This is a genomic window from Dorea ammoniilytica, assembly GCF_025567415.1.
Taxonomy (GTDB): Bacteria; Bacillota; Clostridia; order Lachnospirales; family Lachnospiraceae; genus Claveliimonas; species Claveliimonas ammoniilytica.
Genome location: NZ_JAOQJV010000011.1, coordinates 1 through 57,671, shown reverse-complemented (window position 1 = coordinate 57,671; position 57,671 = coordinate 1). Strand labels below are relative to the sequence as shown.

Here is a 57,671-nt window from a genome sequence, read left to right as displayed (position 1 = left end):
CTTCAGGTATCCGAAGTGCTCTTTCAGTGTCAGCATTGTTGCTAACGGCTGTGTCGGGTGCCACTGATCTGTCAGTCCGTTCCAGACAGGTACACCACTGTGTTTAGCCAGTTCTTCTACATAAGAATGGTCAAAGCCACGGTATTCGATACCATCAAACATTCTTCCCAGTACACGGGCTGTATCTTCGATACTCTCTTTCTCACCAAGCTGCAGTTCGCTTCCTGCAAGGTAAGTTGCCAGAGCGCCCTCTTCCTGTGCTCCGATAGTGAATGAACATCTGGTTCTGGTAGACGGCTTTTCGAAAATAAGTGCGATGTTCTTATCCTTCAAGCTGTTGCCTCTGATGCCTTTCTTTCTCTTCTCTTTCAGCTCCTGCGCCAGATCTACGAGATAAATAATCTCCTCCGGTGTAAAATCAAGTAATTTCAAAAAACTGCGTCCCTTTAAATCCATGTCTTTTTCCTCTTTTCTTTATGTTTTATTCTTCTGTCGTATCTTTTCCGATCTCAGTCACAGATTTCACCAGTCCGGCGATCCCCTGAATTTCAGATGGAATAATGATCTTAGTAGCCTTACCATCTGCTGCCTTGGCAAATGCTTCCAGGCTCTTCATTGTAAGCACTGCCTCATCTGCTCCTGCTTCTTTCAGAAAACGGATACCGTCTGCATTGGCCTGCTGTACTTTCAAAATAGCCTCTGCCTGACCTTCTGCTTCTTTGATCATCTTTTCCTTCTCCGCTTCCGCGCGCAGAATTGCTGCCTGCTTCTCAGCCTCTGCATCGAGGATTGCAGATTCCTTATGTCCTTCTGCCACCAGGATCGTAGACTTCTTCTCGCCTTCTGCACGAAGGATTGCCTCACGTCTCTCACGCTCAGCTTTCATCTGTTTCTCCATCGCATCCTGGATCGCTGCCGGCGGAATAATATTCTTAAGCTCTACCCGGTTCACCTTAATGCCCCACGGATCTGTTGCCACATCCAAAGAAGCACGCATCTTGGTATTGATCGTCTCTCTTGAAGTCAGTGTCTGGTCAAGTTCCAGATCTCCGATAATATTACGAAGTGTTGTAGCTGTCAGATTCTCAATCGCCATGATCGGATTCGCCACACCGTAGCAGAACATCTTCGGATCAGTGATCTGATAAAACACAACCGTATCAATACGCATTGTTACATTATCCTTGGTAATTACCGGCTGTGGTGCAAAGTCTACTACCTGCTCCTTCAGATCCACACGTCTTGCCACACGGTCAACGATCGGCAGCTTCACATGAAGTCCTGTTCCCCAGGTTGCCTGATAAGCACCGAGTCTCTCTATTACTAATGCCTGTGCCTGCCGTACAATACGCACACAGGATACTACAACTCCAATCACAATCAAAAGAACCAAAATTCCTAACATACTGAAAATACCTGCCACCATAACTAATCCTCCTTTGCCTTTACAATCAACTTAACTCCCTGGATTCCCCGGATCATCACAACCGTATCTTTTGCAATGAAACCAGACGTCTCTTCTGTCTTCGCCGACCAGATCTGCCCGTTTACTTTTACCTGTCCTGCTGCATGCAGCGTATCCACATCTTCCAGCACCAATGCCTGCTGCCCGATCAGGCTTTCCACATTCGTTTTCTGTCTGTTCTGGTTAAAATACTTCACCGCAATCGGTCTCGTCAGTACCAACAGCAGAACCGATACGATGATAAATACTACAACCTGTACCGGCATCCCAAAGCCTAACACTGACATCAGAAGCGCCGCCAGCGCACCTCCGGCAAACCAGATCGTTGTAAGTCCCATGGTCAGAAGTTCGATCACAATGAGTACAATAAATATAATCAACCATCCCATTGTCTCCATAAGAATCCCTCCTTCGATTATGGTTCCATAACGGTTGGTATCATTATAATTATTCCAACTTCAAAAGTCAATGCCGACGTTGGCGCCCCGCTTCAAACATCACTACCGTAGCTGCGATCGCCGCATTCAGAGATTCCACCTGACCTGCCATTGGAATCTTAATGTATATATCCGCAAGTTCAGCCACCTGATCTCTGAGACCGTTGCCCTCATTTCCCACAAAAAATGCTGACGGTGTGCGATAATCCGGCTCATCGTAGGCAAGCTCTCCTGCCAGGTGTGTTGCATAAGTACGGATACCATGCTCTTTCATCTGCCGAATCACATCCGTTACGTTCTCTACATACACAAACGGCACGCGAAATATAGATCCCATCGTTGAACGAATAACCTTCGGATTATACACATCCACACAGTCGGAGCTCATGATAATCCCTGTTACTGCTGCCGCTTCCGCAGTCCGCAGGATCGTCCCCATATTCCCCGGATCCTGAAGATTATCTAACAGCATGATAAGTGGTACCTGTTCCGGTGCTTTAAGTTCCTTTTCAAGCCACGCTTCTCCCTGATTCTCCTGTGTCACCACACATAACACTCCCTGAGGCGTCTTGGTATCCGACACAAAATTCATCACGGTATCCGTCAGCACCTCCATCTGGCATCCGCTCTTCTTATGCTTTGCATCCACCAGTGCTTTTTCCTTTTTATAGAAATGTTCGGTCACATAGATTTCCAGAAGTCTGTCCTCCGGCACTTCCTCGAACATCCGAAGTCCTTCTGTAAGAAATACCTTTTCTGTATCTCTGGCTTTCCTTTTCTTTCTCAAATTCACAAGTCTTTTTACCTTTGCATTGGATGTACTGGTAATCATAGTATTCTCCTAAATCTTCAAATAAATAAGCGGATTCCTGTTGGAACCCGCCCGAATAACTGTTATCAGAACTATTGCTACATCTTGAATCTGTATCCTACACCCCAGATTGTCTCAATATACTGAGGGTTGGATGTATCCATCTCGATCTTCTCACGGATTTTCTTGATATGAACCGTCACCGTCGCTATATCTCCGATGGATTCCATATCCCAGATCTCGCTGAACAGTTCATCCTTAGTATACACATGATTTGGATGACTTGCAAGAAATGTAAGCAGATCAAATTCTTTTGTGGTAAATGCTTTCTCCTGGCCGTTAACCCACACTCTTCTAGCCGTTGTATCGATCTTCAGACCGCGGATCTCAATGACCTTATTCACCTCCGCTGCGCTTCCGATCAGTCTCTCATATCGTGACAGATGTGCCTTAACTCTTGCCACCAGTTCACTGGGACTGAACGGTTTGGTCATATAATCATCAGCTCCCAGGCCAAGACCCCGGATCTTATCAATATCATCTTTCTTCGCAGATACCATGATGATCGGTGTATTCTTCTCTTCCCGAAGCTTGCGGCAGATTTCAAATCCATCCATTCCCGGAAGCATCAGATCCAGAATTACCAGATTATAGTCCTCTTCCATCGCTTTCTGGTAACCGACCAGTCCGTCATTCGCCACTTCTACATCAAACCCGGACAGTTCCAGATAATCCTTTTCCAAATCTGCAATTGCCACTTCATCCTCTACTATTAATATCTTACTCATGAATCGGTACCTCCTGATATTTTCTTAATACAAAGTACATGGTCGTACCAGTGCCTTCCCGGCTGGTCGCCCAGATCTTGCCACCATGCTCCTCAACAATTTTCTTTACAATAGACAAGCCAATGCCGCTTCCTCCCTTCGAGGAATTACGAGATGCATCTGTCCGATAGAATCGTTCGAATATCTTCGTCAGGTCCTTCGCTGCGATACCTTTACCATTATCTTCCAGTTCTACCTGTACAAAATCTCCTACATCCTTCACACGCAGATTGATCATGCCTTTCGCTTTGTCCATATATTTGAGTGAATTATTAATAATATTGTGGATCACTCTCTTAATCTGCTCTGCATCTGCAATGATCTTCACATCGCCTTCTACGTAATTAAAATATCCAAATTCCACATTCTTAGACTCAAGTTCCATAGAAAGTTCTTCTGCGCAATCGTCAAAATATGCATTGACCGGGATGGTATTAAAATTATACGGAATACGGTTCGTATCGATCTTAGAATATAACGTTAGCTCATTGATCAGCGTGTTCATCTCATTCGCCTTGTTGTAGATCGTCCGTACATACTTGTCAATCTTTTCCGGTGTATCTGCCACGCCATCCATAATACCTTCTGCATAGCCCTTAATCGTGGTCACAGGTGTCTTCAGATCGTGAGAGATATTGCTGATCAGTTCCTTATTCTCTTTATCAAACTGGATCTTCTCTTCCGCGCTCTCTTTCAGACGTATTCGCATATCTTCAAAGTTCTGATATACCTGACCAAATTCATCATTATCAGCTTTTGGCATCTCAAAATCCAGATTGCCATTCTTAATATTCTCCGCAGCCTTCTGGATCTTTGCCACCGGTCCCATGACTGCTCTGTATATCCACACGATCAGTGCTGCGATTGTAAAAAGCAGGATCAATACCACAATGATTACAATTTCTCTCGCCATCGCACGTACTTCCGGCATCACAGTTCCCACATCCGTAACAAGAAATGCACTGCCCTCTTCACCATCTTCATACTGAAAATCAATCTGCTTTACAAGTGCCTGTGCTTCACCGCCAAGATAAATACTATTCTCCGATGGAGTTCTGTTCTCATCATATTTCGGCAACTGGCTGATCACTGCTTCTGCTTCATCATAATCTGTACCCACATATGCCATCATGTCATTCCTGCGCACCAACAGATAAGACTTCTTCTCTTCCAGTTCCTGATTAATCTTCTCCAGAAATGCCGCATCTTCCATCTTCTGTGGTGTCCGGTCGATCTCATCACACAGTTCTCTGTACGGCTTCGTCGTCAACTGTCCAAGTGTCTTGATTGAGTTAGACAGGCTCTCTACCGAAGTCTCACTGATACCATATGTCTTTTCTATACAATTCATCTGGTACTTTCCCACCGCAAATATAACACTTCCCGATAGAATAACCGGCAAGATCACGACTGTAAGAAATGCTACCACCAGTCTCGTCTTCAGCTTCATAATCAATAACCTCTTTATCTAAAAGTTATTCTTATCATAGCACAAAAATGGGTGCTTCTCACCAAAGCACCCATAAACATTTCTAAACTTTTTATAAAACAACAAGATGCTCTTACAGATATGCTTTCAGTGCATCCACCTTGTCTGTCTTCTCCCACGGAAGATCGATATCTGTACGTCCAAAATGTCCGTAAGCCGCTGTCTGTTTGTAGATCGGGCGTCGCAGATCCAGCATCTTGATCATGCCTGCCGGACGGAAGTCAAAGTTCTCTCTCAGGATCTCAACCAGCTTCTCATCCGATACTTTTCCTGTGCCGAACGTATCTACTCTGATGGAAGTCGGGCAAGCCACACCGATCGCGTAAGAAAGCTGAATCTCACACTTCTTGGCAAGTCCTGCTGCCACAACATTCTTAGCTGCATAGCGTGCTGCATAAGCTGCTGTACGGTCTACCTTTGTGCAGTCCTTTCCTGAAAATGCGCCGCCACCATGACGAGCCATTCCGCCATAAGTGTCTACGATGATCTTACGGCCTGTCAGTCCGCTGTCTCCGTGAGGTCCGCCGATTACAAAACGTCCGGTTGGATTCACAAAGAACTTAGTATCAGCATCTACCATATTAGCCGGGATCGTCTCATCAAATACGTATTTCTTAATATCCTCATGGATCTGCTCCTGAGTCACCTCCGGATCATGCTGTGTAGAAAGTACAACAGCATCCAGACGAACCGGTCTGTCCTGCTCATCATATTCTACAGTAACCTGAGTCTTTCCATCCGGTCTCAGATATGGCAGAGTTCCATTCTTTCTTACCTCAGTAAGCTTCATAGCCATCTTCTGTGCCAGCGCGATCGGATATGGCATCAATGCTTCTGTCTCATCAGAAGCATAACCGAACATCATACCCTGATCTCCTGCTCCGATAGCGTCGATTTCTTCGTCAGACATGGTATGTTCTTTTGCTTCCAGCGCCTTATCAACACCCATAGCAATATCTGTAGACTGCTCATCCAGTGCTACTACTACACCGCAGGTATCTGCGTCAAATCCATATTTGCCACGAGTATATCCAATCTCACGTACCGTGTCACGTACGATCTTCTGAATATCCACATATCCTTTTGTTGTAATCTCTCCCATAACCATAACCAGACCTGTAGTAGTGCATGTCTCACATGCCACACGGCTCATTGGATCCTGTTCCATAAGTGCATCCAGGATCGCATCTGAAATCTGGTCGCACATTTTGTCCGGATGTCCTTCAGTTACTGACTCTGATGTAAATAATCTTTTTTCCATCTTCTTATGTTCCTTTCTGTTGTGTAATTCAAGAATGCCTCGGCATTCTTGCCGGAGGCTATATCTTTTTATTAGCTGCATGATTATATATTCTCGACCAGGCTAACGCCTGATCGCCGTGCAATCAATGCTCTTTCATTTATTGCACAAAAAGCAGCCCACCAAGTGGACTGCTTTATTTCGTAGTTATAAACCAATCCTCTTATTGTTCGATTTGCTCGCTCAGGTTGGCACCTTCCTCCAATGGGGGTTGCCGCAGCTTCTCAGATCCTTTGTATCTCCACTGCTCTGAATAAGAGTTAGTCATAGTCAGGGACTTTTGCCCCTGCCATCATATTATTCAATTGTCTGCCGTCTCTAGCTGACTTTCAGCGTAAATCTGCGAATCTCACGTTCTGTACTGACACGCTCGATCACTGCACCAAGGCTTCTCAACTTCTCTTCAAACCGTTCATATCCTCTCTGGATATATACGATGTCATCTACAATTGTAATACCATCTGCTGCAAGTCCTGCGATGCAAAGCGCAGCTCCTGCACGGAGATCCGGTGCACTGACACGTGCTCCCGAAAGCTTCTCCACACCTTCGATCGAAGCGGAATTACCTTCTACCTTCACGCATGCCCCCATACGGGCAAGTTCATCCAGATATTTGAAACGGTTTTCAAAAATACTTTCAGTAATCATACTTGTCCCTTTGCAAAGAGCAAGCGTAACACCAATCTGTGGCTGCATATCTGTCGGAAATCCCGGATATGGCAAAGTCTTTACATGTGTACTGGTGAGTCCTCCCTTGGAAACCACGCGTACCGCATCATCAAACTCTTCTACTTCACAGCCAATCTCTAACAGCTTGGCAATGGTTGCTTCCAAATGCTTCGGAATGACGTTACAAACAGTCACATCACCCTTGGTAGCTGCTGCTGCAAACATAAATGTTCCGGCTTCGATCTGATCCGGAATAACAGAATACTCTGCTCTGTGCAGGGAACGCACACCTCGGATCTTAATCACATCGGTACCTGCGCCACGGATATTAGCACCCATGCTGTTCAGGAAATTCGCTACATCTACTACATGAGGCTCTTTTGCCACATTCTCCATGATCGTCAATCCATCAGCCATAGCCGCTGCCATCATGACATTGATCGTAGCACCTACACTGACAACATCAAAATAAATATGCTTGCCGACAAGCTTCTCTGCCTCAGCAATGATCTTGCCATGCTCGATCTCGACATCCGCTCCCAGCGCACGGAATCCTTTCAGATGCTGGTCGATCGGACGGCTTCCGATATTGCATCCGCCCGGAAGCGCCACAACTGCTTTCTTGTACTTGCCGAGTAACGCACCCAGCAGATAATATGACGCCCGGATCTTCTTGATATACTCATATTCGATATCAAAATTAGTAATTCCTTTACCATTGATCCTTACCGTATGTCTGTCAATACGGTGAACGGATGCGCCGATTCCGGCTATAGCGTCCAATAATACATTAATATCATTCACATCTGGCAGATTATCGATCAAAACCGTCTCGTCAGTCATAATAGCTGCCGCAAGAATAGCCAGAGCTGCATTCTTAGCGCCGCCAATCTCCACTTCCCCAACAAGCGGATTGCCGCCTTTGATAATATACTGTTCCATTTTGCACCTCAATTATTTTCTATTTATACTCTCGCCTTTATGTCCCAATATATATGGCACGTAAATCCAATTTCAATTAAATAACATTATTCGTATAGTCTAGTATACATCAGTAATAAGTATTTGTAAAATCTTTTTTACAACCCCGTAAGATTTTCGTAACATTTACCAATATTATTCCTGCCCGAAAACCTCTACTACTTTACCAATAGTTTCAGACAATGTCAATCCATCTTCGCAAATTGTAACATCTGCATACTTTTCAAACAACACTCTGCGCTCTTCATAGAGATCCTTAAGCGTCTGTCCTTCCCGCAACACAACCCCTCGCTTCTTTGGATCTCCGATTCTTTCTTTTATTGTTTGATAACTGGTCTGTAAATATACTACCGTACCAATTTCTTTGTAATGTTTCATGGCATTTTCACAGTATACCACACTTCCTCCCGGTGCGATCACTGACCGTTCCGCTTCAAGATCTGCGTTTACCTGATCTTCAATCACCAGGAAACCATCCTCCCCTTTTTCTGCAATGATCTCCCTGAGCAATGCTTGCTCCTGCTTCTGGATCAGCAGATCTGTATCTATAAATTCATAACCAAGCCTTTTTGCCAGTACAACTCCAACTGTGCTTTTGCCTGATGCCGGCATACCAATCAATATAATATTATCCATGCATCTGCTCCTTATCTTCTGCTCTGTCTCATTTTTGCGCAATCAGTATAGCATACGTTTTGTATTCTGCACAAGGCTAACCTTTTGGAAATGCGATCCCCTGATAATACTTCTGATTATATTTGCGCTGATCACTGCGACGCTTATAGATTTCCTGATAAAGCATCACTTGTATCAGATCCCGTATCCAGGATTCATCCGCACCCTTTCCTTCGCTTCGGATCAACTTTTCAATCACTTGATCTTTTTCTGTTCTGTCATACACGCGTCTTCCCATCAAGTGCAGCTGAAGCTGATCCGGATATTCATCAAACATCACACTTCCTTCATATGCAACACGGTCACATTCATCCTCTATATATGGAAGAAGCTGCTTCGCCGCATCCGGATACATACTTTTCATATATTCAAAATCCATCCGGTCTCTGCGCTCATCATCATATAAAAGTGGTGTAGGATATGCCATATAATATGGTAATTTCTGATCCATCTGTGATTCCTCCTGCGATTCGACTGTCATTCTGCTTCATTATATGCAGAATCCACGTCTGCGTGATTGCCTTTCCCTCCCACATCCGTTATAATGAAATCAATCATTACGGCTGACAGCCGCTATACTAAGGAGTTTACTATGGCATCATCATCAAAAAAATCAACCACCATTGTGAATCAGTACCAGTACACGGATCCACTGATGGTAGAAGTGCAAGACGGCTACGCCGCACAGACCTACAAGAACTATATTACACTGATCATCATTGCTCTGATCTGTGCATTCTTTACCTGGCGAGAATACAACACCCACAAAGGTGTGCTCTGTATACTCTTTGCAATCATTGTTGTATTATGTGTAATCGCTACTATTGTGTCGCTGGTCAGCACAAATAAGAGAAAAAAAGCTGAGATCCAGGCTTTCCGCGACAGTTATTCAAAAGACGGCTATGATCTCATGATCACGATTGAGGGCACGCGCATCCGCTCTTATAAGAATAATGCACCGGATGTAGATCTTCGCAAAAATGATGTGCGCGGTGTATTTGAGACAGAACGTTTCTTCGTGTTCCAGCTTACAGGCGGCATACTGCTGCCACTGAAAAAAGACGCATTCATTAAAGGAGATGTAGAAGCTTGTCGGAATTATATTCCGGAATTAAAGAAAAAATAATATTTCTTTTCATGCAAATGAGCTGGGTATCTCCATACCCAGCTCAACTTAATATATATTCTCTTTATACAGATGCTTCTGTTAATCCTTCCACTCTAATCGATGCAGATGTCCTTCCAGATTCATCCCTTTGAACCCATTCTGGCGCAGCGCCTCATACAGCACGATTGCCACAGAATTGCCAAGATTCAGCGAACGGATATCTCCAAGCATCGGAATGCGGATGCTGTCTTCTTTGTGCTCTACCAATACCTCTTCCGGGATACCTGCGCTTTCTTTTCCGAACATAATATAGCAGTCCGGCTCGTATTTCACATCAGTGTACACATTCGGTGCTTTGGTCGTCGCCATGTAGATCTTCGCTCCCGGATTCTTTTCCATGAAATCATTAAAATCAATGTAAGTTGTTACGTCAAGATCTTTCCAGTAATCCATACCCGCACGCTTCAAACTCTTTTCATCCAGTCGGAAACCCAGCGGTTCGATCAGATGAAGCCTTGTTCCTGTTGCCACACAAGTACGTCCGATATTCCCTGTATTTGCCGGAATCTCCGGCTCATATAATACAATATTTAACATTTGCTTAATCCTTCTTAATGTTCGTATGCGCTCAGAAAATACGTGCCTGCAATGGACTCGTATACGCCTTCCATCTGTCTGCGTTCCAATATATGATATACTTCTTCATGCGCCTCATACAGTTCTTCACCACGTCCTGATTCCAACATTCCCTTTACGGAATAATATCTGGTAGAGTGAGTCAGCACACGTGTGATCGCATTAATCTTCAATACCATTGCATTGTGTCCCATATCTGCGATCATATCATGGAACTTATTGTCAATTTCAAACACTTCATCTACGTTAGGATTCTTCTGTGTCATACTTGCTTTCATAACTCCAAGATGCTCTTTCAATTCTGCCAGTTCTTTATCGGAAGCCTTCTCTATCGCAAGACGCATAACACCGCTCTCTATCATCGTCCGCAGTTCATTCAGTTCCTGTTCGTTCTGCTGATTTAATATAATTCCATAAACCATAGGATCAATCAGGCTCTCGGAAAATCCGTCACAGACAAAAGTTCCATCTGCGCGGCGTATCTCCAGCACTCCAATATATACAAGTATCTTTACAGCTTCTCTGATCGAGTTCCTGGCTACTCCCATCTGCTCAGCCAGCTCCATCTCTGTCGGTATACGGTCTCCCGGTTTCAATTCTCCACTGACAATTGCTTCTGTCAGTCTATCGATCACACGCTGTACGACAGATGATCTGTTAATTTTTTTTAAGTATTCGGCCATCTGTTCATTCCTTTCTTAACATCCAATGTTATTCATTATCTGTTTATCATATTATACACAAACTCAGACTGACATTTCAACCTGTTTTACACTTAAATATACATAAAACCCGCCATTCTTTCAAATAGCGGGTTCTTCAATGCACTGACTGGATGCATTGGGAGGATTATTCAGAACATAATGATACTAGGGTTGATGATTCAGCGTCTGACTTAATCCATGTGAGATCCACCATTGATGTCGATCTCTTCACCAGTAATATAGGAAGCTTCCTTAGAAGCGAGAAATACAATTGCGTCAGCAACTTCCTGAGGCTCTCCAGGACGTCCCATTGGAATTCCATCAATAACAGCGTCTGCCTGTTCCTTTGGAAGTGATTTCCAGATCTCTGTGTTGATCAGTCCAGGGCATACACAGTTTGTTGTGATACCATAAGAAGATACTTCACGGGCAAGGTTCTTAGAGAATCCAAGTACTGCGGCCTTAGAAGCTGAGTAATGAGCTCCGCCAAAAATACCGCCGCCGCGCTTTCCGGATACAGATGACAGGTGTACAATACGTCCATAGTTCTGTTTCTTCATCACTTCGCATACTGCCTGTGTAATCAGGAACAGGCCAAACATATTTACATTGAAGATACGTTTGATATCATCAAGTGTCATATCTGCAACAGTTACTTTCTGTGAAATACCTGCGTTATTTACAAGTACATCAATACGTCCATATTTGTCTACGATTGTGTTAACCAATTCCTTAACTGCTTCCGGATCTGTCAGGTTAGCCGCATATCCTGTAGCATCGATGCCCATTTTCTTCATTTCTTCTACATTAGCATCACATCCTGCCTGGTTGATATCACAGATAACAACCTTAGCACCCTGTTTGCCAAATGTCTGGGCGATCACACGTCCCATTCCTTTTGCAGATCCTGCTCCTGTTACTAATACTACCTGATTTGTAAAATCTAACATTTTCGTTTCCTCCTGTTTTAACCTTTACGCGATTACTGCAGCTCTTCTGCTGTCTTTACGATATTTTCTACAGTGATTCCGTTCATAGCGAGCAGTCTCTCGTAAGGAGCTGACTGTCCATACTGATCCTGTACACCGATTCTTTTTACAATACCTTTGCCCATCTCAGCTGCCACTTCACATACTGCTGATCCAAGTCCGTTCAGGATGTTATGATCTTCAACTGTGATAACCTTGCCAATCTCATTGATACAAGCTGTAACTGCTTCTGTATCCAGAGGTTTGATGGTGTGCATATCCAGCACTCTTGCTGTGATTCCTTTTGCTTCCAGCTCTTTTGCTGCATCCAGTGCCAGACGTACAGTATCACCATTTGCGATAATCGCAACGTCTTTACCTTCTTTGAGCTGGTTTGCTTTACCGATTACAAATTCTGCATCCTCATCATAAATCTGTGGAATTGCATCACGTGTAAAACGAAGATACATTGGTCCGTATGTTTCCGCTGCCTGACGTGTCAGTTTCTTAGCTGCCACATAGTCTGCCGGCATAATAACTGTCATATTAGGAAGTGTACGAAGAACGCCGATATCCTCGATTGCCTGATGTGAAGCTCCATCGTTAGCCGGAGTCAGTCCACCATGAGAGCATGCAATCTTTACATTCAGATTCGGATAGCAGATTTCCTGACGGATCATCTCGCACATACGAAGGGAACCGAATACTGCATAAGTTACTACAAATGGAACCTTTCCGCATGTAGCAAGTCCCGCTGCCACACCGGCTGCATTCTGCTCTGCAATACCTACATTTACATACTGATTCTTATCGTCATGATACTCTGAAGATAATTCCTTACGGAAGTCTCCTGTCTTACAGCTCTTTCCGATATCTGCATCGATTACAAGAATATCCGGATTTTCTTTTCCTAATTTTAATATCTCTTCACCAAATCCTGCTCTGGTTGCAACTTTCTTTAATTCGCTCATTTTTCAAACCCTCCTTATGCTATTACTCGATAATCTGTGCCTGCAGTTCCTGCATTGCTTTCGCATGTTCTTCTTCATTTGGAGCTACTCCATGCCATGATACAGAATTCTCCATGAAGGATACGCCTTTACCTTTGATGGTATGTGCATAAATGCATTTCGGCTTGCCGTTCTTTGATGCATAGCATTTTTCAAGTGTTGCACAGATTTCTTCCATGTTATGTCCGTCAATCTCAATTACTTCAAATCCGAAAGCACGGAACTTCTCGCCAAGATCTCTGTTCGGCATAACCTGATCACAAGGTCCGTCAATCTGCAGTCCGTTGTAATCCATAAATACGATCAGGTTATCCAGCTGATATTTGTGTGCTGTATTGGCTGCTTCCCAGATCTCACCTTCCTGAGCTTCACCATCACCGACTACGCTGAACACTTTATAGTCTTTGTGATTCATTTTTCCTGCAAGTGCCATTCCTACTGCACATGCAAGTCCCTGTCCCAGTGAACCGGTTGAAATGTCAATACCAGGACACTTATTCATAGATGGATGTCCCTGTAATTTGGAACCTTCCTGTCTCAGTGTATCAAGTTCTTCTTCCGGGAAAAATCCGAGTGTTCCGAGGCATGCATACTGAATCGGGCATACATGTCCTTTGGAAAGAACCATACGGTCACGATCCTCCCACTGTGGATTCTTTGGATCTACATTCATATACTTAAAGTAACATGCTGTCATAAAATCTGCTGCTGACAGTGATCCGCCCGGATGTCCGGACTGAGCTTTGTAGATCATATCTACTACCTTCATTCGCATCTCAGTTGCCTTGTTTTTCAATTCTTTCATTGATACATCTTTCATTTTCTTCACCTCATTTTATTCTACGTAGGATGTTAGTTGTTTTATATAAAATCGGGTAGTCAGCCCGATTCATATTCTGTTTGGAACCATGCCCCCGAGACCAGCGACATGGTCTCGGGAAGTTCCAGGAGTTCTATATGTATAAATGGATTAATGGGTTACACAAACATCAGTGAGATCGCCGGGATATAGGTGATCAGCAGCAGGATAATAAGCATCGCCACTAAACAAGGTATAATTCCTTTCGATATATCCTCGATTGATATCTTACCGATACCGCATGCCACATACAGGTTGACACCAACAGGCGGTGTGAACAGTCCGATTGCCAGGTTGACGATCATAACTACACCAAGATGGATCGGATCGATTCCAAGCTGTAATGCAACTGGTGCAAACAGTGGTGTGAAAATGTACAGTGCTGATGTCGAATCCAGGAAACATCCTGCGATCAGCAGTACGATATTTACAATAATGAAGAAGATAACTACACTTCCTCCTGTTACGTTCAGCATCACATTCTCAATTGCTTCATCCAGCCTTGCTCTTGTAAGAACATATGCGAAAAGTGATGCACCCATGGTGATGAACATAACTGTTGCTGTTGTTGAGCAGGAATCTACCATGATATCTGACAGCTTATTCAGATTCAGATCTTTGTAGATTACGAATCCTACAAACAGTCCATAGAATACGGATACAGCAGCCGCTTCAGTTGGTGTGAAGATTCCTCCGTAAATTCCTCCAAGGATGATGACTGGCATCAGAAGTCCAGGTACTGCATCCTTGAACGCTGCTAAACGTTCTGCGCCGGAAGCCTTCGGTGACACTTTCAGGTCACATTTTCTTCCTATAACTAATGCTGTGATAATCAGTCCTGCTCCCATCAAAAGTCCAGGTACCATACCTGCCTTAAACAGGCTTGTGATTGATGCATCAGCAATGGAACCATATACTACGAATGTGATAGACGGTGGAATTACTACTCCGATCGCTCCACCGGCTGCCATTAATGCACAGGAGAATGCTGCCGGATATCCTGCTTTCACCAGTGCCGGGATCATGATCAGTCCAAGCGCTGCTACGGTTGCCGGACCAGATCCTGAAATTGCTGCAAAGAAACAAGATACTACGATACATACCATAGCCATACCGCCTTTGATGTGACCGAGACATTTCTCTGCAAGGTTGATCAATCTTCCTGAAATACCTGCCTTTTCCATTACATTACCTGAGATAATGAAAAATGGAATCGCAAGTAATACGAACTTACTGCTTGAAGCAGAACAGATACGAGGCAGTACACTCATAACTGCTACGATCGGTTTTCCTGCTCCCTGAACCAGCATTGCTGCTACACTTGACATTCCCAGACATACTGCAATGGGAGCTCCACAGATCAGCAGCACTACAAATACTCCTAACAATATTACACCTGCCATTTAATTGTCCCCCTTTGCTATTTTGATCGTTCCATCCAGAAATGCGACCATTGAAAATGCTCCGCCTAACGGTACGAATAATCCGTATATCCATTCTGGCCACTGCATAGTTGCTGTCTGCTGTCCCATCTGATACTGACTGATAACCATCTCAATACCAAAGATTACAATCAACAGACAAAACAGTGTTGCGATTGCATACATAACTGTCTGTACAATTCTTGCTGCATTCGGTGACAATTTGTCAGTCAGAAGCGTTAAACCGAGATGTGCTTTTCTTCTGGCTGCGATCGCTGTACCCATAAAGCTCATAAGTACAAATAAGTAACATGACATCTCATCGGCAACTGCCAGTGGATTGTTGAATACAAACCGGGCAATAACATTTATAAAAACCAGGATTGCCATCACTGACACGCTTAAGCATGCTACGATTTTTTCAAATTTCTCTATATACTTCATGCCATCTTCCTCCTGATTTAATTACTGAATTTCACGCCTTCTGTATCGATACCAAACGCTTCACATGCATCTTTGCCGTATTTTGCTTTGATCTCATTCATAGGCTCTTTAATCAACTCTTTAAATGGCTCCAGCTGTTCATCTGTCAGCTCATCCACCTGCATTCCGTTGTCTTTAAACTTCTCAATAAGAGTTTTCTCATCTTCAACGATTTTATCGTTACCCCACTCACAGGCTTCTGCAATACATTCTTTCAGAAGATCCTGTGTCTTCTCATCCAGGCTGTCCCAGACTTTGGAATTTGCAATTACCAGATCGGCATCATAACAGTAGTTCCAAAGTGTCAGATACTTCTGTACTTCATACATCTTAGCTGAATCTGTGATCGGAACACCATTTTCCTGTCCGTCGATGGTTCCCTGTTGGATCGCTGTAAATACTTCAGACCAACTCATTGCTGTTGGGCTTGCGCCAACCGCCTGCCAGAATGTCATGTAAATTTCTGAACCAGGAATTCTGATCTTCAGACCCTTCAGGTCATCTGGTTTTGTAACCGCATGCTTACTGTTTGTCAGCTGACGGAACCCGTTATGAAAAGCTCCAAGATAGGTAAGTCCCTTATCATCCAGCTCGTCTGCATAATACTCACCGCCGGTTGTTGCGATAACTTCTGCTGCCTGTTCATAAGAATCGAATGTCCATGGCATTGTTGCGATATTCAGTAATGGATCAATCGCTGACAATGTACTGGTCGCATATGCTGCCAGGTCAGTAGATCCTGCACAGACATACTCTATTCCCTTGGTAGCATTACCGCCTGCCAGTGTGTCATTCGGAAATACATCGATCGTAATGTTACCACCAGACTTCTCTGACACCAGTTCTGCTAGCTTCTGACCAACCTGTGTGTCGATCTGTGTGTCCGTTCCGTTAACAGCCATGGAAAGATTCAATTCAGGATATTCTGAATTTGAACCGGTGCTTTTCGTATCACCGCCGCTCCCGCATGCTGTCATGCTTGATACTATCATTGTTGTTCCTGCAAGAACCGCAAGAACTCTTTTATACCTCTTCAACAATAGTTCCTCCTCTCTTGAAATCCTTTTATTCTATTCATCCTTTTACATTCGTTCAATGTAGAACGTTGCTCTTTGCTTGTGAGTTAATCATATCACTTTTGAGCTAATAGTCAATAATTGTTTATTTTTTAACCGCACATTTGTGTAATGTTTACAATTTCGCACTTTCTTTTTATCACTTTTAACCAACATTCTACGTTCTACATTTGTTAATTATAAGACAAGATTGTTATTTAATTATTCTATGTTTTCGCTTGTATTTACTGCCTTTCTATAATTCCGCCTCTTTTTTTGAAGTTTTCATAACTCATAGTTTGTATTATTTTTTAACAAAGAATAAGAGAATGAAAAAATTTCATTCTCTTGACTCACAATCTTTGAAATATTAATTCTTTTTCGATTTTCTATTTCTGTTCTGCTCTCAGACGGTTCACAAAATGTTCCAGTCTTCCGAGTGCTTCTTTCAGGTCTTCCAATGAATACGCATAAGAAATTCGCAGGAAACCTTCTCCGCAATCACCAAATGCGGTACCAGGGACTGCTGCCACCTTCTCCTCTTCCAGAAAACGTGTCGCAAATTCTTCAGATGTCATGCCAAATTCCCTAATACATGGGAATACATAAAATGCACCGTACGGCTCAAAACATTCAATTCCCATACGTTTGAATTCACTCATCAGGAATCGTCTTCTCTGGTTATATGCATCCCGCATCTTCTTCACTTCATCCCCACAGTTGCGCAGTGCTTCCACTGCTGCATACTGGCTGTTGGTCGGTGCGCACATGATCGCATACTGATGGATCTTCAGCATCTGGTCCATAATGATCTGTGGTCCGCATACAAAGCCAAGTCTCCATCCTGTCATGGCAAATCCTTTGGAGAAGCCATTGATAACCAATGTTCTCTCTTTCATACCCGGCAGCGATGCTATCGAAGTATGTCCGCCTTTATAGGTCAGTTCGCCATATATCTCATCCGAAATCACATACAGATCATGTTCTTTTACCACTTCCGCAATCGGCTCCAGTTCTTCTCTGGTCATGATTGCACCGGTCGGATTATTCGGGAATGGCATGACAAGAATCTTGGTCTTTGGCGTAATAACTGCCTCTAATTCTTCTTTTGTCAGCTTAAATTCATTCTCATTTTTCAACGGAATCGATACTGGCACGCCATCAGCCAGAATCGTACACGGATCATACGACACGTACGATGGCTGGGGAATCAGAACTTCATCTCCCGGATCCAGCATCGCACGGAGTGCAATATCAATTGCCTCACTTCCGCCAACGGTCACCAGCACCTCATGCTTTGCGTCATAAGATACACCGATTAGGCGTTCCATATATTTACTGATCTCATCCTTCAGTTCCTGCAGACCCGCATTGGATGTATAAAATGTACGTCCTCGTTCCAGTGAATAGATACCTTCTTCTCGTATTCTCCAAGGAGTATCAAAGTCCGGCTCGCCGACACCGAGCGAAATTGCATCTTTCATCTCGCTCACAATGTCAAAAAACTTACGGATACCAGATGGTTTGATCTCCGTGATCTTTTTCGATAATGGATTTCTTGTCATGGCGTCACCAGCATCCTTTCTTCCTGTTCCTTCTGTGCCAGGATGGTTCCGTGATCTTTATATTTCTTCAGTATGAAATGTGTTGCTGTACTTGTGATACCTTCAATCGGAGACAATCTCTCAGATACAAAACGAGATACCTCAAGCAGTGTCTTTCCTTCCAGTGTTACGAGAAAATCATACGCACCAGAGATCAGTGATACGGATGATACTTCCGGGTAATTATAAATACGCTCTGCCAGCTTCTCGAATCCCTTGCCGCGCTGTGGTGTCACACGCACCTCAATCAGTGCATTCACCTGCTCTACACCTGCTTTATCCCAGTCGATCATTGTATGATAACCGCAAATAATTCCTTCCTGCTCCATAGCTTTGATCTCACGAAGGACAGTAGCTTCGTCTGTTCCAAGTAAAACTGCCAGTTCCTTCGGATCTACTTTACAATTCTTTTCAATAAATTTTAATATCTGCACTCTTGTGTCTTCCATGGTGAACCCCTACTTTCTTATTACATAAAAAATGATGTTGGATGCCTACGGATTGTTCCGTGCTTTGCACTCCCACAATCCACCCTGGCATCTTAGAATACTTTCATTAATTCATCCGGAGCCGGCCGATCAATATATCGCATATCCTCTCCGTTATGAATGATCTTGTCGTTACTATCAGTTAGCTGTCCGATCACAGCTGCCTGTATACCTTTCTGATTCAGCGCATCTGCCAATGCTTCTCCATTCTCTGTTAACATCAGAAAACTTCCGCCGGAAGCAAGCTGATATGGATTCAGTCGGAAATGTTCACAAACCTCAATTGTCTCCTGTCTGACTGCAATCTTCTTCAGATCAAGATTAAGACCAAGCTCTGTATCATTCGCCAAATCCCACAGCGACGCCAGTATTCCTCCACGGGATACCTGACGTATGACAGATACGCCCATGGCATCAGCAACTGCAATCTTTGACAGACCGCACAATTCACTATCATAAGCTTTCATCTGTCCGATAAATGCCGGGGTAAATCTTTCCCGGAGCTCTGCTTCTTTCTCACCAATGATCCGAAGCATTCCTTCCAGTCCTGCCCACCCGGCATATACGATGTCCTGTCCGGCTCGTGCGGTCAGCAGAGCATCTGCTATACGCTCTTTATGATCTATCTCGCCTGCTGCTGTAATCACAATCTGTGGTACCCGAAGCGCCGCACATTTCTCGCCTGCAATATGAAGTTCTTCCAGCTGAAAATCTTCCGTTTCAAGCTTTTCCATAGCTTTCGCTATATGATTCCGGATGGAATGCATCCTGGACTTATCCATATCCGCCGGAATCTCAATGCGGATCTCTGCTGATCCCGCATGAACGCCCTGCGCTGCCAGCTCATTAACCTCTGTCAGAAGTCCATAAGCTGCACCATCCCGCATACCTCCGTAATAGACACCTGTATGTGTCAGGAATGTCTTATAGACCATGCTTCATTCTCCTCATAATATCTATATAGTATCTATTCTTCACTTCCAGTGCTTCCAGAACTCTCTGAACTGCCGGAACTGCTGGAAATCCCTGCAATCGCATTATTGATCGCCGTCGAATCATTCGTCGCAACTGCGCTCTCTAATGCGCTGATCGATGCTTCACTTCCTCCGGCGGTACCTACTTCTATCACTTCATCCGCTTTCTGGTAGTAACTGGTGTTAAATACCTCACGACTTACTTCTTTACCATCTTTATATACGACCTTCCACAACTGAGCCTCCCGCCCCGTATGCGGATTACCTGTATACTGCATTGCACCGAAATTGAGTGATGAATTAATCTTATAAGTAACAGAATACTGATCCACACTCAATGTCTCACTCTCAAATTCGATCGTTCGGTTCTTTGGTCTTGTTTCTTTTCCGTAAATGATCATACGGAGCTGATTATCAGAATCAATTTCTCCATAAATATATATCGGTGTATCATAAGAATTTTTAAAGCGGAAATCCATTAAACCACCAGCGATTGCCGCATCTCTGGATGGCTCCACGTAGTCAACCGTCATAGAATGCGGATGTCTCTCTACCACTTCAAGTTCCGCATAGATCACTGCATTATATAGAGTCGTCGATACCTGACAGATTCCACCGCCATAAGACGGAACTACCTGTCCATTCTCATATGCGGTACCTTCTGCATAACCATGTTCTTCATCATACGGCGCCGTTGAATCATAGACCGACAATTCTTCACCCGGCTGTAAGATAATACCGTTCAACATAGAAGATCCTGTCTTCAGATTCGTCCAGCGTTCACCTCCGCCGGCATCTGTCGAATATGCCCCCAATTCGTCCGTCATATCTTTCAGATCTGCCTTCGTCACCTCCGGCTTCTCTGTCTTAATCACAACCTGTTCTTCAAAGTCTTCATGCTTCCAGTTATCATTCAGATCATCATTCAACTGCTTCACAGTCGCTTTATAATCAATGATCTCTCCTTCTTTTTCCGATACGATAGAGACTTTTCCTTCTTTATCCCTGGAAAGGCTTGCATTTTCCGGCCCCTGCAAAATATCTCCGGCTTTCTCTTTTAATAGGGATTTAAGCTTCTTACGGCTTACGCTGTACTCTTCATCGATTACAAATGGTTCCTTCTCCAGTCGCTTCATCTGTCGATAGCGCATCCAAAGATTGCCTTTCTTACCATAGCTGACGGCCTCATCCACAAGCTGTTCTTCATCTTTCTGACCGGAGAATCCCAGTTCTTTCAGAAATGCCTCAACCTTCTCGTCCCGAACTGTCAATGTTACTGTTTTGCTCTCATCCGTTGTCTTCTGGTTCTCCAATGCCTTCTGCGCCTCTTTCTTCGTCATACCTGAAAGATTGAGATCATTAATATATATATTATCACAGATAACATCATCCTTTACTTTTCCAACATAATTCTTCAACGCAGAATAAGACCCACCAAAGACAACTGCAAAAGCTGCCACGCCGATCACGATCAATGCTCTCTGCTTACGTTTACGCTTCATCGCCACTCTCCTGCTGCGATGCTTTAATTTATTTGACGATGCCATCCTCTACCCCTCATTTACATTCCTTTATACTTTCAGCGTCTATATCATCATCGCCGGAAGTAATGTTGTTGCAACCATTGCCACTACAATTACCACGATCACAACGGCAACGATCCTTCTTGTATGCTTATTGTGGAAATTCATATTCCATGCCTCTTTTCTCTGTCTTCTTACAATTTGTTTTGTTTATTATCATACCTGTTTTAAATCTATTTTGCAATAATAACTGTACGCGCTTCATGTGTTAACGGACTGCGTTCCCGGTAGTCAAAAAGCACTGTTTTGTTAAGACACAAAAACTTTTCTAAATGCGTCATTTTCCGCATCTGATTCCGATCATATTTCTCATATCCCGGCAAGTATTTATGGCTTTCGGCCTCCTCTTCATAAAATGCACGGACTTCTGCCTTGTCCATCTGATATTCCCCGGCGAATTCCGGTCGGTTACCTGCATTCTCCCTGAGATAATAATCATAAGTAAGAAACTCTCTCACTACATCCATCTGCTCCGGTGCATACTCTTTCACAAACTCAAGCAAAATTTCGTATCTTGCCGCCCGCTTGTGATTAATCTTAAAATATCCATTCTTATCATAATATGCAGCCATGTCTGCATACATGATAAATGGATCTTTAAAATATTTTTCCAGCTCAGGCATGGTCTGCGTAAACTGTCCACTGTTATAGTAGACTTCTACCATTTCTTCGATTCCTTTTAGCCGAAGCACATCGTCATACGGAAGCCAGTCCGTGTACAACACTTCATACGGAGGTATATTTTTCACCACCAATCCGTATTCTGCCTGATGTTCCTGCATGTATGAACCTTTCAACACTTTCAAAAAACCCAGTTGTAACTGCTCCGGATGCAGTGCATATACATCATTAAAGCTTCTATGGAAACTTTTTAGATTCTCATAGGGCAATCCTGCGATCAGATCCAGGTGCTGATGCACATTGCCATTCTTCTGCACTGCCCGCACATTCTCCGATACCTTTTCAAAATCCATTGTTCGGTGAATCTCTTTTACCGTATCCGGATTCGTAGACTGCACACCGATCTCCAACTGGATCAGTCCTGGGCGCATCGTCTGGATCAATGCAATCTCTTCTTCATTTAACAGATCTGCTGCCACCTCAAAGTGAAAATTTGTAATGCCATTATCATGCTCTGCGATATACTTCCAGATCTCCATTGCATGCTGATGGCTGCAGTTAAATGTTCTGTCCACGAATTTCACCTGCGGTACTTTATGATCAATGAAAAACTGTAATTCCGGCTTCACCTTTTCCACATTCCGAAATCGAAGTATCTTATCTATAGACGACAGGCAGTAGCTGCATCGAAATGGACAGCCTCTGCTGCTCTCATAGTATATAATCTTATGTTCAAAATCTGCCATATCCTCATAAACAAATGGCACTTTGTTCAGATCCATGACCGGTCGCCATGGATTCTCAATAATCTCTCCGTCTTCCCTCCGCCAGGTAATTCCCTGGAGTCCGACAAGTTCCAGCCCTTCTGCCAGCTCAGCAAAGGTCTCCTCTCCTTCTCCTTTCATCACGCCTGTCACTTCCGGCAAACGCTTTAGTACGGCGACCGCATCGTAAGACACCTCCGGTCCTCCTAACCAGATTTTCGTGTCCGGAAGCACCTTGTGCACTTCCCGAAGTACCGTCTCCACATAAGAAATATTCCAGATATAGCAGGAGAAGCAGAGCACATCCGGCTTACGGCGGTAAATATCCATCAGGATGTCATCCGTCTGCTGATTGATCGTATACTCTGCCAACGCAATCTCTGTATCAGGATCTGTGACACGAGACTGCGCGTATGCCCTTAAACTATACACAGCCAGATTAGAATGTATGTACTTTGCATTAATTGCGGTTAATAATATCTTCATAATGAATTATTTTACACCAGCAGGATACGAATGGCAACGATGTGTGTTGACTTTTCCCTCGAAACACGATACAATATGACTCGTGCAGCCGGGGTGGTAGCGGTACCTTGCACCTGCAATCCGCTATAGCAGGGGTGATATTGCGCAGAGGGCATATGCTGGTAAAGCTGCCTTTGGAAAGTGGCGTTGATGTCTGGGTCTCACGCGACGGAAATCTGTGAATCGTGTCAGGTCGGGAACGAAGCAGCACTAAGCGGAACCTTCCGGGTGCCGTGAGGGTGCCTGGACTGAGTTAACTACCAGAGTAACGTTTATTGGTTTTAAGTTCGAAGCGCAATGCACATAAAAAGACAAATCAGGCAGTCTGTCGATTGACAGGCTGCCTTTTCTTATTCCATGCTTTCTGCACGCTTCTTCTCTTCTTTTTCTTCTTTTTTCCGCTGTCTCAGTTCGCGAAAGAACTGTTTCATAAGCTGACTGCATTCTTCCTCCAGCACACCTGTTTCCAGTTCTGCCTGATGATTAAACTGTGCTATATGCAGCAGATCCAGTACCGATCCGGCACATCCCGCTTTCGGATTCATACATCCAACCACTACCCGCGGTATCCGGGACTGTATGATCGCGCCCGCGCACATCTGACATGGCTCCAACGTCACATATAACGTGCATTCTTCCAGCCGCCAGTCACCAAGCTTTTTACTCGCCTTTCGAATCGCTGCAATCTCTGCATGTGCCAATGGACTCTTATCCGTATTTCTCCGATTATATCCCCGACCGATAATCTTGCCCTCATGCACGATCACACAACCGATCGGTGTCTCATCCAACGCATAGGCTTTCTTAGCCTGCCGGATCGCTTCTTTCATATATTTCTCATCCATCGACATCATGACCATTCCTCCTTGCCGCATAGCGTCCTATTTACTTCGCATATGTCTTACTTTTCTGCACCAGTAGCCAAACATCTCATTTTCTTCCGACTCATCCTGCTCTGCCTGCACGAATCTGGTAAATCCAAATACTTCTGCTGCTTTCGCTTCCTTTCGGTGATAAATCCCCGGTACGCCTAACCACATTTGATTCTCTTCTTCCAACAGGATTAAGTAATGATAATTATAATACCCATGCAACAGAAAGCTATTATTTGCCACCCGCCATTCACACCGGGGCAGCATGGCAATCTCCTGTCTCTGGATCTTTCGTATCTGAGGCTTTGTCGGTTCAATATAATGATCAATCTCCTCTTCTGTCAGAGGCACTTCCACGTCCTGCTTTTCTTCTTGCCCGGCTGTCTGCTCCGGTTCCACTGTTTCTTCCTGATCCTGCACAACTTTCTGCAAGATTTCTTCTGTTATAGTCACCGGAATCGGCTCCTCCTGCCAGATTCGAAGTTCACTGATCCGAAGCAGTGCATCACTCCACACCGCCGCATATCTCCGTCCGCTTTCTGACATCAGCAATATCCCGGCAATCGCCTCGTAATGTTCCGGTACTCCGGTATCCTCTGACGTATACACCAACCGATAATTAATCGTCGGATTCACATTCGTAACTTCTCCCTGATATACACACACCGGCACCTGCTCTTCAGGATAGAAAAGATACAGCTTCAATGCAGTCTCTTCTCCCAACCTGAGTCCCTTCCCATGTATATGAATCTTTGTACAATCATCGGCAGTCTCAACCTTTACAAATCCTACATTGCGAATCGGCCTGTCACTTTCGTATTCATACAAATAGCGGATAAACTGCTCCACATTCTCACTTCCGTTCGATGTATTCAAAACAGTTTATTCCGCTTATAATTCAAACATTCCTAATATACACTGGCTGTCAGTTCCTGATACAGTCGTCTCGCATAACTGTCCGTCATACCACAGATATAGTCTGTCGCCAGCAATAATCGCAGATACAGTTTCTCTGCTTCACTCTTGCCCTGTGCATGGAAATGATAGGACCGCTTATAGTTACTGGATATAAACGATACCAGGCGACGGTCAATCGTTCCAAGTTCCTGTTCTTTATCATCATATCCGATTACCGCCCCGATAAAGCGATCCATCAGATAGTTGATCATAACACTTTCCGATACTTCCATCCGATAAATGGTCTCTGTAGCAAACACTTCACGAAATGCCAGATCCCCTAGCAGATCCATCAAGCGCTCCGCAAATGTCCCATGGAACAGATCATACGGATACGTTCCGTTCATGATTGCATCATAATTGGATGTAAATCCATACGTTGCGCAGTTGATCAAAAATCCCTGCACCCGAACGATCCAGTTCTTCACAGCATATTCTTCCGGATCCTCCACATGCATATCTTCCGCTCTGCCATACAACTCCTTCAGCTTAGCAGCTGGTCGAAAACTGCTTCGCGGCTGTGCATAAAGTGTCTCCATCTCCTGTAGTTCTCTGTATAACTTAGCATAAGAAACGAATCCCTTTACAAATGCATCCTCAATATCCGCTGTCTTGTATGCGATATCATCCGCGGCTTCCAGAATAAATGTCAATGGATGACGCGATCCGTTGGTTCCTGTCGCCGTTTCCACTTCTCGGAATATTTCTTCATCTGCATGATAGAATCCTAGCTTATGTCTCTTAATATCCCGACTCTTGGAATCAATATCCAAAGACGTAACCGGATACTTCACAATCGTGTTCAATAATGCATATGTCAGATTCATTCCCCGGTCATCCACCAGATAATGAAGCTTCGTTACCAGGCGAAACGCCTGTGCATTTCCCTCAAAATGATACAGATCTTCCCGCATCTGCAGGGTCAGGATCTCATCCAACGATCTGCCATGATATTCCAATGTATGAAGATGATCTCTGAACCACTCCCGGATCGCATCTTCACCAAAATGTCCAAACGGCGGATTACCAATGTCATGGATCAGTCCCGCACACTGTAGTACATTGCAGATATCTTCTTTCATCTGTACCGTAAACGACGGATCCTTCTTATATGTAAGAATGTTCTCTCCGATATTCTGTCCCAGAGACTTGGCAAACGAAGATACTTCCAGGGAATGCGTCAGTCTGGTACGAATAAAATCACTCTTGTCCAGCGGAAATACCTGCGTCTTATCCTGCAATCTGCGAAAGGACGCACTTCCTATAATCCGATGGTAGTCTTTCTCGAACTCACTGCGCAGATCTGATTTACCGTTGCTTTTTGCAATTTTCCCAGTTCTGTATCTCTGCGTTGATAATAATTGCTCCCAGTTCACTCCGTCACTTCCTCATAATCCCGTTATCTTTGCCGGACGATCTTTTTTCATTTAGTCCAGATAAATCGGTTCTTCGTAATCTTTGCCAAGTAACGCTTTCTTACGCTCCTGATATCCCAAGAATGCCCATTCCGTCATATCTGTCCACGCATGATCTCTACGATCATATACCTGCACATAACCGATGCGCTTTGGATGCATACGGACACTGTTGCTCTCATACTCATGTCCTGTATACGGATTCAACTCTCCGCGCTCCAGATCTTCCGCATCATCATCTTCCTCTTCTGCATAAACCGCCTGCGCGATCTCTTCTTCCTGAGCCGGCTGCTGTTCCTCATAATAAGTCTGCTCTGGCTGTACCGGTTCTTCATATTCAATAAAGTCACTTTCTTCTTCCATTGCTTCTAATGGTTCTGTGGCTTCCTCAATCTCTCGTTCGATCTTCTCTTCTTCATGCTTTTCTTCCTGACGCTCTTTTTTATTACGGCGCTGGAACATTGCTCTCCATCCGGTCAGCTTCTTCTCGTGATGAGTCTGCTCTTTCTTCTCTTCCGCGTAAGCTTCCTCATGAACTTCTTCCGGAATCTCCTGCTGAACCTCCTCCTGAACCTCCTCGTGGATTTCTTCATAACGAGGTGCTTCTGGGATCTCTTCGTGCGTTTCTTCATAGACTGCTTCGACTGCTTCCGCTGCTTCTTCTATCGGTTCTGCTTCCATTAACACCGGCTCGTCAGCGATCTCTTCCATTACAGACACAGATTCTTCCGTCACAGGCTCTTCTATCATCTCATTTACAATCGGAATCTCTCCAGTCTCTCTGCGTACCAGCTCCTCATGAATATCCATGTAATCGCCAAGCGTCATCTCTTTTTCAGATGCGCCGCTCATATCGGTTACCTCTGACGGAATCTGTTCCATTGCGGCATGAAGCTGTTCTGCTTCTCTCGCTTTTTTCTCCTTACGGGCCTTAGTCTTTGCAAGCTTATGCAGTTCCTTCTCTGTAGGGACAATATCCTCTACATTAGCTGCACGCTCTGCTGCCTCGCTGTCTGCAAGAATGCTCAGCTGAAATGGGCATCCAAGAATATCTGCGATCATACGCATATCCTGTTCCTGAAAGTTATCTCGTCCCAGCCTCTGCGTAAGATTCTGACGGGACATCTTCTTCCCGGTTCTCTCTTCAATTGTCTCTGCGAGTTCTTTGATGGTCATGCCTTTACGGCTTAAGATAATCTTGACTTGTTCTCCGAATGTAAGATCTAACATGATAATCTCCTCCTTATTAATCCTTCCGCCCTGCAAGATACAACGACGGACAGACAGAGTCAATGCCCTGTCTATTGTTTATACTCTCCCCACAGGTCTATCTCTCCCACAAACGAACTTATGATAACAAGTTCGTCTTGTAAACTCATAAGTTTCTTGATAAACCTATATTTTTCCCATACAATATTTTATCAAATGATATTTCGTTCGTCAAGATAATGAAGTTCACCAAATTTCTTTTCTGTACTGCATACGGCAATTCTGGCATCTCCTGCATCCGGCTGATACTCCTGATAATAGTATGTTCCCAGCACTGCCTCCGGCTGTCGCACCAGTCTCGCTCCCCGTTCATCCAGTGCTATCTCAAACTCACGCAGATCCTGTTTCATTCCCAGACGTATCGCCTTGATAAAACTCTCTTTCAACACCCAGTATCTGTAAAATCCTTCTGCCTGCTCTGTTTCGTTTTTCTGACTCTGGATCCAAGCCACTTCCCCTGGGCAGAAATATCTCTCAGCCAGTCTGATCTTATTTCCTTTAATCATTTCCACATCGCATCCCACCTGCGCATCCGGTTGTGTGCTGACCGAACATAGCGCATATTTTCCGGAATGCGACAGATTATATGGCATCTGATCCGACAGCTCATAATATTTTCGCATCTGCTGATATAAAATCCATGCCCCTACGCTCTGCATTTTACCTTCTAAAGGTCTGATCCGGTCAGCTTTCTCCCTGCGCCAGTCCGGAAGACGGTTGTAACATCTTCTATATATCATGTCATTCTGAAGAGGCGTGACATCCATAATCCATGTGTGTACCATGCATTTTCCTTTCTATATACAAGTTATGGTAGTAACCATAATAAGCACTATCCAAAACAATTATCACCGTAACTATACCCAAGTATAACATTTACTATGTTTTATATCCATTCTTTTATTCATCCTCAATTAATCATTTTGCATTAAATAAGTATCGTATTGACAACAAATAAGATACAGGATATGATAAAAATACAATATATGCATACTACTATTTTACCATCGCTTGTATGGTTATGGTAATTTATTTGCTTATTGACGATACGCGCAAATCACTGTATGATTGTATCATCAAATTTCTGTTTGATAATACAAGAGAGGAGTACAAATGGAAGAGATGGATAAAAAGGAAATTAAAGATGTAATTGAGTGGTGTGATGAAAAAGGACATAGCGAACACGAAATTCTGGAATTAATCCGGCGGATTGTTGGTGCGAATCCACGAGAAGAGGAAAAATAGCATAAAGGCAAACCGAGCAGCTGCATCTTACAGTCTGCCCGGTCTTTACTATTTTATTTCGTTAACTACTTCCCCGTTTCTTCTATGCTTATCATATTCTGTGCCACAGTTTCACTGATGCGATATACCATATCAGAGCCTTCCACCATGACGTATCTGTTCTCCCCTGCATCATCAGTCTTGCCCAGATACACGGTAAAGGTCTGCTCTTTATCTGAACTGTCAGTATATACCGCCTTTGCAGTAATTCTCTGGCTTTCATCCAGTCCATACTCCGCAAGCTCCTCTGCCGATGCATGATAATTCGCACAATCTGTCAGACTCAACGCCCCAAAACCTCCGGCAAGTTCTCCGACTTGATCATCCTCTTCATATACGGTATCTGTTCCATTTTCAGTAATCGTCACACTCTTCAGATTACCGCTTCCGATGGACGGAACTGTATCGTATTGAACCAGATTGGTCAGATCAAATTGCAGATAATCCTGGAAACCTGAACTGATCGTGTATACCTTTCCGCTGTCTCCCACTGTAGCATAATAGTTCTCGCCTGCGCCGTTGCCAATCAGAATTTCTGTTGTCACGCCATCATTGTCCTGAAACTGAATTGTATAGGACGGTTTATCCAATCCATAATCCGACAGTTGATCCGGATTCTTCAGTTCCCTCACTGCCTCCATCTGCCGGATAGCATCTGCGGTACTCTGAACCGTGTCCTGATTCATTGGAATCTCATTATCTTCATCATATTCCCATGTATCATCCACCTTTGCAAACGACATATTCTGGCTTCCGTCACTATAAGAATATGCAGTAATATCACTGGCATCCGTCAGATATATCTTTGAAGCTTCTGCTTCCTTTTCTTTCTTCTTTTCCGACTTATCGTTCCATGCACTGGCAGCACCATTTGCTACAACAAGCAACAGAATCATAGCCAACAGAATGATTGTTTTTTTCTTCTTTCTATCCATAAGCCACCTTCCTGTCCGTGCTAAGCTTTTCGACGTTTCAGCCATTGCTGGAATCCGTAGATCAATACGATAATCGGAATACCGATAATACATGCAAATCCGATTAATCCTGTGTGCTGCATCGTATTATAAGTAATAGAAAGGCTCTTCGGCTCAATAGCCACATTCTGTACGCCATCGAAGTTTGCTGTCACCGCATTGGCAAACAAGGTCAGATTCTCTAATGTTGAGAAAGAATCGGTAATCTGACTGTCTAGCATACTCTCAGAAGTAATCACCGTAAACCGGCTCTTCACGGTCTCTGTTTCGGTATCGGAATCCTTCTCATTCTCAGCCGTGACATCCTCACCCTCAATGGTCTCCTCTGCAATTGCGCCAAGTACATAAGTGCCCTTCTCCTGGCTGTCCTCCGTCACCGCATATCCATTCGATGATGTGGTCATAAATGATGTGGTTGTAATCGTATCACGTTCCGGATCTGTAAGTTCCATGCCCTGCGCATTTACCATCATTACCATCTGTGTACTCATACCGTTCATCAGATCTGAGTCCCCACTAATATCCGGGAATATATAATAGTAGTTGCCCTGATAACACCGTTCCATATCTGCAATGTAACCATTCACCCTCTGCATGCCATATTCTTTCAGCAATGCATCCAGATTAGGTACATCGCCTTCTATATTACCAAGCAGCACCATCACATCACCGCCGGACTTCATGTAACTTTCAATCTGGTCCTTTTCTTCTGTTGTCAGATCTGCGGAAATACCATTCATGATCAGAAGATCACAATCATCCGGAACCGCACTTGTCATCAGCAGATTCAATTCTTCGGAAGAAACATTATTCTTATCCAGCTGATCCTGTACGGATGTGGAAAATGAACTCTCGCCATGTCCGGTTGTGTAATACACCTTATTCTGACTGTCATTCGTTACATAGTTGATCGCACTGGTAAGCTGTCCCTCGCCGTCAAACTGTGTTGCATCCGTGCTTCCTGTCGTGTAATATGCATACGCATCTGTAACCAGAATCTCGTCAAATGTGATTGTGTCACTTTTTCCGGTGTCTTTGCAAGACACTACGATCGAATTCTCTGACACATTATTCTTCGTAAGCTCTGCCGGATGAAGCACCGGATCTACCCATTTTACAGTCACATTCTTAGACAGTGCCTGATACTTATTCAGAAATGTACGTATCCGTTCATCGGTACTGCTCTTCTCTGCATAAACGGTCACGGTTACCTTCTGGTCCAGCTTTTTCAATAATTTCTTACTGGTATCTGTAATCTCATAGATTTTATTGTCACTGACATCAACCTTCCGCACACTTTCCGGAAGTCTGGACGCCAACATATTCACCAGCACCACAACACACAGCACCAGCACGATCGCACCTACACTGTAGCTGCCGTTGACTGATGCACTTTTCTTAAACTGCTCTTTCAAACGATTCATGCCGCACCTCCTAACTCCATCGTCTCTTCTGTATCATTTCCATCGTAAGAAATACAAAAAATACGATCAGACTCAGATACAGAATGATTCCACTGACATCTAACAGGTTATTGGAGGCAATGCTGTTAAATGTATCAATCAGGTTCAGCTCGCCACAAATGGTTGAAAGCAGGTTCTCGTAAACTTCTGGCTTTACTGCGTATACAATTCCATTTACTCCGAGATTCACAATCTCCAAGATCAGACATATCACCCAGTTCTGGGTCATGCGCCAGACAGCCCAGACTAACAACGACAGTAAAAATGCTATTCCAAATACATTAGCCATAGCTGACGAAGGCAGGAATCCTATGATTCCACTCCACAATTGAATAACCATTAGTATACCAAAGGTACCGATTGCCGCAATAATCTGGCTCTCTGTCAACGATGACACGAACATTCCGATTGCAATATATACACAGCCCAGCAGAAAATATACCAGAATAGATAAGTAATCCGATAATATATAGGCCGTTCCCTGCATCTTGATCATTAAAGGAAATAACAGATATACCGCACATGGGATTCCTAAAATGGTAATCATTGCAAGATATTTTCCCATTACGATCTGGAACAGGCTGACCGGCGCTGTCAGAAGCAATTGATCTGTCCGATTCTTACGCTCTTCCGCAAAGCTTCTCATGGTCAGTAACGGTGCTGCGATCAGCAGCATGAAGATACCGCCGGAAAGCACATAGGAAAAGTACGGATATCCGTAATTCAGATTATATGCCATAAAATATATACCTGAAAATGCAAGTAAAAATACAATGATCACATAACCGATCATGGTATTAAAATATCCTTTTAATTCACGCCTATAAATCGCTGCCATCGCCTGTCACCTCCTCTTTCCCATCATCCCGAATCTCCTGTTCTGCCAGAGACGCTGTATATTTACCCTGGGTAAGCTCCAGGAATACTTCTTCCAGTGTAGTCTGCGACAGACTGAGTGTCGTTAACGGCTGATTATTTCTCGCAAATGCTGTAAATATCTCTTCTCTGATATCCTTCGCATTCCTTGTCTCAATCTGAGCTGTTGTCATCAGATTGTTATCCTTTCGGTAATCCACTTTCTTAATTCCGGATACTTCCTTCAGAATCTCCTGTACTCTCGTCACAGGTGCTTTTGCCTGCAGTTCAATATGTCTGCTGCTCTTAAGTCTGTTCTCCAGATTCTCCGGGGTATCACTTGCCACCAGCTTACCTCTGGAAATGATCATAATGTAATCGCACACTTCACGGATCTCTGCCAGAATATGCGAACTCAATATAATCGTATGCTTCTTAGACAGCTTACGGATCAGCTCTCGAATCTCAATGATCTGCTTCGGATCCAGACCAACTGTCGGCTCATCCAGAATGATCACCTCCGGGAATCCAAGGATTGCCTGTGCAAGCCCAACTCTCTGTCTGTATCCCTTGGACAGGTTCTGGATCAGTCGATTCTCCACTTCACGGATGCCTGTCATCCGAATCACGTCATTCATCTGTTTTTCACGTTCTTTTTTAGGTATCTTCTTCAGTTCGGCTGCAAACTGCAGATACTCCCGAACTGTCATATCCATATATACCGGCGGCTGTTCCGGCAGATAGCCAATACTCTTCTTTGCAAGCTCAGGCTCTTTCAGAATATCATGCCCCTGGATTAACACCTTCCCCTCGGTTGCTCCAAGATATCCTGTCATAATGTTCATGGTTGTAGACTTGCCCGCACCATTCGGTCCAAGAAGACCATAAATATGCCCCTTTTCAATACGAAAGCTCAGATGGTCCACTGCTGTATGATCGCCATACATTTTCACCAGATTCTGCACTTCAATCACAATATCTTCCTCCTCTTTAATACTCTTAAAGAATCATTGTAAAAAGAAAGTATGACGATTCATTGTAAAAAATGTGTTTTTTGTGTGTTCAGTTTGTGAAGGTAACATTACCCGCATTCATGCTAATCTCAAACTAATTGCCAAAAAATAATCATCTGAAATGTCAAAAGCAGGCATCCATGCTAATACATAGATGCCTGCTTTCACAAGTTATCTTGCTGTTTATACTGATAATACATATTTGGTCTTTAAGTCATTGCAACGATTATAATTTATGAAACCTTCCTTTTGCAGACGTCCGACAACAATTCCACACAGGATATTTTGTTTCTGAGCAAAAGAGCAAATGGATGTTTTTGAAAAATCATTCAGAGACGTAAATGCATTAAATTCTACAGTAGGAATTAATGTCTCTTTTGCGAAGTTGTCAGCAGCTTCTTCGTCTTCATCTGTTGTACCATCAGATTGATTGATATGACCAAGCAAAATATGACCGAGTTCATGAAATAAACTAAACCAGAATTTATCTGCATCTTTGCCACGTACTGTTAATCCAACAACTATTTTATTTCCATCACAGAAAGTTGCTCCATGCAGGAAAGAACCTCCGATATGAGGAAGGAAAACAAGTGCAATACCACAACCAGATAACATCTCAATCAGTTTAGGACAAAAATCAGCAGGGTTCATTGCTGTCATGCTTCGTATTTCCGGTAGTTTCTCCTTAAGAGTTTTTAAATCAATCAATGACGTTTCAATGGCACGAGCTTCCAGTTTTGCTTTCTGTGCCCATGCTAATAGAGCGAGATTACCCTTTTCTGTTTCAGCCAATCTGCGACATGCAATTTTTGATAATTTCATATCCTTGATAATCTCAAGATTTACAACTTCAAAATATTTTCTAAGATAAATTACCTTTTCGGTTGCCTCTCTGGTTTCCGGTACCCAACCATTCTTTGACATTTCACGATAAGGTAGTTTTTTCACAAGCTCTTTATCAGAATCCATTTCGTTCTCTGCATTTGCTTTTATGAGTTTTTCGCGATAAGTAGCTTCTAATTTATTCCAAAACTTAGCAGGAACGCCTAGTACCATTTCTAAACGAACTGCGACTTCCGGAGTCAACTGAACATCACCATTGATTAATTTACTAATATGTTTTTCGGACATACCCATGCGTAATGCAAACTCTTTCTGGCTAAGCCCTCTGTCAATCAACTGCTCTTTAATAGTTGCTCCCGGCGGTGTTGCAATAAAGCTGCGACTTTTCACCATCGTAATACCACCTCCTAGTAGAATGAAAGTTTAATGATAGTCTACAATTTCCATTACGTTTGCAATTTGAATTTCATTCCCTTTTCTTTCAAAAACCAGTCTGTAAGGATGAACTAAATCCATTGCGTATTGGCCTTTTCGATTGCCTTTTAATGGATGGCATCTTCCGATATGGAATTTAACCATTTCCTCAACAGTATCAGATGCAGCTATTTCGTCTATACGCTGATGGATTTTTTCAGCCATTTCTAAACCGTATTTCTTTTCTGCCTCACTTGCTAGTGTACACACCTTTTCAATCCTGCGAGACTTATATGTTATTTCCAATCTGTCACCTCTTTTGCGGATTTACCTTTGAGGTAAATCTATTATATTCTGTTCAACTATATATGTCAATAATCTCAATCAACTCAACTGGCAAAATACGTTTCATTTGTATTGCAACATTTTTTATTCAGATTACATATATACTACATCCAAGCGAATTATATGTCAACATTTTCATAACCTCACGCTTTAACTCATCACAACAATCGAGTAGGCCAACACCTACTCGACGTGCAATCAATGTCATCTCGCCTGTCGGCTCGATGAACATTGGCCGCCATATAGAAATTCGTGCAAGCACGATTTCTGCATAGCGGCTTATTGCACAAAAAGAGAACCTGCCTTTCGGCAAAGTTCTCTCCAGTTTTTTCTCGTGCTAAGAGGTTCTGAATAATTACGCTCTTTTCATATTCTTGATGACTTTCAGTCTGGTGAATTCCTCACGCTCTTTTTCTTCCAGTGCATTATTAATGTTATGAACCAGATTCGTATACATCGGAATCGTTATATTCTTCAATGCGTTGGCACGCTTCTGCGTCTTTTTAATATTTGATGCCAGACGATACGCAGAGTTCTCAACCATGGACAACTTAATCGTCAGGTCTTTCACTTCACGAAACGCCTCTCTCGCAATATCAATCGACTCGCTGGTCGTGCTGAATGAGTACGTAAGGTTATTCTCTTTTTCATCATATTTCACATGCGGAATCTCTGTACCCATGATGCTTCGCGTCTGGATACGAATGGATTCCTCTATCGGCACGGTAAATGCGAGCTGCTGCACCTTGCTGATACCATGTTCAATATTCGCACGCTGCAGGCACGCATATGCCTTGGTAAATGTGCTGTCGATCTGCTCCTGAATCTCCTTTGCCTCATCGATCAGAGCCATCAGTTCTTTCAGAAGCACATTACGCTTCTTATCCATCAGGTCATACCCCTGACGAGCAAGAGCCAGAGAATTCTTCGCCAGCATCAGATTTCCTTTGGTGGGAAACTCTCGTGGATCCATATCATCGACTCCTTTCCTTGTTGCCTTCAAAATCCGCGTGAACTCGTGAGCTTTGCTCACTCATTCACGTCAAACTCGGCGCGTCTGGGATTTTTCTTTTTCCTGAAAAATCCGCGTGAACTCGCGAACTCCGTTCGCTCATTCACGTCAAACCCGGCTATACAGGCATCATCCTGTAGATGCTCCGCATCTCCGTCTTATGCCTGTGCATCCGGGGATTTTTCACGTGGATAGTACTTTTCTATGATCTTGGTGTCGATTCGATCGAGTTCTTCTTTCGGAAGCATTCCGAGAAGTTCCCAGCCGAGGTCAAGTGTTTCCTGGATCGTACGGTTCTCGGTCGGTCCCTGTCCTACGTAACGTTTCTCAAATTCCTTACCGAATTCCAGATATTTCTTATCCAATGGGGACAATTCGTCTTCACCGATTACGGATGCCAGGTTTCTTGCCTCACCTACTTTTGCGTATGCAGAGAATAGCTGGTTGGCAAGTCCCTGATGATCTTCTCTGGTGTATCCTTCACCGATACCATCCTTCATCAGACGAGACAGTGACGGAAGTACACTGATTGGAGGGTATACACCCTGCCCGTAAAGGTTACGATCCAGTACGATCTGACCTTCAGTGATGTATCCTGTCAGGTCAGGGATCGGATGTGTGATATCATCGTTCGGCATGGTCAGGATTGGAAGCTGTGTTACCGATCCTTTGGTGCCTTCCACGATTCCGGCACGCTCATAAAGTGTTGCAAGCTCACTGTACAGATATCCCGGATATCCTTTTCTTGATGGAATCTCTCCCTTTGAGGAAGATACCTCACGAAGTGCCTCTGCAAATGATGTCATATCTGTCAGGATAACCAGAATGTGTTTGTTGCATTCAAATGCCAGATACTCTGCAACGGTCAGTGCAACCTTTGGCGTAATCAAACGCTCTACAACCGGGTCATTTGCCAGATTCAGGAACATACACACGTGATCGGATACTCCGCTTTCCTCGAATGTCTTACGGAAGAAATCAGCTACGTCATGTTTTACGCCCATCGCAGCAAATACGATCGCGAATTCTTCATCGGAATCATCTCCCAGTGATGCCTGCTTTACGATCTGTGCCGCCAGCTGATCATGCGGAAGTCCATTGCCGGAAAAGATCGGCAGCTTCTGTCCACGGATCAGAGTGGTCAGACCATCAATTGCAGATATACCTGTACGGATATAGTTACGCGGATATTCACGGCGCACCGGATTCAGCGGCAGACCATTGACATCTCTCTTATCCGTAGAAAGCAGTGGTCCCAGTCCATCGATCGGTACTCCGACTCCGTTAAATGTTCTTCCCAGCATATCCGGTGACACTGCCACTTCCATCGGGTGTCCGGATAATTTGGTATGTGTATTTACCAGGGACATATTCTCGGTTCCTTCAAATACCTGGATGACAGCTCTGCCTTCATACAGTTCAATAATACGTCCCATTTTCTTTTTATTACCATCTACAACGAACTCTACGATCTCATCATAGAATGCGTCCTGAAGTCCTTCCAGAACTACGAGAGGTCCGTTGATATTACTTAAGCCAAGATATTCGATTGCCATTATCCTCTCTCCTTTCTATGCGTTCTTTGCTAATACGTTATTGTAGAATTCATCAATCTTTGTCTTATAGGTATCCAAAAGCTGAAGATTATCGTTTGGTACATCGTACTTGATAGCGATAACTTTCTCGAAGATGCCTTCTGCTTTCAGTACTGACATCGGATGTCCCATTGCCACCAGCTTACGGCTGGTCTTATAAAGATACAGGATGACATCCATCATCTTAAACTGCTTTTCCAGTGATACACAGGTATCGTCCTTATGGAAGGCATTCTGCTGCAGGAATCCCAGACGGATTACTTTTGCAATCTCCAGGATCAGCTTCTGATCATCCGGAAGTACATCCGCACCGATCAGTTTAACAATCTCCATCAGACTGTTCTCCTGCCCAAGCAAAGACATTAATCTGTTTCTATAGTCCACAAATTTTGGCGATACATTATCCGTATACCATCCGCTAAGATCTGTCAGATATTCACTGTAACTGGTCAGCCAGTGAATTGCCGGGAAATGTCTTGCATATGCCAGTGACTTGTCCAGTCCCCAGAAGCAGCGGACAAATCGTTTGGTATTCTGTGTAACAGGCTCAGAGAAATCACCACCCTGTGGGGATACCGCACCGATAATAGATACAGAGCCTGTAGCACCGCCCAGTGTCTGCATCATTCCGGCTCTCTCGTAGAATGCTGACAGACGAGATGCCAGATATGCCGGGAAACCTTCCTCAGCCGGCATCTCTTCCAGACGTCCGGATAACTCTCTTAATGCTTCTGCCCAACGCGATGTAGAATCTGCCATGATCGCTACGTCATAACCCATATCACGGTAATACTCAGCCAGTGTAAGACCTGTATAAATTGATGCCTCTCTGGCAGCTACCGGCATGTTAGATGTATTCGCGATCAGTGTCGTTCGATCCATCAGCGGATTACCGGATTTCGGATCGACAAGTTCACCAAACTCTTCCAATACCTGTGTCATCTCATTACCACGCTCACCGCATCCGATATAAATAATGATATCCGCATCGGACCACTTCGCGATCTGATGCTGCGTCATGGTTTTACCGGTTCCGAATCCCCCTGGGATTGCTGCCGTTCCGCCCTTTGCGATTGGGAACATCGTATCCAGAATACGCTGTCCGGTTACCAGCGGTACGCTTGCCGGATATCTCTGATGCACCGGTCTTGCTACTCGAATCGGCCATTTCTGTGTCATAGTCAGTTCCTGAATATCCCCATTAGAACGCTGGATCTTTACCAGCACTTCATCAATGGTGTAATCTCCATCCGGAACGACGTCTACTACTTTTGCTACTTCAACCTCCGGCGGCACCATACATTTGTGTACAATTGCGCGGGTCTCCGGCACTTCTGCAATTACAGATCCGCCGTGTACTACATCACCCTTTTTTACCGTCAGATGGGTCTTCCATTTCTTTTCTCTATCCAGGGAATCAACCGATACACCTCTGGTAATAAATGCACCACCCTTATCAGCGATACGTTCCAGCGGTCTCTCAATTCCGTCAAAGATATTATCCAGGATACCAGGTGCCAGCGTTACTGACACCGGTGCTCCGGATGCTTCTACGATCTCTCCCGGATGAAGTCCCGAAGTTTCCTCATATACCTGAATGGTCGTACGTTCTTTGTCCAGTGCAATAACCTCACCTACCAGGCGCTGTTCACCTACATATACCATTTCAGACATCTTAAAATCACTTTTTCCTTGCAGGTAGATTACAGGGCCATTGACGCCGTAGATAACTCCTGTCCTTTTCTTATCCAATGCCCGTACCTCCTCTAAACATAAAATCCTGGAATTCTTCTTCCAATGCTCCTTTGTACGCATGGTCAATCAGCACATTCCGGCCTTTTACCACCGCTCTCACACCACCGACAAAATTCTCCTTGCTGACTGTAAGTGTCATTCCTGTGTGTTCCTCCAGCCATTCCTTTTTGTCTGCGTCTGACGGGTTAATATAGATCTTGAGATCTTCCCCATTTGTGAATCGTGCCGCTTTCTCGATATATGCTACCAGAAGTTCTTTATACTCATCCGTCTTCATGAACTCCTGTAATTCTTTCAGCACTTCCTGAAACAGTTCCTGCTTCAGTTCTTTCTGACGTTTGCCATACTCACGCTTCAATTCCAACTGTGCCTTAGATACAGCCATATTCTGCTGCTGTCTGGCACTGACTGTTTCTGCCTTGATCCGCACATCTGACTGACGGTTGGCCTCGCCTTTGTGCTGATTCAATACATTCGTCAGAGTCTGTTCATGCTGTTTTACAATCGCGTTCGCCTTTGCTCTTGCTTCTTCCATAGCAGCTTCCTGCAAATGCGCTACTCTCTCGTCTATCGTCAAGCTTCTCACCTTCTTCTCTATAATTTCAGTCCAATCGCCTCATTTACATAGGATGTGATAAAGTCTTTTTTACGTCCGGTTCCGTGTCTGTCAGGAATCTCGATCAGAAGCGGCATCGTTCTCTTCAGCTTAATCTCATCAATCAGCTCCGGAAATTCTCGTCCGAAACGCTCTGTCAAAAGTACAATGCCTACATCCGGATCTTCCATAGCAGTCTCAATCGCGTTACGTAGTTCTTCTTTTTCATGGACAACCACGCCATCTACGCCCGCTAACCGCATTCCTGTCAGAGTATCCACATTATCACTGATCAGATACATCCTCATCTTACAATTTACCAAGGATCATGAAGGAGATGATCAGTCCATACAGACACACACCTTCCGCCAGACCTACGAAAATAAGAGATTTACCAAGTGCGCTGGAGTCTTCACTGATTGCTCCCAGTGCTGCGCTTGCTGCACTTGCTACTGCGATACCACCGCCGACACAAGATAAACCGGTTGAAAGTGCTGCTGCAAGGTATCCAAATCCTGTTGCGCTGCTTGATGCTGTACCAGCTGTCTCTGCTGCCTGTGCAGGCATTCCTGAGAACAGCATGATTCCAGCTACGACAAATGCTCCGAAGAAGAAGAATGCATTTGCTCCGATCGTACGTTTATAACGTTTTTTTGATTTCTCTCCCAGAAGAAATGTTCCGAATGGGATGATGATGCCAAGCACCAAAGCTGCGATAAGTAATAATTTTACTGCTAATGTCATTGTAATAGTCCTCCTTGTCTTAAGTCATATGATTATTTTGTGTTTATTTGGTTAAATGGTTTGAATTCTCGTCCGCTTCCCTTATAGAACCGGCTGAACATCTCATAGTATTCAAGCCTCAGTACCTGAATACCTACAACCAAACCTTCCAGTAACATTACGATTGCATTACCGATTACAATTCCGATCCAGTTCGGGCTTCCATTCTCAGCACCTGAAAGCATCAGTACAACCTGCATGATTGCTGCGTGGCTGACTGCAAATGCTCCGATACGCACATAGGACAGCGTATTGGAAAAGTAACTAAGCATCGTCTCGAATAATTCAAAAAATCCCTGTACCAGAAACATCCCTTTGCCGACTTCCATTTTCTTATGTCTCTTCTCGACAATATTACCAAGAGGTTCTTTGAACAGGAACAGCAATATTGGAATCCCCAGGAAAATTACCATTAATATATTACCTGGTGTCTTGTGACCTGTCATATAAAGCACGATCGTCATTACGATAAATGCATAAAACACCAGTCCCGCAATACCATTATGAGAGAACAACATATCTTCCAGATCATGCGCTTTTGCTGCATTGATAATCTGGAACAGCATTACCAGTAAGTTGAGTCCCATACCAAATGCAATTGCTACAATAAATACGGTATTCAGCTGACCGATAAACGGTAAGTTGGTCATCGCGTCTACCGGCTTCAACCACATAGCAGGCATTACATCTTCAAATCCGAACACACTTCCGTACATAACTCCAAAGAACATTGAGAACACTCCAGCAACGGAAATAATGCCCGCCAGATTCATTCTCTTCTTCAGATACAGGATGCCGCCCACGATAAAGAGCAGTGCCCCCTGTCCGAGATCTCCGAACATGGCTCCGAATATCAGTGTATATGTGAGTGCCACAAACATAGTCGGATCCATCTCATCGGCCGCCGGAAGTCCGTACATCTCAATGAACATCTCAAACGGTTTGAAGAATTTCGGATTCTTGAGCTTGGTCGGTGGCTCTCCAAAGAATTTTTCTTTATTCTCCTCGACCACTGCCATAACTCTATCATCATCTTTAATCTCTTTCAGGAACTGCTCCACATCCGCTTCACTCATCCATCCACAAATCACGTAATGACCGTCTTTGTTTTCTTCATCCTCGATGATTGCTGCCTTTTTACGAATGTCAAAGTATTCTGCCAGCTCTGTCAATCTCTGTTTAGCTCCCAGAAGTTTGGATGCATTACTGCTCATCAGGCTTGCTTCCTTTTCATCAACCTCAGCAATCTCCTGATCTGTCTTTTCAATCTCTTTCTGTACTGTCATCCTGATCTCTTCCGGAGTACCTTCTTTATATTCATTGGTTAGATGGATTCGTTCAAAATGCAGTGAATTAAAAAGTGCATCCACTTTCGCTTTGTCTTTGTTGGCTGTAATGTATCCGCCATAGACATAACTGTCATTTCTTGATCCTTCCAGAAATACTGCATCCAGATCTTCAAATAAGTACTTTTCAAGTCTTCCGTAGTAGTCCAACCCGATCCTACCAAAACGTATCTTTAGAAACTGATAAGTGGACACATGTCCCAAATTAATTTCTAATGATCGGAACGGTTCCAGTGCATTCGCAGTCTCTTTCAGTTCACCTGCTTTTTTCTTTAATCGTTCCCTTTTCTCCTGAAAATCCACGTAATCGTGATTAATATCACGCAAGAGTCCCATCATCTCATCTCTGCTCAGAGATGTATCCGGTGAAGCCTGCGTATCACCAAGTAATGCACAGAACTGCTCCGCTTTTCCTAACGGATCACGATACGGATTCACTTCGATGAAGGGCTGCAGATTGTCCGTCGTCTTCAGTTCAGCGATAGCACTTTCCAGCTGCATTTCATGTCTGGACAGATACTTATTGCACATTCTGTCGATATCCGATTGCGGTCCGCTGATCTGCAGGAATTTCATCTTTACTATCATTTCTTAGCACCTCCTATGTACCCCAAAGTCTCCCTCGGTGTCAGGCCGTAGCGGATACACTCAAGGGCTGTAGTCAGTCTGTTGATCTCCTCTTCCTTCAGGAACAGATAGGTATTCACTGTTGCCAGCGAATATGGATTCCTTCTGCGGTCTGACAGATACATGCCATGGATACATGCCTTATAGAACTGCTCCATGCCTTCAGATCTCTGCATCGCATGGAAGCGATTCTCATAATATGTATTTGCCAGAAGCTGCATAAACTGATCTACAGTCGGCGCTTCAACCAGCGCCTTAAATTCATCTACCTTAATTCGATAATGGATTGGTATGGTCATCAGATAAATGTCCGGTGGAAGCATATGATAATACTTCTTCGCACGGTAGATCCAGTTCAGATTCAGCAGATCAATCTTCATCCCACAGTCTCTGGTGTAGATCTCCTTTTCCTTTTTATCCAGGGCCTTACGCTGTCTGGTCCACGCATTTTTAAAATAATACTGTTCCAGTACAGTTTCGTAGTCATACAATGTCGCTTCGCTGGTATCCTTCAATTTCACCAGCGGCTCATAGTATTCGGTACCTTTCAGGTTCTCTACCAGTTCCTCGATATTGCCGGATGTTACCAGCTTATCGATGGAAATCTGCGAATACCTGTCAAAATACTCTTTCTTGTAATTTAAATCAAACGGTACATCATAATGATTGAATACGATTCGGAAACAATAATTAATCAAATCTATTTCATACCGTTTCCAGAAGCCTCTCATAAACTGCTTCTGTTTCATGCCCGCAAATCGATACAATCTTGTATAATCTGCGTACAATGACTGTGCCAACACTTTTTCCACATTGCCCCTGTGATACAGTGTATCATCCATCCGGTTCAGTGCATCCGCATACGCGGGTTTCCCTTTCAGATATTCCACTGCTTCCGGAACGCTGTGAAGTGCGGCAATGTTCTCAAAATCCTGATCTGTCAGAAGTTTTGCCTGCATAGCCCGTACTTTTGTAACCAGACCACTGTATGCCATCACATTTCCCATAGTCTCACCTCTGCGTTATACCTCTATGATACGCTCCAGAATCTCTTTTACATAAGCCTTGCGATTCTGATTATAATCATTTTCCAGATTATCGATAACGGAATGATGTCGTTCCTTCTCTTCTTTCAGGATCTGCTCCATCTTCTTCTCAGATTCCTGTTTGATCTGATCCAGCTTCTGCTTCGTATCTTCTGCCAGTTTCGCATCGAACTGGTCCCGTTCTTCCTGCAACCGCTTCTCAATCGCAGCTTTTTCTTCTTCTGCGTGCTCCACGATCGCTTCTGCTGTCATTTCTATATCTTCCAGCTTTTGAAATACAGAATCCATATGGCACCTCCATTCTTTTTACATGATTGGATAAGTCTTTTATCTAATTGGATATTATGCGCTCTTTTATTTTTCAATGCAATCGTCATTTTCAACAAAAGACTATCATTAATTCTATGAAAAATAGTACAAAACCTACTTTTCCAAATACTTGATAAATAGCTCCGCAGCCCAGCTTTTTCCCACACCTTTATCCCATACCATCTGGATATCCCGGGGCGGCATCTTCATATCCACATCAATCTGCACCAACTCTTTTTTCTCTAATAATGGCTCTGCCAGTGCTTCGGGCACGAACCCTATCCCCAGGTCATTTTGTATCAACGGCAGCATCAGATTGGCCGTCGCTACTTCCATATCCAGTTCATAATCGATCTTCGCCTCCGAAAAAACTGCCTTATATAATTCATAAGTTGCTGTTCCATTGCCCAGTCCGATCAGAGGATAACTACATAGCTCTTTGAGTGTCTTCCTGCTCTCTGCAAGTTCTTCATAAATGCTGCCACCTACCAGGATCTCATGAAATTCCGTCATCTTCCTGCTGGTTAATTTCTCGGATACAGAAAATGGATTGGTAATAAACGCAATATCAGTCTTACCGCCATTCAGATCATCAATTACTTCCGGCGTCGTATTGTTACGGATCTTAATCTTAATCTCCGGATAACTCTTCTTAAATTCACAGATCTTATCCATCAGATACAAGTGAAGTGCTGTCTCTGTCACTCCTATCTCGATCGTCCCTCCCAGCCCTTCGCCCAGACTGCTGAGTTCCGCCTCTGCATTAAACAAATGATGACACGCCACCTCTACATGTTCATACAGACGTTTTCCTTCTTCTGTAAGCTTCAGACCTCTCGGTTCACGGATAAACAATGCACAGTTAAGCTGTGATTCCAGAAGCTTAATTACTCTCGTTACATTGGGCTGATTGCTTTTCAGCACACCTGCTGCTTTCGTAATATTCTTATACTTCGCTACATAGTAAAATATCTTATAGTACTCAAAATTAATATCCATACAAATTTTATATTCCTCGCATATAATATATATATTTTTAGTATTTCTTTAAAAGTAGTATAATCCACATCGTAAAGAAAGTAAACAGGTGATCTCATGAGAAAATCAAAAAAACAAATGTCCGAGTCTTTCCGGACCGCTGCATTCCTGTCAGTGTCCGGTGGCTTGCAGGATGCTTATACTTATATATTCAGAGATAAGGTCTTCGCGAATGCGCAGACTGGTAACATTGTGCTCTTAAGTCAGTGCATTGCAAACCGTGACTTAGAATTATCCATTCACTATATTGTACCTTTATTATTTTTCGCAGTCGGTATCGCTGTGGCCGAGATAATCCACGGCAAATTCAAAGAAGCCAGACGCCTTCACTGGCGGCAGCTGGTTTTGATTATTGAAATTGCATTACTATTTATTGTCGGATTCCTTCCTGAGAAATGGAATCTTCTTGCCAATGCGATGGTATCCTTTTCCTGTGCAATGCAGGTACAGGCATTCCGCAAGGTGAACGGTTATGCCTTTGCCAGCACCATGTGTATCGGTAATCTCCGAAGCTGTGTAGAATCGCTGTGTGCATATGGAAGAACCCGTGACAAACACATACTTCAGAAAGCTTTCAGCTATCTTGGTATCATTATATTGTTTGCAGTAGGCGCAGCACTTGGCGGTCACTTTATTCCGGTTATTGCTGCACGTACAATATGGCTTTCCTGTGGACTTCTGATTGTAAGCTTTCTGTTCATGTTTATCAGGGAAGAAGTGGAAGAACATCCGGAACTTTTGGCAGACGAGAAGGCAATCAAAGAAAGCTTTCATAATATAAAGGAAGAAACATTAGACGTTACGCACATTCTGGAAGACGACATCAAATCATCCAGAAAAGACAAATAAATATTAGATTGTCAAGTCCCATATGCAAAGAAGCGAGAGGTATGTGTCCAGCCTCTCGCTTCTTTGCATTTCACATTTATTCAGTTATATTCTCCACATTTAGAATCATACCGCGTGGATCGCATTCACAATCGCACGCTCCATCACCTGTGCAGCCAGTGTCCCGGCGACATTGATATCTGCCTCTACATCACCAACGGACGCCGCATAGATTGTATCCCCATCCGCCAGTGTCCCTACCGGATTAATACATCTTGCATATGCATTGCGTGTCATTGATGCAATCTTATTCATCTCTGCTTTGGAAAATTTACCATTCGTAATCACAGCACCAATTGTTGTATTACCGGTAAACATATCGGTTCGCTTACTAAGCTTATACAATTCTTCCCTGGTGTCTGCAAAACCACTGCCATCCTCTGACCGAAGTCCTGCAATCTTCTTGCCGTTTTCCGGATCAAAGATATCTCCCAATGCATTTACCACAACTACTGCTGCCATCTCCAATCTGCCAAGTCGTACCGCATAAATGCCAAGCCCTGACTTAGATGCACGCTCCATGCCACATAATTTACCGACGGTTGCTCCGCATCCGGCTCCTGTATTACCACTTCTCGGATGATTCGCTTTCGCATCCTCACAAGCTTCATACCCCATCGCCGCATCCGGTCTCACGCCGGCACTTCCAAAGCCCAGATCATAGATGCAGGACTGACATACCAGCGGCACTCTTGCATAACCTGTGTCATATCCTATGCCATGTTCTTCCAGATACCGCATCACGCCATCCGCTGCTGCAAGTCCGTATGCCGAACCGCCAGCCAACACGATCGCATTGATCGGATTATCTGCTGTAGTTGGATCTGCCAGATGCGTCTCTCTGGATGCCGGTCCGCCACCACTGACATCCACTCCGACTTTTGCACCTTTATCAAATAAAAGTACCGTCACGCCTGTCTTCGCCTGATCATCCTGCGCATTACCGATCCGCAGTCCCTTCAGATCTCTGACAGATATTTCTTCTAATTCGCCTGTCTGCTGCATTCCTTACACTTCCTTCAATGCTGCTGCCAGCGCACGTGCAACTGCTGCTCCCACTACGGTACATACAACTGCCTCGATTGCACCCTGCACACCTACAAATGCGACTACAAATGCAAATGGATTGGTTACGCCAAGCGCATCTACAAATCCCTGAATGTAGTCTGTATTATAAAAGAATAACACCAGAGAGCTCATGTAGAAAATGGTATTCAGAACCGGACAAGCCAGTCCGCCTGCAAAATACGCCAGATTCTTGTTCTTGCTTCTGACTGCTTTGAAGATCAGACCGCTGAGCAGACCTTCCAGGATTCTTGGAACGATACATGTAAATACGGTACCGAATGGATTGATTCCAAGAAGCATTGCCCCAAATGCGCTGGTTCCAAAGCACTGCATCAGACTTGTGATACCAAATGCTGCTCCACAGATTGCGCCACCTTTCGGTCCAAGGATCATCGCTGCTACTGCTACCGGTACGGTCAGGAATGTGATCGAAAGTCCCGGTGTTCTGAGGTATCCTAACGGTGTGAATGCCATTACGAAGATAATCGCGATCATCAGCGCCAGTTCTACAAGATACTTTGTGCCTCCCTTAGTGTTAGTTGTTGTCGTTGCTTCCATATTCTGTTCTCCTTTTCTGCTGATAAAACGGCACTTTTCCAAGTGTTCCCCTGTCTTTCAGCCACGTATTATAGGGAAATGAGCATCGCTATCAGACTTCGTCCTCCCCTTAGGCGGTTGCCGCCTTACGGTCAGCACCGGTTCAGATTCTATCTATAAGATATGAAACGCCCGGTGACATTATATCACCGGGTGCGTATTTTCTCAACTAATTCCTGTTCCTTTCCGAAAATTCACGATATAGATTCCTACACATACCATCACAAGCGCTGACAGGCTGTACAGATTAAATGCTTCCTGCACCTCTCCCAACACCAGTGCTGACAGAATCACGCTACACAGTGGATTCACAAATCCAAGAATTGCAACCCGCGATACCGGATTATGCGCAAGCAATATTGACCATAGCGTATACGCCACCGCTGATACCAGTGCCAGATATAGGATTAACACAGCTCCGGCTGCAGTCAGCTTATCCAGATGCCCACCCATAAACTTTCCTATTATAAATAACAAGATACCTCCTGCAAAAAACTGGCTGCCACTCAACAATACCGGAGACATCTTCTTTGAATAGCGATTGATCAATAACGTAGATACCGCATAGGACACCTGCGATATCAGTACAAAACCTTCACCGGTAAGCTTAAAGCCCATATCTAATGTACTTCCATTCAGATTGATCAGCACCACACCTGCAAAGCCAAGCAGACATCCGATCAGCTTCCGCCCAGTCAACTTCTCATTCCGAGCCACCAGGCATGACATCAGAATCGCGATAAAATTCCCTGTTCCGGTAATAATGCCGCCTTTCACTCCTGACGTATGGGCAACACCTATATAAAAGAAGAAATACTGCACCAGTGTCTGTGCCAGACATACCGGCACAATATACCTGATCATGGATTTTTCTGGCAGCATGATCTTCTTTTCACGAATTGATCCAAACAACAGAACAAGCAATCCAGCCAGCGTAAATCGGATTCCCGCAAACACAATCTGGCTCGCAGTATCAGACGAATCCACCTCAAGCAAGCGGTATCCCGTCTTGATCGCCGGAATCGCACTGCCCCATAAGACACAGCAGATGCTGGCAAGCAACACCACCATCCAGGTTCTGGTTAATATATTCTCTTTCTCAGACATATAAATTCTCTCTTTCCTTTGCAGTAAAATATCTATAATTCATGAACATTTACAGATATTTTACTCTTAAGAACTTTATATGTAAAGAGACGCTGGGGTTCTGTCAGGATTTTTGGTAATATACCGCTGCCTGTTTACCACAATGTGATAAGCCAATATAGTAAACCGGGGTGTCCAAATTCACATCATACTTTTTATCTTTCATCTGCTCCACTGCACTGGCAGCAAGTTTATCCAAATCCTCTTTCTTATCCTTGGTATATTTAAACTCCAGAATCATATTAGGATAGCCGCTTCTTTTTGCCCTCATCAAAAGATCCGCTCTCCCATTTCCGTTCTCACGATTACTTTCTATAATATAATTCTTCTGTTGAAAAACACACATTCCCAATACCATCATATGATAACTATTTTCGCATTGTAGGTCATGATAGGATGGGAGTGTCAACAAAATGTTCTGATACCTTTCCGCAAACTCATCTATATTTCCCCGAATCAACTCCATAAATAATTTCTGCATATCTCCCTCATCTATTTGCAGAGAAAATGCAGTCAATTCGCGAAAAGCTGACCATACCTCCTGATTAGGAATCCGCAGTGTATAATAGTCATCTCCCATAATCTCCTTTACCGTCAGCATACCAGCATTTACCATCAAACCCCATAGCGAAGCATCACTTTGATGTTCATAATACGCAGTAGTCAATGAGACAACTGTTGTTATCTCTCCTGTCTCAATCAACTCATTATATTCTTTTTCAAACGTTGTTCCTCGTTCTCTCAGCGCATCTTTTAAAATACTGTTCTCGGCTGTATTTACCCAATATGGTGCCAGCCTTTTTCTCACCGCATAATTGGTCACTGACCACGGATTGTAGATATCTTTATTGCCAAATCGATACCCATCATACGTCTCCTTCACTTCATCCGTAAATTCCAGGTCAAAGTCATCCAAGAGTTTCCTGACTTCTTCCTCAGTAAAACCAAAACAATCTTCATATTCCGAATCGTTTACAGTAAGCACCGTTAGGTTATTCAATCCGGAAAATATGTTTTCTTTTGCTACACGCTGGATTCCTGTAAGCATCGCTCGTTCCAGATAAGGGTTCCCTTTTAACGATGTACTGAGAAATCCTGCTAAAACCGAACGCACCTCTGAATAATAACCATTCGTATTCGCAGACATAAATGGAGTGTCATACTCATCTATGAGAAGATAAACATTCTTTCCATAATATAAGCTCAAAACTTCGCACAAAACTAATATTGATCTTATTATGCAATTTTTCCATTGTTCCTTAGATTGCACATATGTTAACACATCATAAATATGATTAAATTCCTCAACCTGATCTCCTGACAGTTTTCCAGAATTAAGCATATTATAATATCTTTTATATTCTTCTCTTATTCTTCCACTTAACTGCCACAACATACCTTCTGCAGTATCGGATTTAATCTCTAGCAGAGACAAAAATATCACTGGACACTGATTAAGTTCCGTCATCCATTCCGTTCTGCTGACTCTTGTTCCTTCAAAAATCATTCTTGAATCCTTAGTACAATCCAGAAACTCCGCTAGCATAGACATGTTCATCGTCTTCCCAAATCTTCTTGGTCTGGTTATCAGAGTAATCTGGTAAGATGAATCAAGAAATTCTCCAATCATCATTGTCTTATCCACATAATAGGCATGAAGCTCTCTCAGCCTGCGAAAGTCCTGCAAACCAATAAGAACCTTTTTCTTATCCCTGGGTCTTCCATATAGAACCTGCTCCTCACGTACTACACCGCTATCAATCCAAGAATTCCTATAATCCGAATTCCTTCCAAGCAGTTCATCCAACGAACATTTCAGTACATCCGCAATGCGTATCAACGCATCAAATCCCGGTTCCGCCGTTCCGTTCTCATATTGTGAATATAGCGATTCCTCAATTAACAGTTTCCCTGACATATCCTTTTGTGAATATCCGGCACGCTTCCGATATTCCAATAAATGTTTACAAAATATTTCGTTCATGATGCACCTCCTGCTCTTTTTCTGATAGTATCACAATCATGCATTATTTTCAACATAATAATTTATTTAAATATATGGTTTCTTTTTTATTTTTATAAATTTACATTTTCAGTTTCAGAATATAATATTATGTCACAGCCGATAGGGTGCATGCTGCCGTTTCCGAGCTTTAAGGAAAGGGGAGTGATTCTTATGAGTACATATGAAGAATTTATGATTATACTGGCGACCGCCAACTTGATTATATCTGTTCTAAGTTATACGAAAAAGAAATAGCACCTCCGCTCTGACAAAGTAAGGTGCTATTCTAGCTTCTGAAAACCGCCGGAAACGGATAGGCTTGATCTATCGTATCGGCTGTCTTGTTAATTTCATTATATATGTATTTTTTTAAATGTCAAGTATTGTTTTTGATTCTCTCATTCAAAAAGCACCGAGACTTTTTATCCCGATGCTTTCATTTTTGTTGTTATACAAGCAACTTCTAGAATGCTTCCAGAATCAGACCACCATCACAGGTAATCGTAACACCCTGTGTATAGGTATTGGCATCTGATACCAGATAAAGCAGTGCTCCTGACAGATCACCATAACCTCCAAGTCTTCTCTGAGGTACTTTTCTTCTGATATTTTCCAGTATATCTGCCGGTGTATCCGGTGCCATCTCGCCATTCTGCATATTGCCTGGTGCGATACCATTTACATAGATTCCCTGACCTGCCCATGCCGCTGCACAGGATTGTGTTAATGCTGCCTCTGCCGCTTTTGCTACATGGTATACAGGTGCAACCGGAGATGCACTGAAGCTGTTTACTGAATTAATATTTACAATTTTTCCTCCGTGCTCACCCATGTATACATTTACCACTTCTTTACTCATGAGCCAGGTTCCGGTAACATCGATATTCAGTACGTCTGTCCAGTCTTTGTATGTCATTTCTTCCGGACGGCCATAACGAATAATTCCTGCGTTATTTACCAGAATATCAATCTTGCCATACTCATCCATAACCGCCTGAACTGCTGCCTTAACACTTTCCTCATCACCGATATTTACCTTTACCCAGATAACTTTACGTCCGGTTTTTTCTGTAATATCAGCTGCAACTTTTTTCATTTTTTCAACATTACCAGCCATCAACGCAATATCTGCGCCATACTCAGCCATAGATGTTGCAAGTTCAACACCAAGTCCACGAGAGCCACCTGTAACGATTGCAACTTTTCCTGTCAGATCAAAATTAACTGTCTTTTCCATTTTCATTTACCCCCTAGCAAAGTGCATCCATTCCACCATCAAGACGGATACCTGATCCCATGATGTGTGAAGATACATCTGATGCAAGGAACAGAGCCAGGTCAGCAACTTCTTCTGGTTTGCAGTATCTCTTATCCAGATAAGCTGCTCCGAAAATCTCTTCACATTCTTCATGTGTCTTAGTATCGCCAAATGTATTCTCTTCAATTCTGTGGATCATCGGTGTCTCCACACCACCTGGGCAGATATAGTTACAATGAATACCATGTGGTCCAAGTTCCAATGCTACAGATTTGGCAATTCCTGCCACTGCATGTTTAGAAGAACAGTACGCACTCATACCTGCTGCTGTTGTATAGCTTCCATTCGATGCGATGGTTACGATTGCTCCGCTTTCCTGTTTGAGAAGATACGGTGCAGCATACTTCATCAGAAGCATTGGGCCAAATACATTAATACTGTAAACTTTCATGTAATTCTCAACCGTACAATCCTGAATTTCCTGATAAGATCCCTCATATCCGGCGTTTGGAATAACTACATCGATATGCCCGAAATGATTATATGCTCCATCTACCCATGCCTTTACTTCCTCTGCCTTCGTAGCATCTGCCACAAATGTTTTCAAATCCTCCGGTGCGATATCGAGTGTCGGCACAAATGCGTCCAGCTTTGCCTGACTTGTAGATGCAATCGCAAGCTTCGCTCCCTCTCTTGCAAATGCACGACAGATAGCCTGTCCGATTCCTCCTGTAGATCCATTTACTAATACAACCTTTCCTTTCAAGCCATAATCCATAACGCATACCGTCCTTTCTACGATTTATATTTTTTATTTCTTATCTTTCATTGGAGATACTTTAAGTGCTGCCAGGAGGAACACCATGCCAACCGCCACTGCTATTGCACAGATTTTCCATCCAAGTCCCATACCTCCAGCTGTCTGTAAAATAGCTGCCATAATCGGTGAAGCGGTTGCCTGTCCGATATATACTGCGATCATCAGAGTTGCGGATATCTGACCAAACTCTCTTGGTCCAAAAGCTGCTGTTCCTACAAATGACGGGATACTGGCATTTACCGGATATGCTGCCGCACCGAAGATTACCGTAAGCACCATCATATATACAGCTCCGCCTGTCGCCGGCCATACTACCATACAGATAAAGGTCAATACATATGCCACACAGACATAGAACACAAATCCTTTTGTTCCCAGCTTTTCAGAAATTGTTCCTGCTACAAGAAGCAGTCCCCCTGCAAGAAGCAGATATATTGCATTCCAATTGGCTGCTCCGGTTGCAGACATTCCATTCATCTGCCACCAGCTAGGTGCATAAGAAAGGAATACGGTTCCTCCAAAGGATGTGAAAAGAAGACCCAATACCAGGAACTTAAATGTACTTGATTTCAATGCATCTTTATAAGACACACCCGGCACATCCGCCGTGTTCCCTGCTGAACCTGCATCTGTTGCCCATCCCAATGGCTTCTGTCCCAGATCTTCCGGTGTTTTGATCAGGAAGAAAACTGCAAACAATCCAAGTACCAGTACCAGCACTGACATAATACGGTAGCAATTCTTGTAATCTGTAATCTTGAACAACTGTCCTGCCAGAAATACCCAGGCTGCTGCGCCGATTCCGGCACCGGATAATACATATCCTGTTATCTTTGCACGTTTCTCTACAAACCAGTCTGCAATCAGTGCTGAACATACTGCATGGGTTCCAAATGTAATAGCAAATGATGCCAGCCCACCCGCAATATACATGAATATCAGGCTCTGCGCATTTGCTCCCGGTGTTGCAAATGTATAAAACTGCATATGTAATGCACATGCCAGAATAGAAATCAGCATTGTCTTCTTAGGTCCGAGCTTTCCAAGTGCTTTAATCGCAACCACACTAAGTATAATATTGCAGATTGTATTTACGGTTCCAATCTGCCCTACAGCGCCCAATGAATGTTCGCTGTAGGCAGATAAACTTGCCAAAAATGTACCGAGTGTCGTACACGCACCAAGGTTAGCAAATATAATAAGAAACGCTCCTATAGCTGCTTTATATCCAAAAAACTTTTTCTCATTTCCCATTGCTCTCATGCCTCCTGTATATCAAAATTATTTACTGGAGTGCCATCGCCGCATAGTAACCTTCTCTGATTGCATTACCTGCTTTGGATGTTTTCTGACAATCACCAATCAACGTTGTTTTCAGTGGATACTTATCTGCAATCGCATCTGCCAGTGTATGATTCGGTCTCTGTCCAAATGCAGTGATTACATTATCTGCCGGAATAACTTCTGTGGTTCCATCTGCTTTTTCGACTTTAACACCTTCATCTGTAATTCCAACAACCTTTGTACTGGTAAGAATATTCACTTTATATTCTGCCAACATACGATCCAGACTAATCTTGTTAATCGGCATAACATCTCTCGCACAAGCATCCAGCATTTCAACGATCGTTACATCTTTATCCTGCATCGCAAGTTCTAACGCTGTATCACATCCGGACAGTCCACCTCCGCAGATTACAACGTTCTGTCCTTCTACTCCATTGACATGTGCCGCTGTTACGTCGATTACTTTCTTATTATCTTTGCCTTCAATATTCGGTACAAAAGGAACAGATCCTGTTGCCACAAAAATCTCATCTGCATTTACAAGACATGGGTCATCCAGACCAACTTTTGTATTCAGTTTTATTTCAACACCCAGTTTATCCAACTGAACTCCATACCATTTAATCAACTCGCGGATTCTCTTCTTAAATGAAGGACTTGCAATGCGTCCAAACGTTCCGCCAATAATATCGGTTGCCTCATATATTGTCACTTTACATCCACGGATAGCTGCTGTTCTTGCTGCCTCCAATCCTCCAGGTCCTGCTCCGATCACAACAACTTTCTTCTCTTCCGCAAGCTTTGTCACTTCCATATGCGTCTCGAATCCTGTATTAGGATTAACCGTACATGAAAGCTGTGTCAGTCTTCCAAAAATACGTCCAATACACTCTTCATTACAGATAATGCATGGTCGTACATCTTCACGATGTCCTGCCTTCAGCTTATTCGGGAACTGTGGATCTGCAATCAACTGACGACCGAAACTGATGATGTCTGCATTGCCTGATTCCAACAAATCAACCGCTGTTTCCATAGAATGATTACCAGCATTGATGATCGGAACACTGACATGTTTTCTGGCCTCTTCACAGACATACGCCATACAGGCTTCTCCCGTATAACATGTCGGGAAAATGTAATCCATCGTTTCATAGCATCCACTGTCAATGTCAAATGCATCCACACCTGCTTTTTCTAACAGCTCGATAATTGGCATGGAATCTTCCAGTGTTCTTCCACCCTTAAACATATGATCCAGAGAAATTCTGAATATGATTGGGAAATTCGGTCCCACAACATTACGGATAGATTCTACGATTTCAGTTGCAAATCTGGTTCGGTTCTCCCAGCTTCCGCCATATTCATCTGTTCTTGTATTCCATTCCGGTGAGATAAACTGATCAATCAAATATCCTGCATGTCCGTGAATCTCAACTGCATCGAAGCCGGCATTTAATGCAAAGCTTGCTGCTGTTGCAAATTCCTTCATAATATCTTTAATCTCAGATACTTCTAGTGGACGACAAATCATTTCCGGATTATAGAATGCAGGATTCGGTGATGAGGAAATCGGAACACGCTCTCCGATATCCGGCATACCATTACGTCCGGTACCGCATGATAACTGCAAACATATCTTTGCTCCCCATCTATGTACTCTTTCTACCATTACTGTTGCTTTCGGAATTGCACGTGTACTGTAAAGATTCAGTGTCGGGCCACCCTGTGCGGTTTTTTCTGACAGGAACATTGCACCTGTCATAATCAGTCCGGCTCCGCCTTTTGCACGTTCTTCGTAATAACGGATACCTTCTTCACTGTCTGTTCCATCCTGCATTGGTGTAAATGTTCCCATTGCAGAAAGCATAATGCGGTTTCTCAAGCGCATTTTATTAATTTTCATAGGTTCCCATAACTTTAAATAATCATAACTCATTGCTCATTACTCCTTGTATTGTATACTTGTTTTATTATTTATACTGCTGTCCATCCACCGTCACAGGTAAGAATTGCTGCTGTTACATATGAAGACTCTTTTGCAGCCAGATATAATCAAGTTCTCCAGGGTTTCCCGGTCTTCACATTGCAGATCTTGTCTCGATAAAGTCATTCATTGCCTCCATCGCTTCCGGACCATTCGCCTCTGATGCAAAGAATCCAGGACAAAGTGCGTTGACTGTAACTCCCTTCGTAGCCCATTCAATGGCCGCCTGACGAGTCATATTGATCACTCCACCTTTTGCAGAAGCATATGCGATAACCGGAAGTTCTTTCAGTCCACCCTTACCGAGAATAGAAGAAATATTAATCACACGGCCATATCCTTTTTCTAACATGACTCTTCCGAAATACTTCATGCAGTAGAATGCACCATCCAGATCGAGCGAAAGTACCTTTCTCCATTCCTCATCCGGAAGATCCTCTAATGGAATACAGCTTCCACCACCTGCATTGTTCACCAGAATATCAACTGTACCCAATCCTTTTACGACCTCATCAACAGCGCTCTGAATCTGATCGATCTGTGTTACATCACACTGTACCGGAAGACATTTTACTCCCAATGCACGAATCTCTTCTGCAACACCTTCCAGCTTTTCTTTTCTTCTGGCCAGGATAGCCACATCCGCTCCCTGTCTTGCAAGTGCCAGTGCAAACTGACGTCCGAGTCCTGCAGAAGCTCCAGTTACAACAGCTACATTACCAGTTAAATCAAACATAATCATTTTCTCCTTTCGTACTCCGTTCTTTGTTTCTTCGTTAATCTTATAACGAATAGTTTTTGTTTTCATCATACGTTTTTTTGAAAAAATCATCATTTTTTTGTGCAAATGCACAATTATGCTGCCATTTTCTACTTGACAAGCCACAGATAACACTTAAAATACATTTTAGAATGTTAATTAATTTCCATATTTTACGGAGGATGTCGCAATGAACAAAGACTTTAAATTTGAAGACTTATATGAAGCAATTTATAAAATTCTTCCTAATGAGGATCTGCAGGAATTAATGGACGTGTGTTATGAGATCACCGGTGTCCCGATATTAATTGTAGACATTATGTATAATGTATATGGAATTGCTCCGCTGCATCCAGTCGGTAATGAAAACAGAGATTACCTTCTCGAGCATCGCACCTATGATGACGAACGAGTCCAACTCATGTACAACGATGGATTTATCAGTTCAGTAGACACGAACAAAGCTCCCTACATCATCTGATATGCTCCCTTTTAGGTAGACAAGTAAAATAATAAAAACTTGTTTCCTGAAAGGGGGTATTTTTTTGAGTAGAAAAGTTAAGTACAGCATAGAAGAAAAACTAAATG

Annotated in this window: 57 protein-coding genes, 1 other RNA gene and 1 riboswitch (1 of these 59 running past the window's edge); of the genes, 5 read left to right on the top strand and 53 right to left on the bottom strand. The window is 43.5% G+C overall.

What is annotated here, in order from left to right:
• The 10 genes from argF to OCV65_RS09090 all read right to left on the bottom strand — a co-directional run.
• On the bottom strand, positions 1 to 456 hold the 5' portion of the coding sequence (argF, locus tag OCV65_RS09135; protein ID WP_262581792.1) for an ornithine carbamoyltransferase. The gene continues 480 nt to the left of window position 1, outside the view; only the first 456 of its 936 coding nucleotides appear in the window; its start codon is at positions 454 to 456; the stop codon falls past the left edge of the window.
• Between the two features lie 25 nt (positions 457 to 481).
• The gene (locus OCV65_RS09130; protein ID WP_416810580.1) at positions 482 to 1,405 is read right to left on the bottom strand and encodes an SPFH domain-containing protein; all 924 of its coding nucleotides are present in this window, start codon (positions 1,403 to 1,405) and stop codon (positions 482 to 484) included.
• Positions 1,406 to 1,428: 23 nt separating this feature from the next.
• Positions 1,429 to 1,863 carry an NfeD family protein gene (locus OCV65_RS09125; RefSeq protein ID WP_262581790.1) on the bottom strand — a complete coding sequence of 145 codons (435 nt, stop codon included), beginning with the start codon at positions 1,861 to 1,863 and terminating at the stop codon, positions 1,429 to 1,431.
• A 67-nt stretch (positions 1,864 to 1,930) separates the two neighbouring features.
• The gene (rlmB, locus tag OCV65_RS09120; protein WP_262581789.1) at positions 1,931 to 2,734 is read right to left on the bottom strand and encodes a 23S rRNA (guanosine(2251)-2'-O)-methyltransferase RlmB; all 804 of its coding nucleotides are present in this window, start codon (positions 2,732 to 2,734) and stop codon (positions 1,931 to 1,933) included.
• 77 nt (positions 2,735 to 2,811) lie between these two features.
• Entirely contained in the window at positions 2,812 to 3,501 is a 690-nt protein-coding gene (locus tag OCV65_RS09115; protein WP_262581788.1) for a response regulator transcription factor, read from the bottom strand.
• Entirely contained in the window at positions 3,494 to 4,990 is a 1,497-nt protein-coding gene (locus tag OCV65_RS09110) for a sensor histidine kinase (RefSeq protein WP_262581787.1), read from the bottom strand. The genes OCV65_RS09115 and OCV65_RS09110 overlap by 8 nt, the downstream gene beginning before the upstream one ends.
• A gap of 112 nt (positions 4,991 to 5,102) precedes the next feature.
• Complete coding sequence (metK, locus tag OCV65_RS09105; protein WP_262581786.1) at positions 5,103 to 6,290, bottom strand: methionine adenosyltransferase; 1,188 nt, start codon at positions 6,288 to 6,290, stop codon at positions 5,103 to 5,105.
• A 199-nt stretch (positions 6,291 to 6,489) separates the two neighbouring features.
• A riboswitch (SAM riboswitch) is annotated at positions 6,490 to 6,589 on the bottom strand.
• Between the two features lie 58 nt (positions 6,590 to 6,647).
• Positions 6,648 to 7,940: a UDP-N-acetylglucosamine 1-carboxyvinyltransferase gene (locus OCV65_RS09100; protein ID WP_262581785.1), complete on the bottom strand. Its 1,293-nt coding sequence runs from the start codon at positions 7,938 to 7,940 to the stop codon at positions 6,648 to 6,650.
• A gap of 174 nt (positions 7,941 to 8,114) precedes the next feature.
• Positions 8,115 to 8,615 (bottom strand): shikimate kinase, encoded by a 501-nt coding sequence (locus OCV65_RS09095; protein ID WP_118383186.1) that lies wholly within the window; start codon positions 8,613 to 8,615, stop codon positions 8,115 to 8,117.
• 76 nt (positions 8,616 to 8,691) lie between these two features.
• Positions 8,692 to 9,105, bottom strand: a complete 414-nt coding sequence (locus OCV65_RS09090; RefSeq protein WP_262581784.1) for a hypothetical protein — start codon at positions 9,103 to 9,105, stop codon at positions 8,692 to 8,694.
• Positions 9,106 to 9,246: 141 nt separating this feature from the next.
• Between OCV65_RS09090 and OCV65_RS09085 the strand changes: the two genes are divergently transcribed.
• Entirely contained in the window at positions 9,247 to 9,780 is a 534-nt protein-coding gene (locus OCV65_RS09085; RefSeq protein WP_118453252.1) for a YcxB family protein, read from the top strand.
• A gap of 81 nt (positions 9,781 to 9,861) precedes the next feature.
• On the opposite strand, the gene OCV65_RS09080 is transcribed toward OCV65_RS09085, so the two are convergent.
• The 13 genes from OCV65_RS09080 to OCV65_RS09020 all read right to left on the bottom strand — a co-directional run bounded on the left by OCV65_RS09080 (position 9,862) and on the right by OCV65_RS09020 (position 23,418).
• Positions 9,862 to 10,359, bottom strand: a complete 498-nt coding sequence (locus OCV65_RS09080; protein ID WP_118453253.1) for a tRNA (cytidine(34)-2'-O)-methyltransferase — start codon at positions 10,357 to 10,359, stop codon at positions 9,862 to 9,864.
• Positions 10,360 to 10,373: 14 nt separating this feature from the next.
• Positions 10,374 to 11,081, bottom strand: a complete 708-nt coding sequence (locus OCV65_RS09075) for a FadR/GntR family transcriptional regulator (RefSeq protein WP_262581783.1) — start codon at positions 11,079 to 11,081, stop codon at positions 10,374 to 10,376.
• Positions 11,082 to 11,293: 212 nt separating this feature from the next.
• Positions 11,294 to 12,052 carry an SDR family NAD(P)-dependent oxidoreductase gene (locus OCV65_RS09070; RefSeq protein WP_118383191.1) on the bottom strand — a complete coding sequence of 253 codons (759 nt, stop codon included), beginning with the start codon at positions 12,050 to 12,052 and terminating at the stop codon, positions 11,294 to 11,296.
• Positions 12,053 to 12,084: 32 nt separating this feature from the next.
• Positions 12,085 to 13,041, bottom strand: coding sequence for a transketolase family protein (locus tag OCV65_RS09065; RefSeq protein ID WP_262581782.1), 957 nt, complete (start codon positions 13,039 to 13,041; stop codon positions 12,085 to 12,087).
• Positions 13,042 to 13,063: 22 nt separating this feature from the next.
• On the bottom strand, positions 13,064 to 13,900 hold the full coding sequence (locus tag OCV65_RS09060) for a transketolase (protein WP_118383193.1): 837 nt from the start codon (positions 13,898 to 13,900) through the stop codon (positions 13,064 to 13,066).
• 158 nt (positions 13,901 to 14,058) lie between these two features.
• The gene (locus tag OCV65_RS09055) at positions 14,059 to 15,342 is read right to left on the bottom strand and encodes a TRAP transporter large permease (RefSeq protein ID WP_262581781.1); all 1,284 of its coding nucleotides are present in this window, start codon (positions 15,340 to 15,342) and stop codon (positions 14,059 to 14,061) included.
• A complete protein-coding gene (locus OCV65_RS09050; protein ID WP_262581780.1) occupies positions 15,343 to 15,804 on the bottom strand; it encodes a TRAP transporter small permease in 462 nt (153 codons plus the stop codon).
• Positions 15,805 to 15,821: 17 nt separating this feature from the next.
• On the bottom strand, positions 15,822 to 16,880 hold the full coding sequence (locus OCV65_RS09045) for a DctP family TRAP transporter solute-binding subunit (protein ID WP_262581779.1): 1,059 nt from the start codon (positions 16,878 to 16,880) through the stop codon (positions 15,822 to 15,824).
• Positions 16,881 to 17,287: 407 nt separating this feature from the next.
• Positions 17,288 to 18,463 (bottom strand): aminotransferase class I/II-fold pyridoxal phosphate-dependent enzyme, encoded by a 1,176-nt coding sequence (locus tag OCV65_RS09040; protein ID WP_262581778.1) that lies wholly within the window; start codon positions 18,461 to 18,463, stop codon positions 17,288 to 17,290.
• Positions 18,460 to 18,951, bottom strand: a complete 492-nt coding sequence (locus OCV65_RS09035; protein WP_118383197.1) for an Lrp/AsnC family transcriptional regulator — start codon at positions 18,949 to 18,951, stop codon at positions 18,460 to 18,462. Before OCV65_RS09035 ends, OCV65_RS09040 begins: the two co-directional genes overlap by 4 nt.
• Positions 18,952 to 19,043: 92 nt before the next feature.
• Positions 19,044 to 19,925, bottom strand: coding sequence for an AIR synthase-related protein (locus OCV65_RS09030; protein WP_262581777.1), 882 nt, complete (start codon positions 19,923 to 19,925; stop codon positions 19,044 to 19,046).
• A gap of 32 nt (positions 19,926 to 19,957) precedes the next feature.
• Positions 19,958 to 21,466 carry a VanW family protein gene (locus OCV65_RS09025; protein ID WP_262581776.1) on the bottom strand — a complete coding sequence of 503 codons (1,509 nt, stop codon included), beginning with the start codon at positions 21,464 to 21,466 and terminating at the stop codon, positions 19,958 to 19,960.
• Positions 21,467 to 21,720: 254 nt separating this feature from the next.
• Positions 21,721 to 23,418: a B12-binding domain-containing radical SAM protein gene (locus tag OCV65_RS09020; RefSeq protein WP_262581775.1), complete on the bottom strand. Its 1,698-nt coding sequence runs from the start codon at positions 23,416 to 23,418 to the stop codon at positions 21,721 to 21,723.
• Between the two features lie 80 nt (positions 23,419 to 23,498).
• On the opposite strand from OCV65_RS09020, the gene ffs reads away from it, so the two are divergent.
• Positions 23,499 to 23,762: signal recognition particle sRNA large type (gene ffs, locus OCV65_RS09015), an RNA gene on the top strand.
• 45 nt (positions 23,763 to 23,807) lie between these two features.
• Here ffs and tadA read toward each other — a convergent pair.
• The 5 genes from tadA to OCV65_RS08990 all read right to left on the bottom strand — a co-directional run bounded on the left by tadA (position 23,808) and on the right by OCV65_RS08990 (position 28,755).
• Positions 23,808 to 24,308, bottom strand: coding sequence for a tRNA adenosine(34) deaminase TadA (gene tadA, locus OCV65_RS09010; protein ID WP_199665551.1), 501 nt, complete (start codon positions 24,306 to 24,308; stop codon positions 23,808 to 23,810).
• A gap of 30 nt (positions 24,309 to 24,338) precedes the next feature.
• Positions 24,339 to 25,205 (bottom strand): DUF6128 domain-containing protein, encoded by an 867-nt coding sequence (locus OCV65_RS09005; RefSeq protein WP_262581774.1) that lies wholly within the window; start codon positions 25,203 to 25,205, stop codon positions 24,339 to 24,341.
• 32 nt (positions 25,206 to 25,237) lie between these two features.
• A complete protein-coding gene (locus OCV65_RS09000) occupies positions 25,238 to 26,662 on the bottom strand; it encodes a deoxyguanosinetriphosphate triphosphohydrolase (protein ID WP_262581773.1) in 1,425 nt (474 codons plus the stop codon).
• Between the two features lie 51 nt (positions 26,663 to 26,713).
• Positions 26,714 to 27,931 carry a hypothetical protein gene (locus OCV65_RS08995; protein ID WP_262581772.1) on the bottom strand — a complete coding sequence of 406 codons (1,218 nt, stop codon included), beginning with the start codon at positions 27,929 to 27,931 and terminating at the stop codon, positions 26,714 to 26,716.
• 191 nt (positions 27,932 to 28,122) lie between these two features.
• Positions 28,123 to 28,755 (bottom strand): 4'-phosphopantetheinyl transferase family protein, encoded by a 633-nt coding sequence (locus tag OCV65_RS08990; RefSeq protein ID WP_262581771.1) that lies wholly within the window; start codon positions 28,753 to 28,755, stop codon positions 28,123 to 28,125.
• 328 nt (positions 28,756 to 29,083) lie between these two features.
• On the opposite strand from OCV65_RS08990, the gene OCV65_RS08985 reads away from it, so the two are divergent.
• Positions 29,084 to 29,215, top strand: coding sequence for a hypothetical protein (locus tag OCV65_RS08985; protein ID WP_262581770.1), 132 nt, complete (start codon positions 29,084 to 29,086; stop codon positions 29,213 to 29,215).
• A 65-nt stretch (positions 29,216 to 29,280) separates the two neighbouring features.
• Here OCV65_RS08985 and OCV65_RS08980 read toward each other — a convergent pair whose 3' ends face one another.
• The 16 genes from OCV65_RS08980 to OCV65_RS08905 form a co-directional block, all read right to left on the bottom strand.
• Positions 29,281 to 30,189, bottom strand: a complete 909-nt coding sequence (locus OCV65_RS08980) for a DUF4340 domain-containing protein (protein ID WP_262581769.1) — start codon at positions 30,187 to 30,189, stop codon at positions 29,281 to 29,283.
• Positions 30,190 to 30,209: 20 nt separating this feature from the next.
• A complete protein-coding gene (locus OCV65_RS08975; protein WP_262581768.1) occupies positions 30,210 to 31,652 on the bottom strand; it encodes a GldG family protein in 1,443 nt (480 codons plus the stop codon).
• Between the two features lie 10 nt (positions 31,653 to 31,662).
• Positions 31,663 to 32,529, bottom strand: coding sequence for an ABC transporter permease (locus OCV65_RS08970; RefSeq protein WP_262581767.1), 867 nt, complete (start codon positions 32,527 to 32,529; stop codon positions 31,663 to 31,665).
• Positions 32,513 to 33,520: an ABC transporter ATP-binding protein gene (locus tag OCV65_RS08965; RefSeq protein ID WP_118383209.1), complete on the bottom strand. Its 1,008-nt coding sequence runs from the start codon at positions 33,518 to 33,520 to the stop codon at positions 32,513 to 32,515. The genes OCV65_RS08970 and OCV65_RS08965 overlap by 17 nt, the downstream gene beginning before the upstream one ends.
• Before the next feature lie 222 nt (positions 33,521 to 33,742).
• Positions 33,743 to 34,795 (bottom strand): helix-turn-helix domain-containing protein, encoded by a 1,053-nt coding sequence (locus OCV65_RS08960; RefSeq protein WP_262581766.1) that lies wholly within the window; start codon positions 34,793 to 34,795, stop codon positions 33,743 to 33,745.
• Positions 34,796 to 34,825: 30 nt separating this feature from the next.
• Positions 34,826 to 35,122: a type II toxin-antitoxin system RelE/ParE family toxin gene (locus OCV65_RS08955; protein WP_262581765.1), complete on the bottom strand. Its 297-nt coding sequence runs from the start codon at positions 35,120 to 35,122 to the stop codon at positions 34,826 to 34,828.
• Positions 35,123 to 35,516: 394 nt separating this feature from the next.
• Positions 35,517 to 36,134, bottom strand: coding sequence for a V-type ATP synthase subunit D (locus tag OCV65_RS08950; protein ID WP_118383210.1), 618 nt, complete (start codon positions 36,132 to 36,134; stop codon positions 35,517 to 35,519).
• A 197-nt stretch (positions 36,135 to 36,331) separates the two neighbouring features.
• Positions 36,332 to 37,729, bottom strand: coding sequence for a V-type ATP synthase subunit B (locus OCV65_RS08945; protein WP_118383211.1), 1,398 nt, complete (start codon positions 37,727 to 37,729; stop codon positions 36,332 to 36,334).
• A gap of 15 nt (positions 37,730 to 37,744) precedes the next feature.
• Complete coding sequence (locus tag OCV65_RS08940; protein WP_262581764.1) at positions 37,745 to 39,520, bottom strand: V-type ATP synthase subunit A; 1,776 nt, start codon at positions 39,518 to 39,520, stop codon at positions 37,745 to 37,747.
• Complete coding sequence (locus OCV65_RS08935) at positions 39,513 to 40,100, bottom strand: V-type ATP synthase subunit E (protein ID WP_262581763.1); 588 nt, start codon at positions 40,098 to 40,100, stop codon at positions 39,513 to 39,515. Before OCV65_RS08935 ends, OCV65_RS08940 begins: the two co-directional genes overlap by 8 nt.
• Positions 40,101 to 40,117: 17 nt before the next feature.
• The gene (locus tag OCV65_RS08930) at positions 40,118 to 40,426 is read right to left on the bottom strand and encodes a V-type ATP synthase subunit F (RefSeq protein ID WP_118383214.1); all 309 of its coding nucleotides are present in this window, start codon (positions 40,424 to 40,426) and stop codon (positions 40,118 to 40,120) included.
• 1 nt (position 40,427) lies between these two features.
• Positions 40,428 to 40,862, bottom strand: a complete 435-nt coding sequence (locus OCV65_RS08925; RefSeq protein ID WP_262581762.1) for an ATP synthase subunit C — start codon at positions 40,860 to 40,862, stop codon at positions 40,428 to 40,430.
• A 32-nt stretch (positions 40,863 to 40,894) separates the two neighbouring features.
• Complete coding sequence (locus tag OCV65_RS08920) at positions 40,895 to 42,835, bottom strand: V-type ATP synthase subunit I (protein WP_262581761.1); 1,941 nt, start codon at positions 42,833 to 42,835, stop codon at positions 40,895 to 40,897.
• Entirely contained in the window at positions 42,832 to 43,881 is a 1,050-nt protein-coding gene (locus OCV65_RS08915; RefSeq protein WP_262581760.1) for a V0D/AC39 family V-type ATPase subunit, read from the bottom strand. Before OCV65_RS08915 ends, OCV65_RS08920 begins: the two co-directional genes overlap by 4 nt.
• A 15-nt stretch (positions 43,882 to 43,896) precedes the next feature.
• On the bottom strand, positions 43,897 to 44,208 hold the full coding sequence (locus tag OCV65_RS08910; protein ID WP_262581759.1) for a hypothetical protein: 312 nt from the start codon (positions 44,206 to 44,208) through the stop codon (positions 43,897 to 43,899).
• A gap of 135 nt (positions 44,209 to 44,343) precedes the next feature.
• Entirely contained in the window at positions 44,344 to 45,228 is an 885-nt protein-coding gene (locus tag OCV65_RS08905) for a LysR family transcriptional regulator (protein ID WP_262581758.1), read from the bottom strand.
• A gap of 96 nt (positions 45,229 to 45,324) precedes the next feature.
• Here OCV65_RS08905 and OCV65_RS08900 point away from each other — a divergent pair, with 96 nt between their 5' ends.
• Complete coding sequence (locus tag OCV65_RS08900; RefSeq protein WP_262581757.1) at positions 45,325 to 46,116, top strand: YoaK family protein; 792 nt, start codon at positions 45,325 to 45,327, stop codon at positions 46,114 to 46,116.
• Positions 46,117 to 46,221: 105 nt separating this feature from the next.
• Here OCV65_RS08900 and OCV65_RS08895 read toward each other — a convergent pair whose 3' ends face one another.
• The 9 genes from OCV65_RS08895 to OCV65_RS08855 all read right to left on the bottom strand — a co-directional run bounded on the left by OCV65_RS08895 (position 46,222) and on the right by OCV65_RS08855 (position 57,059).
• Positions 46,222 to 47,160 (bottom strand): P1 family peptidase, encoded by a 939-nt coding sequence (locus tag OCV65_RS08895; RefSeq protein ID WP_262581756.1) that lies wholly within the window; start codon positions 47,158 to 47,160, stop codon positions 46,222 to 46,224.
• Between the two features lie 3 nt (positions 47,161 to 47,163).
• The gene (locus OCV65_RS08890; protein WP_118383220.1) at positions 47,164 to 47,781 is read right to left on the bottom strand and encodes an ECF transporter S component; all 618 of its coding nucleotides are present in this window, start codon (positions 47,779 to 47,781) and stop codon (positions 47,164 to 47,166) included.
• Between the two features lie 204 nt (positions 47,782 to 47,985).
• Positions 47,986 to 48,927, bottom strand: coding sequence for a DMT family transporter (locus OCV65_RS08885; RefSeq protein WP_262581755.1), 942 nt, complete (start codon positions 48,925 to 48,927; stop codon positions 47,986 to 47,988).
• A gap of 103 nt (positions 48,928 to 49,030) precedes the next feature.
• Positions 49,031 to 50,950 carry an AAA family ATPase gene (locus OCV65_RS08880; protein ID WP_262581754.1) on the bottom strand — a complete coding sequence of 640 codons (1,920 nt, stop codon included), beginning with the start codon at positions 50,948 to 50,950 and terminating at the stop codon, positions 49,031 to 49,033.
• Positions 50,951 to 51,434: 484 nt separating this feature from the next.
• Complete coding sequence (locus OCV65_RS08875; RefSeq protein ID WP_262581753.1) at positions 51,435 to 52,208, bottom strand: SDR family NAD(P)-dependent oxidoreductase; 774 nt, start codon at positions 52,206 to 52,208, stop codon at positions 51,435 to 51,437.
• A gap of 13 nt (positions 52,209 to 52,221) precedes the next feature.
• Positions 52,222 to 53,007, bottom strand: a complete 786-nt coding sequence (locus OCV65_RS08870) for an SDR family NAD(P)-dependent oxidoreductase (RefSeq protein WP_262581752.1) — start codon at positions 53,005 to 53,007, stop codon at positions 52,222 to 52,224.
• 33 nt (positions 53,008 to 53,040) lie between these two features.
• Positions 53,041 to 54,303 (bottom strand): MFS transporter, encoded by a 1,263-nt coding sequence (locus tag OCV65_RS08865; RefSeq protein WP_262581751.1) that lies wholly within the window; start codon positions 54,301 to 54,303, stop codon positions 53,041 to 53,043.
• Positions 54,304 to 54,334: 31 nt separating this feature from the next.
• The gene (locus OCV65_RS08860; RefSeq protein ID WP_262581750.1) at positions 54,335 to 56,275 is read right to left on the bottom strand and encodes an NAD(P)/FAD-dependent oxidoreductase; all 1,941 of its coding nucleotides are present in this window, start codon (positions 56,273 to 56,275) and stop codon (positions 54,335 to 54,337) included.
• Positions 56,276 to 56,417: 142 nt separating this feature from the next.
• Entirely contained in the window at positions 56,418 to 57,059 is a 642-nt protein-coding gene (locus OCV65_RS08855; protein ID WP_262581749.1) for an SDR family NAD(P)-dependent oxidoreductase, read from the bottom strand.
• A gap of 214 nt (positions 57,060 to 57,273) precedes the next feature.
• Here OCV65_RS08855 and OCV65_RS08850 point away from each other — a divergent pair, with 214 nt between their 5' ends.
• A complete protein-coding gene (locus OCV65_RS08850; protein WP_262581748.1) occupies positions 57,274 to 57,564 on the top strand; it encodes a hypothetical protein in 291 nt (96 codons plus the stop codon).
• The last annotated feature ends 107 nt before the right edge of the window (positions 57,565 to 57,671 follow it).

What these genes read in the sequence shown, in the direction of transcription:
- OCV65_RS08875 (WP_262581753.1), bottom strand. Translation starts at nt 52,208, where the DNA reads ATGGAAAAGACAGTTAATTTTGATCTGACAGGAAAAGTTGCAATCGTT.
- OCV65_RS08910 (WP_262581759.1), bottom strand. Translation starts at nt 44,208, where the DNA reads ATGGATTCTGTATTTCAAAAGCTGGAAGATATAGAAATGACAGCAGAA.
- OCV65_RS09110 (WP_262581787.1), bottom strand. Translation starts at nt 4,990, where the DNA reads ATGAAGCTGAAGACGAGACTGGTGGTAGCATTTCTTACAGTCGTGATC.
- OCV65_RS08980 (WP_262581769.1), bottom strand. Translation starts at nt 30,189, where the DNA reads ATGGATAGAAAGAAGAAAAAAACAATCATTCTGTTGGCTATGATTCTG.
- OCV65_RS08895 (WP_262581756.1), bottom strand. Translation starts at nt 47,160, where the DNA reads ATGCAGCAGACAGGCGAATTAGAAGAAATATCTGTCAGAGATCTGAAG.
- OCV65_RS09065 (WP_262581782.1), bottom strand. Translation starts at nt 13,041, where the DNA reads ATGAGCGAATTAAAGAAAGTTGCAACCAGAGCAGGATTTGGTGAAGAG.
- OCV65_RS09035 (WP_118383197.1), bottom strand. Translation starts at nt 18,951, where the DNA reads ATGGAAGACACAAGAGTGCAGATATTAAAATTTATTGAAAAGAATTGT.
- OCV65_RS09125 (WP_262581790.1), bottom strand. Translation starts at nt 1,863, where the DNA reads ATGGAGACAATGGGATGGTTGATTATATTTATTGTACTCATTGTGATC.
- OCV65_RS08995 (WP_262581772.1), bottom strand. Translation starts at nt 27,931, where the DNA reads ATGTTAGATCTTACATTCGGAGAACAAGTCAAGATTATCTTAAGCCGT.
- OCV65_RS08900 (WP_262581757.1), top strand. Translation starts at nt 45,325, where the DNA reads ATGAGAAAATCAAAAAAACAAATGTCCGAGTCTTTCCGGACCGCTGCA.
- OCV65_RS09040 (WP_262581778.1), bottom strand. Translation starts at nt 18,463, where the DNA reads ATGACAAGAAATCCATTATCGAAAAAGATCACGGAGATCAAACCATCT.
- OCV65_RS09090 (WP_262581784.1), bottom strand. Translation starts at nt 9,105, where the DNA reads ATGGATCAGAAATTACCATATTATATGGCATATCCTACACCACTTTTA.
- OCV65_RS08970 (WP_262581767.1), bottom strand. Translation starts at nt 32,529, where the DNA reads ATGGCAGCGATTTATAGGCGTGAATTAAAAGGATATTTTAATACCATG.
- OCV65_RS09020 (WP_262581775.1), bottom strand. Translation starts at nt 23,418, where the DNA reads ATGAAGATATTATTAACCGCAATTAATGCAAAGTACATACATTCTAAT.
- OCV65_RS08945 (WP_118383211.1), bottom strand. Translation starts at nt 37,729, where the DNA reads ATGGCAATCGAATATCTTGGCTTAAGTAATATCAACGGACCTCTCGTA.
- OCV65_RS08905 (WP_262581758.1), bottom strand. Translation starts at nt 45,228, where the DNA reads ATGGATATTAATTTTGAGTACTATAAGATATTTTACTATGTAGCGAAG.
- rlmB (WP_262581789.1), bottom strand. Translation starts at nt 2,734, where the DNA reads ATGATTACCAGTACATCCAATGCAAAGGTAAAAAGACTTGTGAATTTG.
- tadA (WP_199665551.1), bottom strand. Translation starts at nt 24,308, where the DNA reads ATGTCGATGGATGAGAAATATATGAAAGAAGCGATCCGGCAGGCTAAG.
- OCV65_RS09130 (WP_416810580.1), bottom strand. Translation starts at nt 1,405, where the DNA reads ATGTTAGGAATTTTGGTTCTTTTGATTGTGATTGGAGTTGTAGTATCC.
- OCV65_RS09080 (WP_118453253.1), bottom strand. Translation starts at nt 10,359, where the DNA reads ATGTTAAATATTGTATTATATGAGCCGGAGATTCCGGCAAATACAGGG.
- OCV65_RS09025 (WP_262581776.1), bottom strand. Translation starts at nt 21,466, where the DNA reads ATGAAGCGTAAACGTAAGCAGAGAGCATTGATCGTGATCGGCGTGGCA.
- OCV65_RS08890 (WP_118383220.1), bottom strand. Translation starts at nt 47,781, where the DNA reads ATGGAAGCAACGACAACAACTAACACTAAGGGAGGCACAAAGTATCTT.
- OCV65_RS08920 (WP_262581761.1), bottom strand. Translation starts at nt 42,835, where the DNA reads ATGATAGTAAAGATGAAATTCCTGCAGATCAGCGGACCGCAATCGGAT.
- OCV65_RS09100 (WP_262581785.1), bottom strand. Translation starts at nt 7,940, where the DNA reads ATGGAACAGTATATTATCAAAGGCGGCAATCCGCTTGTTGGGGAAGTG.
- OCV65_RS08850 (WP_262581748.1), top strand. Translation starts at nt 57,274, where the DNA reads ATGAACAAAGACTTTAAATTTGAAGACTTATATGAAGCAATTTATAAA.
- OCV65_RS08860 (WP_262581750.1), bottom strand. Translation starts at nt 56,275, where the DNA reads ATGAGTTATGATTATTTAAAGTTATGGGAACCTATGAAAATTAATAAA.
- OCV65_RS08855 (WP_262581749.1), bottom strand. Translation starts at nt 57,059, where the DNA reads ATGTTTGATTTAACTGGTAATGTAGCTGTTGTAACTGGAGCTTCTGCA.
- OCV65_RS08870 (WP_262581752.1), bottom strand. Translation starts at nt 53,007, where the DNA reads ATGGATTATGGCTTGAAAGGAAAGGTTGTATTAGTAAATGGATCTACA.
- OCV65_RS09075 (WP_262581783.1), bottom strand. Translation starts at nt 11,081, where the DNA reads ATGGCCGAATACTTAAAAAAAATTAACAGATCATCTGTCGTACAGCGT.
- OCV65_RS09050 (WP_262581780.1), bottom strand. Translation starts at nt 15,804, where the DNA reads ATGAAGTATATAGAGAAATTTGAAAAAATCGTAGCATGCTTAAGCGTG.
- OCV65_RS09070 (WP_118383191.1), bottom strand. Translation starts at nt 12,052, where the DNA reads ATGTTAGATTTTACAAATCAGGTAGTATTAGTAACAGGAGCAGGATCT.
- OCV65_RS09055 (WP_262581781.1), bottom strand. Translation starts at nt 15,342, where the DNA reads ATGGCAGGTGTAATATTGTTAGGAGTATTTGTAGTGCTGCTGATCTGT.
- OCV65_RS08960 (WP_262581766.1), bottom strand. Translation starts at nt 34,795, where the DNA reads ATGGTGAAAAGTCGCAGCTTTATTGCAACACCGCCGGGAGCAACTATT.
- OCV65_RS09095 (WP_118383186.1), bottom strand. Translation starts at nt 8,615, where the DNA reads ATGGATAATATTATATTGATTGGTATGCCGGCATCAGGCAAAAGCACA.
- OCV65_RS08915 (WP_262581760.1), bottom strand. Translation starts at nt 43,881, where the DNA reads ATGGGAAATGTGATGGCATACAGTGGTCTGGTTACAAAAGTACGGGCT.
- metK (WP_262581786.1), bottom strand. Translation starts at nt 6,290, where the DNA reads ATGGAAAAAAGATTATTTACATCAGAGTCAGTAACTGAAGGACATCCG.
- OCV65_RS08985 (WP_262581770.1), top strand. Translation starts at nt 29,084, where the DNA reads ATGGAAGAGATGGATAAAAAGGAAATTAAAGATGTAATTGAGTGGTGT.
- OCV65_RS09115 (WP_262581788.1), bottom strand. Translation starts at nt 3,501, where the DNA reads ATGAGTAAGATATTAATAGTAGAGGATGAAGTGGCAATTGCAGATTTG.
- OCV65_RS09030 (WP_262581777.1), bottom strand. Translation starts at nt 19,925, where the DNA reads ATGGTCTATAAGACATTCCTGACACATACAGGTGTCTATTACGGAGGT.
- OCV65_RS08975 (WP_262581768.1), bottom strand. Translation starts at nt 31,652, where the DNA reads ATGAATCGTTTGAAAGAGCAGTTTAAGAAAAGTGCATCAGTCAACGGC.
- OCV65_RS08950 (WP_118383210.1), bottom strand. Translation starts at nt 36,134, where the DNA reads ATGGATCCACGAGAGTTTCCCACCAAAGGAAATCTGATGCTGGCGAAG.
- OCV65_RS09060 (WP_118383193.1), bottom strand. Translation starts at nt 13,900, where the DNA reads ATGAAAGATGTATCAATGAAAGAATTGAAAAACAAGGCAACTGAGATG.
- OCV65_RS08990 (WP_262581771.1), bottom strand. Translation starts at nt 28,755, where the DNA reads ATGGTACACACATGGATTATGGATGTCACGCCTCTTCAGAATGACATG.
- OCV65_RS08925 (WP_262581762.1), bottom strand. Translation starts at nt 40,862, where the DNA reads ATGACATTAGCAGTAAAATTATTACTTATCGCAGCTTTGGTGCTTGGC.
- OCV65_RS08865 (WP_262581751.1), bottom strand. Translation starts at nt 54,303, where the DNA reads ATGGGAAATGAGAAAAAGTTTTTTGGATATAAAGCAGCTATAGGAGCG.
- OCV65_RS08885 (WP_262581755.1), bottom strand. Translation starts at nt 48,927, where the DNA reads ATGTCTGAGAAAGAGAATATATTAACCAGAACCTGGATGGTGGTGTTG.
- OCV65_RS08930 (WP_118383214.1), bottom strand. Translation starts at nt 40,426, where the DNA reads ATGAGGATGTATCTGATCAGTGATAATGTGGATACTCTGACAGGAATG.
- OCV65_RS09085 (WP_118453252.1), top strand. Translation starts at nt 9,247, where the DNA reads ATGGCATCATCATCAAAAAAATCAACCACCATTGTGAATCAGTACCAG.
- OCV65_RS08880 (WP_262581754.1), bottom strand. Translation starts at nt 50,950, where the DNA reads ATGAACGAAATATTTTGTAAACATTTATTGGAATATCGGAAGCGTGCC.